The following is a 57,671-nucleotide window of genomic DNA, read 5'->3' as shown; positions in this document are numbered from 1 at the left end:
GCCGAGGAAGTTTATCTCATAGGTAAATCAGAAAGAGAAACCCCATTTGAATCTCTTAAAAACATCCATTTAAAGGCTCATTACTTTATTTATAACTCGAACAAATCTTCCTATTTACCAAAATCAGTTAACTCATACATACTCGGAAATGCTCGGAAAAATGGAGGAATTAAGCTTTACCGAAATGGATTCAGAGTACCACCTTATGGGCAAAAAGATGATGATTGGATTGGGCTAGACGCATCGGTAAGACGAAATTCATTGATAACTCCACACGGTAATATCAACTTCTTTGGATTTGTTGAGGTTGTTGACCCAAAAGGTGAAATGTTTCAGGAGCAATCGAGTAGGGAAGGATTATTAATAAATCAATCCTTAGGAGAATTACAAGATTTTGTCTACAAGGCACTTACAGATATGACCATTAAAATTTCTCATATCAGGGAGAGAAAAGGAACTGCGGGTCAAAAAGAATGGGAAAAGAAGTCTTCCAAAGAATTATTACAAGATGTTAAAAAGGATGTCAGCGAATTGATAGAGACAGCCGACAGCCAAATTTTCGATAGCGTTTCAAAAGATAGTGAAGGAAATATCTCGGTTAAGTTGAAATCCGTGGATCAAAAGCTAAATGAATATCAAGAAACACAGCAGGAGGAACAGTCGCAAGCTGAAAGAGATAAACAGGAATTACTGAGAGAAATTCAATTGTTAAGAATATTGGCTGGGCTTGGGTTGACAATTGGGGAGTTCGTACATGAAATCGGTCATTATGAACCGGCATTTAAATATGATACCGAATTTTTATTATCGCTAATTGAATCTGAAGATGGGAAAAAAGCTGGATTAAGACTAAGTAAGAACCTTGAGTCTCTAACAGTGTACACTTCTTACTTCAAAGAGGCAATATCAAATAACATCAATAGAGAATTAGAGCCAATTGAAATAAGAGATGTTGTATTTGATTTTGAAAATGCTATTACTCCTGATTTGCTTAGAAATGGTATAGAACTAAAGTATGAGTTCAAAGGCTACAACCTGTTTACTTGTCCTATGCATAAATCTGAATGGTCATCAATACTATTTAATCTGTATACTAACTCTAAGAAAGCCATTTCAAAAACAGGACGTAAGGGAATTATTTATATTGAAGGAGGCATTGAAAACGGTAAAATATTTTTCACTTTTTCAGATAATGGAATAGGAATACCAGAGAAAGATCGTGAACATGTTTTCGAAGCTTTCTTCACAACAAGTCCTCCAACAGGAAAGTCCTCCAACGAAATTGAAGAATTAACAGGAACAGGTTTAGGACTCAAAATAATTAAAGATATAGTTGAAGGATACGGGGGGGATGTCTTGGTAGATAATCCTTCTAACGGGTGTAATACGACAATAAGAATAGAGCTTCCAAAACTTGATGAAAAATGAAAAAGATACTCTACCTAGATGATGAAAAAGATGATCTTGTTCTGCCAATAAAGAGAAAGTTAGAATCCACTGGCAAACTTGAAATCAAATGGGACAAACCTGATTTCTATGAATCAGAGGTTGGTAATTTGTTAGATAGCCTGAGTCATTATGATGGGTTACTTTTAGACCTTCAATTGAATGGCCCTCAAGAAGACGGGAAGCAAGTAAAATATCAAGCACCGACTATAGCCCAGACAATTAGGACCTACGCAACTGAGGGAAAGATTAAAGATATACCAATTATTCTCTGTTCCACGGAAGCTAGAATCAAAGAGACTTATGACAAAGATTTCACGAGCCATAATCTGTTTGATTGGACTTTCCTTAAAAAGGACATAAACGACGAGACAATTGAAAAGATAATTTGCATGTGCAACGGGTATTCTCTTATTGTCGATAAAAAAGGTGATTTTGAAGAAATTTTAAAAAGGAAGGTCTCTGAAATTGATGAACGAGTATTTTCAAGATTCATGAGTAAGAAATCAACTCCTCCTTCGCATGAAATAGCTAGAGTAATCTTTAAAGACCTAGTTCAACCAATTGGATTATTAGTAGATGAAAACATTTTGGCAGCTAGGCTTGGTATCGACATAGCCAAATCAGCTGATACCAAAAAAGTATTCGAAACATTCAATGATCAAAAATATAGGGGAGTGTTTTCGGAATGTTGGCCTAGATGGTGGTCAGATTTAATCGTGGAAACTTTTGAAAAGATTACGGGTAAGTCATTGGCAGTGTTAAATGCGAAAGAAAGGGTAGATGCTATTAAACAATCACTAAGACTAAATAATATAGTCAGCGCTAGCCCTGAAGAATTGAATTCGAGTACAGATTTTTGGACAATATGTCAAGTTTCAAAAAATCCTTTAGACCCTTTTGAAGGCTATCGGATAAATATGAGAGAGGAGCCTAAACCTTGGCAGGAATATTCCTATGCTTCACTGATTTCCTTTGTAGGAAGAAAAGCTCAAAAGGAAGGAATCGAAGTGCATCCTCTAGATGAAGAGCGACTTAAGCAAGATTCAGAAAGTTTGAGCAAATGACTATTGATCAATCAAATAAAAAATTCAGAATCAATTTGGCTAATCAGTACAAAGTGCTCTCTGAAATATTGGCTAAGCTAACTATTGATTCCAGCCCTATAACAACTGCAGTAACAAGTTTAAAAAACGAGAATGACCTGCCACTAGCAACCCCTACGAGTTGGGGTTATAGAGTCAAAAATCTTGTATTTAGACAAGAACCAATTAGTGGGATACAATACCCTAAAGAAGGAAAACTAAAAAGCATTAAGGTTACATTGGATATAGACGTCAAGGCAGAATTTAGAGAAAACAAATTAGACTTTAATCCTTTTCAACTGCTTGAGTTCAATCTTACAATTGAAGGACTTACTAAAAGAGATGTTAAACACATTCTTTGCTTTCACCTAGATCGACAGCCTGAAAATAGTCAATCAGATGAAGTCCACCCTGCATATCATATTCATGTAGGCGGTCACAGGTTAAAATCAGTGCCAGGGGAGAATTTCGGCAGCTCATTATTCATGGGAAGTCCAAGGTTAAAGCACTATCCTATGGATTTAATACTTGGGATTGACTTTGTTACATCAAACTTTTGCCCGGGAATTCATAAAAAATTGAGAAGTGAGCAAAGATTTATAAAACTCCTGAGACATTCTCAAGAGCTCATACTCAAACCATATTACTGTAGCCTCTCTAGACATTTTGGATTTGAGACAAATGTGGCAAACAGTTGGAGTGCAAAAGATATATTTCCCCAGTTAATATGAAAAAGGAAGTATTTTCATATCTCAGTACATATTCCTTTGATCCTTTAAAGATCAACCGCTTGATCGTATCATCCTTTTTGTATCAAAAAGATATTAAAATAGTTAAAAATAAGTTTATCAAAAATTTACTTATTCAGCGTAAGGATGCAGATTTTGAAGCACTAAAAGAGTTCAATACTTTACAAATACTCGATAACTTTGAGCAGCTGATTGAACTGTTTGAGTTCGTAATATCTCCTGAAGAGAAGATAGTAAATGGAGCAATTTACACACCAAAATACATTAGGGATTACATTATTAATGAGTCTCTCAGATCGAATAAAAAAGAGCGTGAAAACATAAAAATATGTGATCCTGCATGTGGTTGCTCAGCCTTTTTACTGTCTTGCGCAAAGCTGTTGAATAATGTTACTGGAAGACCTTTCAGTGAAATATTTAGAAACCAGTTATTTGGTTTAGATATTGAAGAATTTTCAATTGAAAGATCTAAAATCTTACTTAGCCTTCTTGCAATTTCGGAAGGAGAAGATGAAGAGTCATTTGATTTTAACCTATTTAAAGGAAATGCTTTAAGCTTCGATTGGAGCGATTATCCATCCGATTTTAGTGGATTTGACATAGTTCTAGGTAATCCGCCATATGTATGTTCTCGCAATATGGATCAGGAATCACTTGATTTAATTGATAATTGGGAGGTTACTAAAAGTGGTCATCCGGACTTATATATTCCATTTTTTCAGTTGGGATTTGAAAGCTTAAAAGCCGATGGAATTCTGGGGTTTATAACTGTAAACACTTTCATAAAAAGTGTCAATGGCAGATCACTGAGAGAATATTTTTCCAGGAACAAGGTTGACTTGAAAATAATCAACTTTGGAGGAGAGCAAATTTTCAAAAACCGTAGCACATATACATGCATTTGTTTTTTAAAGAATAGTGCAGGTAAAATCAAATATAAAAAGGCAACACCTGATAGCATAGAATCGATCAAGGATTCAATGTTCATTTCTTACGAATACGATACACTTCACGATCATGATGGATGGAATTTGGTTGATTCAAAGGATCAGCTTGAATACGTTAATAAAATCGAGGCTGTTGGTCGTCCATTTAAAGACGTCTATACCACAAGAAACGGAATTGCAACATTGAAAAATGACATTTATAAGTTTTTTCCTTTCGGAGAAGATGATAGATATTTTTTATTAAAGACCAAAAATGGATCGGTCTATAAAATAGAAAAGGATATATGTCGTGACATTGTTAACCCCAATAAAGCAAGAAGTGAAGAGGATATATTGGTTAACAATGAGAAAATAATCTTTCCCTATACGCAAAGCGAAAGGGAGATATTGATTCTAGAAGAACAGGTTTTTCAGGAATTATATCCTCATACTTACCAATACTTGTGCGGTAATAGGGAGATTTTAAGCACACGTGATAAAGGACAAAGAGAATACGAAAAATGGTATGCATATGGCCGTAGACAGTCCCTTGATATTAACTCATACAAATTATTCTTTCCTCACCTAAGTGAACGTCCTACTTTCACAATTTCAAAAGATAAAAAATTGCTATTTTATAGTGGAATAGCGGTAGTGTCTGATTCACTTAGAGAGCTAAGAGTTTTAAAGAGAATAATGGAATCAGATATATTCTTTGGTTACATAAAGAGTATAACCAAAGACTACTCGTCCGGGTATATATCAATGAGCAAAAACTATATTAAAAATTTCGGAATCTGTGAGCTTTCAGAAGAGGAAAAAGATTTGTTGCTGGAGTCAAGTGATCCAGAACGATTATTAAGAAGATATTACGGATTAAGCAAACCAGATGAATTAATTGAAGATGACTTAACTAGAGTAGCAGAACCAAACAAACAAAATTATGGATGATAATTTGTTAAATGCCCCGGATCTACATTTCAAACTTGAGTCTTTTCTCTACACCAAAGAGGTTTTGAAGATTACCAGAAATATCTGAGTTACGATTACGATCAGATAAGAATAAAATCAGAAAATGGCTTTATTAATAGTTGAAAATTGTCCTCTTTTTCAAAGTTATCTAAACTATAAAGGAGGTATTTCAAGGTGGTTAATGGTATAGGAAAGTCAGAATATATGATATCCTATGTCGTCACATTAATGTTGAGAAAACCAACTATGCTTTTGTGGCTAAATCTAATCTTGAATAGGATTGAGAGATGATCTTTGGATTGAACTTGAATTGTTTGTGGATGGTCAGAGATCATCAAGATTTCTGCTATCAAGTACAGTCATCTATGAACCGGATCTATTATTTTCAGACTCAACTTTTAGAATCCTTAGTATGGAGTCAATTTTAATGCACAGATTACAAAAGATATTGTTAAGAGATAACCTTTTAAGAAAAAGTTAATAAAAAAAATATGACTGTAGCCTTCGAACGTAAAAAAAACAACCTAATAAGAGAATTTAAAAGTAAATTAAAAAATAAAGTTCGATACGAAGACCTTCTTATTGAGAAAATTGACTGGTTATTGTCACTTGAATTAAGCATAGTCCCAGTAAGCAGCAGAGACGCAATTATTCAGAATAAGATAAGTTTTGGTGGAAAAATAGTTTGGGATAAAGATGCGGAACCGAAGAAGCCGCTGTCATTGTTTGTAAATGTTGTTGATTTTGAAGATACTGAGTTTATGACAATTCTATTACATGAATTTGGACATATAGCAGATAAAGACAATGATAAAATTGAGTTAGAGACTCCAACATCGGAGATATCAGCTTGGAAACATGCAATTGAAGATTTTAACACTTTGGAGCCTGATAAATCTGAAAAATTAATATTTATTGATGTTATGAAAAGAGGTCTGAAATCTTACAAGGTTGATAACGAAGATATTGAAAAGTTGGTATTTGCATTATGTTAAGGTGCCTAGGTGGAAAGAGATTTTTTTGCCTAGAGTTATTGATAATCTTTGGATCAATACTAAAAGTAGTTTGCTGCCCGCCATAAGGGTATATAACTTACTGCTATCCTGTGAGTAATTTTATAACTTCCTTGTTGATTGTAAATTACAGGGGTAAATGTTTTGTAGATGGAATTGGCAGGTGATCTGAAAATAGAAATATAAAATAAATCATTAGCAGCATGAAAAACACTCTTTTAACCGGCTTAACGTTGTTTTTTTTGAGGGGACTTGTTATTATTGCCCAAACCGGAATTATGCCTCCTCCGGCCCTGGAGGGCCGCATTCCCTGGGGACTAGAGACTTTGTCTGTAGCCCCGGACTTTAAGTGGGTAAACCAGACTGACTCGGTCTGGTCGCTGACCTATACCGGTGAAGCATATGAAGGGAAGGTGACGGAAGTATTCGCTTATTATGCCAGCCCGGCCACATTGGGTGAAAAAAATCCGGGAACCGGGGAGTATCCCGGCATCGTACTGGTTCACGGTGGGGGAGGAACGGCTTTTCGAATCTGGGCATTGGAATGGGCCGAAAGGGGATATGCCGCTATCGCCATGGACCTGAGCGGAAATATACCCAGCAATCAGCAGGACAACCCCTGGGGTTCCAAAGGTACCCGACTCGAGGCCGGAGGACCTAAACAGGACGATGGGCACAAGTTTTTCCGATTGGATGAGGATTTTAACGCGCAGTGGCAATTCCATTCCGTATCGAATATTATCCGTGCGCATTCCCTGATCCGTTCCTTTCCAGAAGTAAACCCGCATAAGACAGCCATCACTGGCATCAGCTGGGGCGGATACCTGACCAATCTGGTAGCAGGAGTAGATCACCGATTTAGCGCTGCCGTGCCTGTGTATGGCGCTGGCTATCTTCACGAAGGTAGTGCCTGGGACAATCAGTTTGATTCCTTGGGAGCTGATGCTACCCAGCGCTGGGTCGAACTTTGGGATCCTTCCAGTTATGTGGCCAATGCAACCGTACCCATGCTTTTTGTTAATGGTACCAATGATTTTGCCTATTTCGTTGAAAATTGGCAAAAAACAGCCAATCTGGCCAGAAATGCACAGTATTCCATGATACCGGAACTGAAACATAGCCATTTACACGGAGCAGAACCCGGGGAGATTTACCGTTTTATCAGTACCCAACTGGAAAATAAAACCGAATTTATTAATTCAATTAAATTGAAACAAAAGGGGAGTCAGGCCAGGTATTCGACTACTCCTGCTCCAAAAGAAGTTTACCTCGCTTACACCACAGAGGACAAAAAGAGTCCGGAAAGGGAGTGGAAACTTGTACCACTTGATACAGCCAAAGGTACGGTCACTATTCCTTCAGATGCCAGACTTTGGTATATCTACTGGGTGGATGAGTCGGGCAATCGGCGGAGTAGTGAGGTTAAGGGTTGGGAGTAGGGTTTAGTATACCCAGGCCTTGTTTCTTCATAAATGATTTCAAACCAATAAAAACACGTGCTATTGCAGGTAAACCGGGATTCGAGTTCTTTCCGTAGTGATTTTGTCAGCATTGTTGCAAAAAAAGGCAACAATACCGCCAAAATCATGTCAATATTATTTTTGAATCCATGGGCTAAAGCCCATGGCAACTTGGTCGATTTATTTTTAGTTATCCGTACGAAAAAATAGCAGGATTTAGAAGGAAATATCGAAGGCCAGGGAGCCCCTGTTCAAATTATTCTTCCTAAAGCAGCCCAAACCAAACCTGCTATCAAATATTGGGAAAAGTAAAAACCATGAAATAATTTGTTTTATTCTTTCAAATGAAATATATTAGAATGTCAAATGAAAAAAAGCAAGACATATAAAACCTTTAGGACTGAAGACCATATCAGAGATTATGAAAAGCCTTATGGCATTTCTGATACCTTTGTGGTCAAAAAGGGAGACCAGCAAGTCAGTTATGAGGTCAAGGACGGGTATGGTTATTTCTTAAAGGCTTTTAAATTTGCAAAGAGTTTGACTGAGGTGGGTCAAAAGCTGGAAGATAAACTGACTTATGCTGAGATTGCCCCGATTATTGATTTTTTGGAGCTTAAAATGGTTGATTTGGCCAAAGCGGCAGCTGTTTCCCAAAGCACTGTCTCCAGGTGGTCTGCTGACAGTAAAATCGGGATACCAGGTTCCTACCAGTTTTTCAAAATGGACGAAGTGATCAAAAAGGGGATGGATATTTTTGGTCGGGAATCCAGCTTAAAATCCTGGCTGAATACGCCAAATATGGCTTTAGGTCAAGCCAAACCTGTGGTCCTAATGGTATCCATGACGGGGATAGACCTGGTACATGAGGCCATAGATGCCCTTCACTTTGGAAATGTCATGTAGGCATGTTTACCTATTACCGCATGATGTCGGAAAAATACCACCGGGAGCCTTTCAGCAGTTCTTTGTCAGGGGGAAGGTGGAATCCCAAGGCTTATCCTATGATTTACACCGGTAGTTCGGCGGCGTTGGCGGCTTTGGAATACCTTTGTATCAAAGGTACTTCTACCACTTTTGGATCATGGTATGTGGTTATTTATGAAATCCTTGAAAGTGAACTGATTGGTACGCTTGAAAAGGAAAGCCTTCCACAGAACTGGGACATGCTGCCACATAACAAAGCAACACAAGATTTCGGCAAACTGTGGCTGATAGAAAATAGGTTTCCATTTTTAAAGGTTCCATCAGCCCGGTTGCATATCTCTTTTTACCCGGAAGAACACAACCTGTTGGTCAATCCCAGGTTCCCGGGTATCCAAGATTTGCTCAAGGTGGTGGATGTTAGAAATTTTGTTTATAAACTTGGGAATTAGCGGGTGGAATTTGGATCTATCACTACATAATAGGGTAATATTTAAACGGTACCCTGAGATTTGTTTTAACTTATGAACTGATCGTATGAAAATCATCCGATAGAGCGTCAACGTTCAAATCAGGAATGAATCTATAAAATTGCCGTGATTTGCTTTAACATAAGATCTGCCGTTATAAGACTGCTTCTTATAACTGATCTTATGTTAATCATCCGCTATTGCGTCTGAACGCAAATCCCTCCATTTGTTATATAATTTATATTATGTTAAATATAAAAAACAGCCTACCTCCTGTCATTTAATTCTTGCAGGATTTTTTGGGGTGTTGAATTGGTGCGAAACAATTCTTCCTTTGAATATTTTGACATCAGTAGTGAAATCTACAAGGGGTCCTTCTAATGACGGATATTAATGTATTAATTTTTTGTGTTAGGACTGGATCGTTTTTAACCCAGAATTGATAATCTTCCCAACCATGGGGTGTAAACTCAACATTCACGTTTCAAATGGAATTGCTTTTCCTTCTTTATCTTGTTGGATTGACTCTTCTAATCGTTTCCTATTCTCTCTTGTTGACATAAGATGAATGGTTTCGATAAGGGAATTATACTCATCCTCTGAAATCAATACAACTGAAGGTAAACCTGCTTTTCTAGGGACGACTATTGTACCGGAATCCCTGGAAACAAAATCAAGATGCAATTTCATTGATTTACGCAGTTCGGCCATTTTTATTGTTTTCATAATCGTGTGCTTTATGTAAATGTACATAAAATTGTAACGATTTGCATGGGCAAATCGTTTTTAAATTTCCTATGATGTATTCTATTTAACCTTTACGGTATAGGCACTTTTACCCATTTCCGGTATATTTACCAAAAACCAACAAATTCATGCAATACCGTTTTACTTCCAGCCTTTGGTTACGCTTTTTAATCTATCAATTCCTGTTGGTTTGCCTCGCCGCTGCCGCTGCATTCGCCCAGACAGAACCTGCTGCTATCCTCCTTACCTGGCAACAGGATCCCACTACTACCATCAGCATCGACTGGCATACTCTTCCGGAGAGCGAAGCAATGAAAACCCTTTCCTATCGCGCTAAAGGCACCACCGAGTGGACGACGACACAGGCCCAATCCTTTCCATTCCCCCATTCTGACCGTCAAATCCACCGTATCGAGTTGACCGGCTTGAACCCAAATTCAAACTATGAATTTCGTGTAGGGGAATTTGAGCGTATTTACTCCTTTCGCACCCTGCCCGCAAAAAGCGACAGGCCCCTCCGCTTTGCTGCCGGAGGAGATACCTCTCACGGAGAGCTATTTCGCCAGATGAACCGCGCCGTGATGCAATACGATCTGGATTTTATCGTCTGGGGCGGAGATCTGGCCTATGCCAATGGCAACAAGGACAATGTGGATCTTTGGTACGAGTGGTTTGATGGAATCCGGGAAACGCTGATTACCGAAGACGGACGCGTTGTCCCCATTGTGGTAGGTCTGGGTAACCACGATGTCATCAATCACCATTACCCGGCATCGGAAAGTGTGATCGATGCGGAGATGGGCATGCCGGCCTTTATTGCAAAAGTGAAAGCGGGCGAAATGGAGGAACCCACCGATGCCATGCGCCTGGAAAAAGCCCCATTTTTCTATCCCCTCTTTGCCTTTCCGGGCCAGCCGGGCTACGGTGTGCTGGATATCGGGGATTACCTGAGCCTGATCATCCTGGACAGTTCCCACAGTAACCTGATCAGCGGTACCCAAACGGACTGGCTGGAAAAAACCCTGCAAAGCAGGCAAGACCGGCCTCACCTGCTTCCCGTTTACCATAAACCTGCTTATCCGTCAGGTCGGGTGGCGCCTGGAGGAAAACGAATTCAATTCTGGTCAGAGGAAGTGTTGGATAACTGGATCCCGCTCTTTGAGGAGTACGGGGTCCGGGTGGCACTGGAAAATGACGACCATACCTATAAGCGAAGCTACCCCGTAAAAAACAACGCCATTCACCCCAATGGCATTGTGTATCTGGGTGATGGCTCCTGGGGAGTGGAGAAAAAGAAGCCTAAAACGCCCGAGGAGGTGTGGTACCTGTCAAAATCCGCCGAGGAAAACTCTGCCATAATCATTACCCTACAGGGGCCTCACCAGCATTTCCTGATGATCAACGAAAATGGCAAAATCATCGACGAATATCCGGAGACCTTAAAGATCACTCCCTAATTTGGTCGCTGTTCAACCCCTCCGGGGTTGCAAATTAGGTGGATGTTAGCTAGCCCTGGGTTTACACCCAGGGCTATTTTTGTTCAGACCCTTCAGTCCTGGCAATAGGTACAGTCTTTTACGCCACCGACCTTATTTACTTGTAACTAGCATTAGATCTATACCCAGAGTCAATATTTGTCAGGCTCTAAATTTTTGTAAAATTAAGCTCCGTTCAAACTTGAAAAATCATATTTACCGCTTAAAACCAACTAAAGAATACAAGTAAGTTTTAAATGAGTTAGATCGATTACCTACCATAAATAATTAACCCCTCAATTTCCATCCCTCCTTTCCCCCATTTCGTCACATAAATTTGATTGATGGTCCAAAGCGGTTTATTCTTGTGTGATGATTATTGCTTCCGTATACCGGGCAGAAAAAAATGGCCAAATACCATAACCTTGACAATCGCCATGAGCAAAGCTACAAAGAGAACCTATATTGCGCTGATCCTCGCCGGTTTGTTATACAATATCTATTTGACTTGCGGTGAATGTGAAGCGACGAATCAAAAAATCCCTATTCAAACTGAGTTCCGGATATTCGGAATAAATTTTAATTTTTAAATTTAATACATCATGAAAAACAAACCATTGGCATTTCCGGAAATTGAGTGGTGGATCGTCACATTTGTGTTTTTGATCATCGTATTGGTAAATATACTCAGTATCGGTAGCATGAACCATCAGTTCTCCCATGGCCCCCCTTCCGCCAATTTTGCCAAGGTGGTGATTCCGATTATCCTGTTTCTGGCATTTTACCTGATGCACCGGGTCCTGATACCCCGCTACCAAAAGGATGAACGTAAAGGAGCATTTATCGGCTATAGCTCGCTGGTATTTATCCTCTCATATGTTCTTGTTACCTTATTTTCTGCTGGAACGGGAATTACCAAGCCTCCCTTTACGCCTTTTTATTTTTCTATCATGGCCTTGTACGGGGGCTATCTAATCTGGGTATTGTTGTTAAAGCAAGTATTTTTACCTCCCAAAATGGAGGACTATCTCACCTATAACTTATTGAGATTGTGCAGCATTTTCTTCTTTGTGGTCCTGTTTCTATTCCAATTTGACTTTTTGGTTTCACGAAATATTTCAGTGGTACTGGCTCTTTTTCTTCCAGCCTCCATTTTAGTGGTCTTGTACAATTACTTTTTGATCTATCGAAAGCGGTTGCGGGGATCCCAGCGTGCTGCTCTTTGGTTCAATATCCTGTTAATCCTGGTCTTTCCTGGTTTTCTTTTATTTGCAGGACTTATGGACCAGGAAGCTGGTTTGGTTTTTCTCGGTTTGGGAACAGGCTTGGTTATTCAATTGGTGGCCCTCCCCCTCTCCGACATGGCTTTTGAAAAGTATTTTGGCATGGTCGGCAAAATCCAAAGCCTTAGTCATGAGGTAGAAAAGGGATCTGCCAACTTAAGCTTCCTCAAATCTCAGATCAACCCCCATTTTTTGTTCAATGCCCTAAACACGCTTTATGGTACGGCTTTAATGGAAAACGCAGAAAGAACCTCAGATGGGATCCAAAAGCTGGGAGACATGATGCGCTTTATGCTGCATGAAAACCAAATGGATAAAATCCCTTTGCGAAGGGAAATTGAATACCTGCGCAACTACCTGGACCTTCAAATGTTACGTTTTAAAAATGAAGATAATCTGGAAATTAGCATTAAATTGAATGAAGATCATTGTGAGGGTAATATTGCACCCATGCTGTTGATCCCTTTTGTTGAAAATGCTTTCAAACATGGTATCAGCACGAAAAACAAGTCCTGGATACGGATCAACCTGCGCTGCCTTACCGGTTCTGTGCACCTGGATGTGGTCAATTCCATTCACCCCCCAAAAGCCCAGAAAGATCCTTCCGATGAATCAGGTATTGGGTTGGACAATGTGCACAAACGCTTGCAAGCATTGTATCCTAATACCCATAAATTAAATATCATTGCCAATGATACGGAATATTTTGTTCATTTTTCTGTCCAAATAGACTAACCTGAAATCGAGCATGTCGGAGGCGACAGAAAGAGGAATGATGATCATTGCGAGATTCCATGTGGCCTATTAAAAAGCAAATTATAAACACATGAAATGAAGCATCAACTACAATTTCTATACCTGATCTGCTTATGGATAGGGCTAGCCTCTTGCCAGGGTTCAAAAAATCGATCCGAATTATCAAATGTAGCGGTCTTTTCATTTGATGAAGCAGTACCAATGGACATACAGGATTTCGTCGAGAAACAACATTACATCCTATTGAGTATAGAAGAGGAGGCTTTGTTTAAGAGGGTAGATAAGTTATTGGCAAAAAATAATCACTTTTACCTTTTTGATCATCTGAATAACTCAGGTGTATTGGTTTTTGATGAGGAGGGAATCTTTGTCCTTAAGATTGGAGACTTTGGTGAGGGTCCCAACCAAATAAATGGTATAAAAGATTTCCAGGTGCGGTCTAACGGAGAAGTTTTGGTTTTAGATGCACTTGAAAATAAAATCGTTGTTTATTCTCCGGAAGGAAATTGGATAAAAAATATTTCCATTCCTGTAAATGCGGGAGGTTTTATAGAAACGGAAACCGGTTGGCTAATCGCCATTAACAAAGATAATCAAAATGAGGCCATTGCGAATTATCCCAAGGTGGGAAATTTTGATTATGCCTTTCAGCAAGACAGTCTTTATTTTGGCTATGCAGCTACCGGCGAAAACGCGAATGTATATTACCATGCAGGACTATTGTCTGAAGCTTCTGGATATTTGGTATACAATAGACCTCCTGACGATACAATCCGTCTTTTTTCCAATGCAGGAAAACTGGAGCAACAAATTTTAATTGACTTTGGTGACAAAAAATTACCAGAACATGTCGTAAACGATTTAATGCTTAAAAATGAGTTGAAAGAAAATGGCCTGGACTACCGGTATCTTCAATTGCCTGTTAAAGTTGCCAACAATATGGTATTTGGCTTAATAGTCAGCACCAAGAATGATATTTGGACATTTTCAGTTAACTTAACGACCAAGCAGTTGCATGCCAAAAAAATTGACTTTTCCAGCCTTCATATTGGTTCGTTAATTCTCCCTACAGCAGTTACTCCTTCCGGTGAAGTGGTAACTTTGATAGAACCCATATCATTTGCGTCAGATTCCCGGCCGGAAAAATATCCGGTTGAAGTAATCAGGCACTTTGAAAACGAAGGCTCCGTATTGTTGTTGCACCAATTGAAACCTAACTGATATGCTCACAGCAATCGCAATAGACGACGAACACATGGCCCTGGAGGTCATCAAATCTCATGCTGCCAAAGTACCCTTTTTGGAATTGCAAGCCCTATTTTTCGATGCCATTCAGGGCTTTGAATACCAGAAAAACCAACCTGTTGACCTGGTTTTTCTGGATATCAACATGCCGGACCTTTCGGGGATAGATCTTGCCGCTATGTTGAATAAAGAAACCATGGTTGTTTTTACTACGGCCTATTCCGAATATGCTGTCAAGGGATTTGAACTCAATGCCCTGGATTATTTGCTGAAGCCTTTTTCCCTGAGCCGCTTTTTGCAGGCCTGTCAGAAAGCCAGGGACTGGAAGCAATTGCAGCCGGAAGCATTGGAGGGATCTGTGTTTATTAAAACTGCTGAAGGACAAATCCGGGTCAATTTTTCGGAACTGCTTTATGGCGAAGCCACAGGAAATTACGTTACCCTCCACCTCGAAGAAGAAAAAATAATTTCCCGAATGACATTCAAGGAACTGGAAAAGTTGCTTCCCTCCTTTTTTGTCCGGACTCACCGTTCTTTTTTGGTCAATAAAAACCGAGTTGAAAAGATTGAGAAACACCAGGTGCAGATCAGGGAACACAGGATTCCCATAAGCCTGTCTTATTCCGGTTTGTTGTAATGGGTTTAACTTTTCCAAAGTTCTAAACTTTGGAAAAGTTTGATTTTGCAACCCTCGGTTAACTCAAAAAAAACTGCCAGCTCATTTTAATAGGCTGGCAGTTTATTACTTCTTCTTATTTATTTTTTGTTATTCTCCCGCTTCCATGGGATGCTCTTGCAGCAATTCCGCCGGCGAATAGAATCCTTGTTTTGCTTTGGTAGCTTCCCGTACCTCAGCCACTTTTTCGGGTTTGATAGGGGAAGATTCGTTGCCAAAGCTATTCCTCACATACGTTGCCACAGCGGCCACTTCTTTGTCATTGAGCATACCTGCATAAGGAGTCATTGGAACCTGACCGGGATATTCTTTACCTAGCACTTCGATGGGGCCCATTAAGCCGTTGAGAATGATTTTTACCAGGCGTTCTTCGCTTCCATTTACCCATTTGGTGCCAGCCAGCGGCGGAAAACCGGAAGCACTCAGCCCCTTACCATCAGGCTGATGGCAGGTAATACAGAAACCTTCCCTGCTGTAGATGGCTTTACCCATTTGAAAAAGCGTCAATTCCTCTCCCTTTAAGCGGCTGTTGGATGGTTTCTCTTCTTGTGGGGCTTCCTGAAAGACGATACTGCCATCTGCATTAACCACCATATTGGTCACAGACATGCCGTTGAGGTGTGCCAAAGCGGTTTCAAAGGGCTTTTGCATCCACATATCTTTCGGATGCTCATCGGCTACTTCCAATATGGCCAGGCCATCTTCTTTGTCCAGCCAGGAGGCGGCCACAATGGCTTCCAGCCGAACCCTTCCGTGGGGGTCTGCAGCTGCTTTTTTCAGCATTTCTACCTGATCAGGTACCTGATGACCGGTATAGCGAAGAATTCTGGCTACTGCTGCCCTTACCCTGTGGTCATCAGAAGCAAACAGGGTTTTCATCAAATCCTGATTTACCTGATTCAAACCCCAACTCACCCAAAGTGCTTCAAGCAGGTGGTGTTCGTAGCGGGGATCATTGGCATCCAGGTTAGCGATCCACTGCTGCATTTTGTCCAGCACCTCTCCTTTGTCCCGACCACGCAATTCGGCACGGGTGCGGTACCTGGCCCGGAATTCGGGTAGTTTCAAATTGTCCAATAAGGTTTCAACGCTTGCTCCGTCAATTTTTGGAGGGCTGACCAAAGGCCTCGAGGGGTAAGTAATCCTGTAAATCCTACCATGTACATGATCTCTCAATGGATCACGCGCATTGTGTTGCATGTGGCCTACCAGGATATTGTGCCAATCTACAAAATACAGGGAACCATCCGGAGCGAATTCCATATCTACCGGACGGAAGTTTCTGTCATCGCTGCGTATCAGGTCAACCCGGTGTTCGCTGTCATAGCCAGTACCATCTTCCATCATTTTATGCATCTTCATCCCCAGAAACCCAATGGTATTGTTGATCAGCAGGTCTCCCTGAACTTCTTCCGGAAAATGCCTGCTGGAGACAAATTCAAGGCCTGAAGTTGGTCGAACACGGTGGGCATCTTCTATCAGGTTGGGTCCTTTGTGGGTACCTTCGCCATATCTGGGTTTGATAGATCCTGGCATCATCCAACGAACGTCTGGTCCGGAGGTCTCTGCAAAGAAATTCTGCCCCCAATCGTCAAAAGCAATACCCCAAGGATTGGGAATAGGCAATTGAGCAGTTCTTTCCAGGTGCTTCCTGGTGGGATTGTATCGATAAAAACCACCATTGGTCGCTCGAACCGGTCCGTAGGGGGTTTCTACGTTGGTATGTAAAAACACGCCTTCACCCATGTAGATGGCTCCTGATGGATCGGCCACAAAGGCAGAAATGTTGTGGTGCGTATCGTGGTCGTCAAATCCGCTGAGCAGGATTTCACGCTCCTCGGCATAATCGTCTCCGTCCTTGTCCCGGAGTATGATGAGGTTTGTACCCTGCGACAAATAAACGCCTTCCTCAGCAATTTCCATCCCAATAGGCAAGTGAAGGCTATCCGCAAATACAATTTGCTTATCTGCTTTGCCATCGTTATTGGTATCTTCAAGGATAAGTATCTTATCGTTGGGTTTGGGGTCTCCAGGTTTGTAATGCGGATAGCTGGGCATTACAGCCACCCAAAGTCTGCCTTTGGTATCAAAGGTCATTTGCACAGGGTTGGCCAGGTCGGGAAATTCCGACTCGGAAGCGAACAGTTCCACTTTATAGCCTTCGGCCACTTCAAATTTTTCCAGGGCCTCTTCCCCGTAAAGGTATTCCAAATCACCATTTTTCTCCGGGTTGTAATTCGTTTCCACCTGAGGCAGCTCGATGGTGTTCTCGTCAGCAGCTGCAAGGTCAAACGATTCCCCCTGGCTCACATTCCAGATGGCCTGGTCTCTGTTATCCGTCATTTGACGGATCTTTTTTAATTCGTAAGGATAATTATCCGGTCCAAAGGGGTTGTACCTCCTTCCAAACACGTGCACTCCATTGGGGATTTTATAGTCATTGTGCCACATCCAGTTTTTTTCCAATACGGCGGCATGGATGGCGGCTCTCCTATCTTCCGCAATGGAATCATCTTTACCAAAAACCTTATCCGTCAGGAACTGGGAAAACTTTTTATACCCCTCCTCGGTAAGCTGAAACCCATCTATGGTCAGGTAATCATCCGTTGATGCATACCAGGATTGTGAGGGTTCGAAAGCATCGACAAACAAAACCTGATTGGCCTCAGCCACTTCTTTCATGGCCTGGGTGTACATTTCCAGGTTTTGGTTTTCCTTTTCTCCATTTGGAAGATCATAGTCTGCACTTAAGTTCTCAAAGGCAATGGGCGATACCAGAGCCAGTTGCGGAGCTGCCTCACCATTATAAATGGTATTTTGGGTATGGTTGATAAAAGCCTCCAGCTCATTTTTATAATTCTCCAGCCCTTCTTCTCCCTGAAAAGATTCATTGTAGCCAAAAAAAGCAATGATGATGTCTGCCTCGTGATTTTTTATCCATTCATCAGGGGATTCAAAATGACCCTCGCTACCGGATTTGGTGGCCAATTCATCCTGAAACTCCTCCGCACCGGGAAAAGCCCAGGGAGACACCCTGCCTGAATGAGGCCTGAAACCTGGTGTATCGCCTGCATCACTCATGTTCCGGATATACAATAAGGAATCCGGGTAGCGAACGTGCATTTCTGTTTCAAAATGACCATAATTCATCATTCTGGATCCAAGATTGTTTCCGATTAAGATGATGTGGTCTCCTTTATTCAAATCCAATTTAGGGCCTTCAGGGCCACATTGAAAAGCAAAAAATGAAATGAATAACAGGATAAATAGCGTTAAGTTTCGTTTTATGAAGTTTATATTGGGTTGGACCATTTGTGTTTTATTAGGTGTGATGTGCTGTATCTTAATGCTCAATATTACTATAATTTTCCAATTAATCTTAAATAAAGTATATAAAATGGTTTATTCTATCCTGCACTGTCCTGTAACATCCATAAATGGAAACCCAAAGAGAATAACTAAATTTTTGTTAATGTGTTTCCGCCCAATTATGGGTAAAATATTTTTGATTTCCATGTTTTATGGTTATTCTTAAGGATTAATAGATATTATGCAAACACAAAAAATCGGCTTATTCTTAGGCCCTTTGGTTTTTTTTGGAATTTATTTGACGGCAACGCCCGAGGGTTTATCTGCTTCCGGAGTTGCTTTATTAGCCATCACTTTTTGGATTGGGATATGGTGGGTTACGGAGGCGATACCCATTGCGGCCACGGCATTACTTCCTTTGGTAATGTTTCCCTTTACCGGGGTGATGGATATCAAACCCACAGCAATACCCTACTCAGACCCTATGGTTTTATTGTATATGGGAGGGTTTATGATCGCCGTGTGTATTGAAAAATGGAACCTGCACAAGAGGATTGCCCTGAAAATCATTTCCTACCTGGGAACAAACCTGGAGAGGATAATTTTGGGTTTTATGGTGGCCACAGCCTTCTTGTCTATGTGGATATCCAACACAGCGACCTCACTCATGATGTTACCCATTGCCATTGCAGTAGTGGTACAGGTCAGCCAATCCAATGATTCCATCAGAACTAAGTTGGGTCAATCCCTGATGTTGGGAATAGCCTATAGTGCCTCCATCGGTGGCTTGTCTACCATCATCGGAACCCCTACCAATATCATTTTGGTGGGTGTGTTAAAGAATACCTATGGGATAGAGATCAGTTTTGGTGAGTGGATGCTTGTAGGGTTACCAATTTCTCTGGGATTATTGTTCATTTGCTGGTATTATTTGGTGAATTGGGCATTTGTGTTTCCAAAAACCCTTAAGATAGCAGGTGGAAAAGAGGAGATTAACAGGCAACTTGAGCTACTTGGACCAATAAGCAAGCAGGAAAAGCGTGTTTTGTGGGTGTTTTTGGCTGTCAGTTTCTCCTGGATCAGCCGCAGCTTTATATTACAGGATTTGATCCCATCCCTTGACGATACCATTATTGCCCTGATCGGTGTTTTGCTGTTATTTGTAATTCCTGCTGGAAATGAAAATAAGGAGCAACTACTGGATTGGAAAGTAGCAGAAAAGATACCCTGGGGTATTTTAATATTGTTTGGTGGTGGATTGGCCCTGGCAAAAGGTTTTCAGGAAACAGGATTGGCCAACTGGATTGGCGAACAATTCATTTTGTTACAAAATGTACCTTTTTGGTTGTTTTTGTTTTTCATTATAGCCGCCGTTAATTTTCTTACAGAAATCACTTCAAATGTGGCAACTGCCTCCATGTTATTGCCCATATTGTCAGCTGTAGCATTGGCCATGGGAGTTCACCCTTACGGATTGATGGTGGCAGCCACCATGTCAGCCTCTTGCGCCTTTATGTTACCTGTGGCCACACCTCCCAATGCGGTGGTATTTGGTTCCGGGTACCTGACCATCCCTGTAATGATGAAAACAGGTTTTGCCCTCAACCTCTTATCGATCCTTTTTATATTGATTCTAACTTTATTTTATATACCCTGGGCCTGGGATTTTAACCTGCTTTCTTTTCCTGACGGCTGGAAATAAAAAAAGGGCTTTCCGCATTAGTGGAAAGCCCTTAATAAAAGTATTAATTTTATACTATTATCTGGTCAACCAATCTTCTCCTAGTATTTCAGATAGCATTTGATTGTATTTCTCCGCCTTGGCTTCGTTTTTCAACTGGCTATGAATTCGGAAAAGGATTTCCATTATGTCTGTATTCTCCGGTTGTAATTCAGAGGCTTTTGTAAAGTAAGGCAACGCCTCTTCATACAGTCCGTCTGCTTCGGCCAGCATGCTATCTGATTTTGCTTCCCATTCCTCATCAGAAAGGTTATTTACTTCGTTGATGATATTTCTGGCCTTATCCAGATAGATGGCTCCCGCATAGTAATTGCCCTCAAAGAATTCGGGATCAGCTTCCACTGTTCTTTTATATTCTTTTAGTGCTCCTTCCATATCACCTGATTTTTCTTTCAGGTAGCCATATCTCAATCGGATTGCGGGGTTATCCGGATCCGTTTCCAGCGCTTTCTCTATTGATGTCATAGCTTCATCCATTTTATCCAATTGCAATAACAATTGGATTTCGAATTCTGCCAAACCTTTGTCTTCAGGATAAAGCTCACGGGCTTCTTTCGCCCAACGATAGGCTTCTTCTGGATCTTTATCTTCTGCACTGGCAATCTGAATAAGAAAATAATACGCATTTAATTTGTTGTATTCTTCAATATCCAGCAGTTGGGTAAAATACTTTTTTGCTGCTTCCGTGTTTCCAATAGAGTTGGCAGTATAACCTGCATTGAATACCATGGAAGTATCTTTTGGATCCAGGTCGGCTGCCAAGGAGAAAAATTCAAAGGCATTTTCCATATCATCCGCATCATACCTTTCGGCTCCTTTATTTAATGCAGCATTCTTTAATCGGTAAACACCTTCTCCTTGCATGCTTGCAGGCAATTCAGGAACGACCTCCTTAAAAAGATCTTCACTGACCTTACTGGTAGAGTCCATGTCCTCCATCTCAAAAGTAGTCATAAAACTGCTCTCCGCTTCCCTGCCTATTGCAACAGTTTCTTCGTTATTGGAAGAATCAGCTTCAAACATTTGTGTTTCTATTTTACCTTTGATAAAATAAGTTTCTGATTGGCTACCAGTTTCTTCATCATTCACAGCAGCTTTAATATCAGAATAGGCCTCTTCAATATTGCCCCTTCTTAAGTTCTTTTCCGCTGAGCGGACGACCTTTTTCTGGCCAAAGGCAATTGTAGCAGCAATGCTCACCAAAGCCAACGATAAAATTAACTTTTTCATTTTTCGAGTGTGGTTCTTATTTGGTTATAAACTATTATTCTAAATCTGGGTTGATGTCATTTTCCGGATCTTGGGAATCATTATTTTCGGGTTCTTCTTCCAGGATATTCTCTATTTTTTCTACTGAAGAGATTTTATCCGTATCGTTTAGCCTGATTAGCCTGACTCCCTGAGTTGCTCTTCCCATTACTCTGACACCAGCCGCCGGGGTTCTGATAATGATCCCTGACCTGTTGATAATCATGAGGTCATCGGTATCTAGTACCTCTTTGATGGCTACCAATCCACCTGTTTTTTCGGTGATATTCATGGCTTTAACTCCTTTGCCACCTCTTTTGGTAATTCTGTATTCAGACAAATAGGAACGTTTTCCATAGCCTTTTTCTGTCACCACCAGAAGGGTTGCATCTTCTCTTTGAACACAAACCATGCCAATTACATGATTATCTCCCTCCCCTAAATTGATGGCCTTGACTCCTGTGGCTGTCCTGCCCATTGGTCTAACGTCTGATTCATGAAAATGCACCGCTCTTCCTGAGCTGGAGGCAATGACAACATGCGCATCTCCATTGGTCAATTCCACATTCAATAACTGGTCATCCTCTCTGATATTTAAGGCAATAATTCCATTTGTCCTGGGTCTGGAGTATTGTTCGAGGGTGGTTTTCTTGATGATTCCATTACGGGTTACCATCACGATATTATTGTTATTGATATAATCCACATCCGTCAGATCAGTGACCTGAATGATGGACCTGATTTTATCTCCACTCTGAATATTGATCAGGTTTTGGATGGGTCTTCCCTTGGACGTTTTACTGCCCTCTGGTATGGCATAGGTTTTCAACCAAAAAAGCTTCCCTTGATCGGTGAATATCAAAAGATAATTGTGAGTAAGGGCAGTGAACAAGTATTCGGTATAGTCGTCTTCCTTGGTGCTTACTCCTCTGGATCCTACTCCACCCCTGCTTTGTGATTTGTACTCCGTGAGGACGGTTCTTTTGATATAACCCTGATGAGAAACGGTAATGACCACTTCCTCATTGGGAATCATGTCCTCATAATTGAAGTCTTCGGCATTGTGTTCTATCTCCGTTCTTCTTTCATCCGAATAACGGGTTTTCATTTCCACGAGCTCATCTTTGATGATCTGCATGCGTTTGTCTTCATTCGCCAAAATTTCTTTCAGCTCCTCAATGAGTTTCATCAGCTCATCGTATTCCTGCTGGATTTTCTCCCTTTCCATACCGGTAAGCCGCTGAAGCCTCATGTCCAAAATGGCTCTGGCCTGGATTTCAGAAAGGTCGAACTTCTCCATCAGTCCGTTTCTTGCTGTTTCGGGATCTCTGGAATCTCTGATCAACTGAATGACTTCATCCAGGTTATCCAGGGCTACCAGGTAGCCTTCCAATATATGTGCTCTTTTTTCCGCCTCCCTAAGTTCATACTCTGTCCTTCTGATGACCACCTCATGCCGGTGATTCACATAATGGACGATTAGCTCTTTTAAATTTAGGGTAAATGGTCTGCCCTTTACCAGCGCCACATTATTGACACTGAATGAGGTCTGCAGCTGGGTATGCTTGTAAAGATTGTTCAGGATAACATTCGGAACAGCATCTTTTTTCAATTCATAAACGATCCGCATGCCTTGCCTGTCGGATTCATCCCTGATAGCGGAAATTCCATCCAGTTTCTTCTCATTGATCAACTGAGCGGTTTTCTCCACCATGGATGCTTTGTTGACCTGATAGGGAATTTCGCTGATGATGATCATCTCCCTTCCGTTGGATTTGGTTTCAATGGTCGCTTTTCCGCGCATGATCACCCTTCCCCTACCGGTTTCAAAGGCTGCTTTGACACCATTGTAACCGTATATGATCCCACCTGTAGGGAAATCAGGAGCTATGATGTGCTCCATCAACTCCGGAATAGTGATCTCATTGTTATCAATATAGGCAATAATCCCATTGATGACCTCTCCCAAATTATGAGGAGCCATGTTTGTAGCCATTCCCACTGCAATTCCTGAAGCTCCGTTTAACAACAAGGCAGGAATCTTTGCAGGTAAAACTACAGGTTCTTTAAGCGTATCGTCAAAATTTAATTGAAAATCAACAGTTTCTTTGTTGATGTCAATCAATAGTTCTTCTGCGATCCTCCTGAGCCTCGCTTCCGTATACCTCATGGCCGCCGGATTATCTCCGTCCACCGAGCCGAAATTTCCCTGTGGATCCACAAGCGGATACCGCAATGACCAATGCTGTGCCATCCTGACCAGGGTTTCATACACGGCTGAATCCCCGTGGGGATGGTATTTACCCAGAACCTCTCCTACTATTCTGGCAGATTTTTTATAAGGTTTATTGTGGGTGACACCCAACTCCTGCATGCCATACAAAATTCTGCGGTGAACAGGCTTTAAACCGTCTCTTACGTCGGGTAAAGCCCTGGAAACAATTACCGACATCGAATAATCGATGTAGGCACCACGCATTTCTTCCTCAATATTGATTGGGATGATGTTTTCGTTCTCTCCTTGAGCCATATTTAAAATTTCTCGCTAATAACCTGCAAGATAGCAAAAAGAACAGGTTTTGAAAAATATAATTTTTCTAATATTTTAATTTAAAGGTATTCAATTTATTCTCATGGAGTTATTTTATTGTTTTTCAAAAAAATTTGGAATGTAACAGCTTGCATTAGTGGAATTATTCGCATTTTACCATTGACCGACTTTCCTGTTTTGTCTGTGCCAGATGGAACTTCCCCGGTATTCCACCCCATTGTGCAGGTGTTTCATGACTACCCGGCATCCGGGTACCTTGCATTTTTTAGTTCCCGGCAAACTTACGGAAACCCCTACCTGCAAGGAATAAACATTCTGATTGAGGGTTTGAATTTCCGGCACTTCGGGCAAACCATAGGCATAGGAACGTAACTCAACAGCGGGTCTGACAAATGCTCTGCTGTATTCCGAAAAATCATACTCCAACCTTAATCCTATTCCATAGTAAGGATCTGGAGCAGTGAGATTTTGATCAGGTGATTTTCGAAGCATCATTGATCCAAATTCTCCCTCTGCCACCAACCTCCAGGGGTAAATCTGTCTTGCCCGCTGCTTCAGTTCAGACTGCATATAAATATTGTTTCCGGAGAATTTTCTGTAGCGCCATCTGAGAAATGAATTTCTTTTGCCTGCATCCCAAAGCACAATTCCCAGGGTGCCATAAAATTTATCATAAACAAAACTTTCTTCCTGAAATGCAAAAACACGTCCTTCTCCAGTCAAGGAAGGTAATTTTCCCCATTCTCTACCGTAACCCGCTCCTAATGTGATGAAATTAAAGACATTGATCCTGACACCCAGGTTCAAAGGATAAGCCATGTTTCCATTTCCAAATGACAATGTATCGCCTGCCTGGATTTCCCCTGCACCATCGATTCCCATACTTTGAATCGGATAATCCGCCGGCGTATCACTGAAAAAAAGCAAACTATTGTCCTGGTAAGCAGCCCCGGTAGAAATTTCAAAGGAAAAATTACTGACCATATTTCTGAAAACGTTACCCAACTCATTGTCACTTTTTCTACCTTTTATTTTCCGCTCAATACCAAAAATATCTTCCTGGGCCATGGCAGCTGGGGTAATAAAGCCTAAAATAAGGCCAATAATGGCAATAACGAATACCTTTCCTTTTGATAAATTCATGGTTTAAAGCATTTATACTTTTTCTTTAACGTATATAACAAAAAAACCCTCTTATCCAGAGGGTTTTTTTTATTATTTGTTGAAAAAATACTGGTCATCCTGCATCAGTTCCTGCTTCGTCCTCAGTTTCAACTTGTCTTTTTTCTTTTAATTCGGCGATCATGCTATCGACTTTTTCCTGGATTTCAGGATTTTCTTTCATGGCCTTGTTTACCTTGTTATAAGTGGCGACACCAAGAATATCATCATTTTTGATAAGTCCGATTTTTAAATCCCTTACTTCATTGCTGAGGGAGCCCATAAATTCAAGAATTTCTTCATATGCTGCCTTCTCCTCATCAGTTATTTCGATTTCGGTTAATTTCGCTTCATCCTCCCATGCGCCTTTGATTTCATTGTAACGAGCTGCTCCTTCAATCACCTCATTATTTTTGATCATGTCTATTAATTCTTCATTCTTTTGCTCGTAAAATGCCATTACAGAATCTTCTACTGCCGCAAATTTTGCCAATTCTTCATCAGTGATTTCTTCCACAGCTTCTTCCTGGGCATGTGCCTGAAAACCAATTAAACCCAACATTAAGAAAGACAATACAAATAATTTTTTCATAATTTCCATTTCTATTAATTAAACGCTTTATACCTACGAATTAAATCAGAATCAATCTATTTCACAAATTTAAAAGCAAAAAATACGCCATTTATTATACCAAACCCCTAAAATTTGAATTTAAACGATGTTTTTTAGCTTTTTAATGGTTTCTGCTGGACTTTTCGAAGAAAACACAAAATTACCTGCTACCAGGATATTTGCTCCAGCCGAAAATAACTTGCCTGCATTATCCATACTGACTCCGCCATCTATCTCAATTCTTGCATGTGATCCTGTTTCAACGATCAATTTAGACAAGGCATTTACCTTTTTATAGGTATTATCTATGAATTTTTGTCCCCCAAAGCCTGGATTTACAGACATCAGCAAAACCAAATCCACCTCTCTGATAATATCTTCCAATAATCTTACGGGGGTATGGGGATTCAAAGCCACTCCTGCCTTGCAACCCAAATCCTTTATGCCTTGCACTGTACGGTGCAGGTGAGGGCAAGCTTCCAGATGTACAGTTAAATGTGATGCCCCTGCTTTCTGGAAGGTAGACAGGTATTTGTCTGGTTCCACAATCATCAAATGTACATCAAGGGGTTTTTTGGCATGACGGTGAATGGCTTCCACCACAGGTATCCCCAGGGATATATTGGGAACAAAAACCCCGTCCATTATATCCACGTGAATGTAATCAGCTTCAGAACTATTGATCATTTCTATGGCAGACTGTAGGTTGGCAAAATCAGCAGCCAATATGGAAGGGGCAATTAATGGATTCATGACAAATGGTTTAGGAACAGTTATTATTAATAAAGGACATTTCCTCAAATCCGAAGTGAATTTCTTATGGTAAGTTAATAATTTTAGGGAAAAACCCTCCAGGTTTCACTCATTTGATTGTAACAAACAGTTTATTCATCAACAAAACCAAAAAAGGTTGCGGATTTTGAGAATAATGCAAAAAAAAGAAATTAAACCTGCATTTCCTTATTTCTTCCACATCTTTATGCTACCGGCTACGGCATCATCTTCTAGTTCAAGCCAATAAATACCGGGATGCAGGTTTCCCATGTCTATTTTATAAGGTTCTTCGTTTTCAACCCTGTGAAGAGATAAAAGACTCAACATTTTGCCTTGCGTATCATACAGCTTCATGCGGCAGCTAAACTCTCTCCCAAACTCAAGCATTAATTCATTTTCCTCCAGGGGATTTGGATATATTTTTATGGCCTTTTCTACAAGGGTTCCTGTATCCATGTCCATGGTGATTCTCAAATAATTCGGTACACCATAGCCCAGCTCGAAATCGGGTTGATCTGATTGGGAGCCGCTTTCCAATAACTTATCCATAAGCAGGGAACGGGACCATTTCGGATTGGCCTGCCAAATGCCAGCGGCAAGTGCAGCCACCTGTGGTGAAGAAAATGAAGTACCACTGGAAATACTTGTGCCTTCAATTCGCCGCCAAAGCGTCACTCCCGACCCAAATGCCACCAATTCCGGTTTGATCCGTCCATCACTACTGGGACCTGTGGAACTGAAACTAGCCTTGTTTAGGCTATTGTTGATCGCTCCTATGGCCAGAATATCTTTTGCATCCGCAGGAACAGTAATCGTTTTCCAACTGACATTTCCTTCATTTCCAGAGCTACAAACCACCAAAATTCCTTTTTGAGCAGCCATATTGGCCCCTATTGAAATAATTGCTGTACTACCATCGAGATCATCCCTGGAATAATTCATGCTGGGATCATCGAAAAAGTTGTAGCCCAAAGAACTGTTGATCACATCTACTCCCAGGCTATCCGCAAATTCGGCTGCCCGGACCCAATTGTACTCTTCTATCCTGTATTCCGAATAAACATCCTCTGTGATGCAAAGGATATAATCTGCAGCATAAGCCCCTCCCACAAGTTGGCTGGGATCATAAGAAGCCATCAAAGAAAGTGACCCTGTACCATGGGTATCCGTATGGAAAACATCCGTCGACCCCGGATTAACAAAATCCCTGGTGGCGAGGATCCTGTTTTCATTGAACAAATGCTGCAAACCACTGATTTCATCCACATTTAAAAAACCGGCATCAAAAACAGCCACTTTTATTCCCTCACCGTTAAAGCCGGCCCGGTGCATCTCAGGAATACCTAAAATATTGTTTTGAAATTCAAAGGCACTGTTTTCATTGGTTAGCATTTCGGTTTTGGAGGAATGTTTTGCCTGAATTGCTTTGGACCCCTCATTTTCATTTGGAAATCCTCCCCTTCCTATCAAGCTCACTTTATCCACGAATGCAAGTTCGATGATCCTTTCAATGGCCTTCTCATTGGCCCGAATCACAGAGGCATTCAACCATTTTGAGTGGTACAAAACCTCCTCAGCCTCCTTTGAAATTATTTGGGTATACTGCTTAGCAACTGGTAAATCCGTACTGTCCGCTTCCAGCATTTCTCTGTTTCTCCGAAGAAGGGCAGCCTCTGTCAATAATTCTTCTGGTCTGTCCAGGCTGTAATCCCTTGTTGGTTTATACTTGTAATGCACCGCATACCTGTCCTGAGCAAACAAGGTAAAACAAGCACCAAAAAGTAGAAATATGAGGAGTAGTACTTTACCCTTGGCCATAGTCAATCAGTTTTAGATGAGTAAAACGGCCTTCCTGAATGATTTGTTCTCCCAGGCAATCATTTCGGGAACAATACCTGAACACTTCATGGTAACTTTCGACCAAACCGATATCTTTCGCAAAGACTTCATACCTGTTATCCCTTATGGTAATCAGGTCGTCTTCTTCACTTTGACGGACAGTCACCGTCTCTGGGAAACTCAAATTTTCCAAAATATAATCTCCCAGCCTTTCCACCGAAAAAGTCTGTTTTGGAACGTTATTCAATGCATTTCCATCCCATTCCATACCTATTCCCAAAGGATATACCAAAACGATTTCCTGAAGGTTGTTGTAATGACGAATGATGCGGTTTTTACTAAAAGACAGGGTATAGACCCTTTCATTTGCCCAATTGTTTCTATCCGTTGAAGATTGCCTTTGGATTTTATACACCAGCTCATTCTCTGCGTTGAGATATTGACCTACCATTTCATCTCTAAAATAAAAAGTTTGGGATTCAGAATCATTTTCTCCAAAATAAACTGTCTCTGCAACCCTGTATTCCCAAAAATTACCCACTGATAGTGGATAAAATGGAGAAGAAATTCCTTGCGGTTCCTCCCGTTGTATTTCACAACTGGCTATAAAAATCAAGCACAGAAGGAAGGGCTGCCTTTTAAACAAAATATACATTCTCTATCTTTGAATTCCCGTGAAAATTACGCAAATATTACCCTAAAATAAAATGGCTTTAAAAACTTTTGTGAAGATAAGTAATGTGAATAACCTCAGCGATGCCAGGTATTGTGCAGGCATGTATGTAAACCTGATGGGGTTTTCCCTGGAGGAAAATAGCGAATACTATGTTTCTCCCACAGCATTCAAAGAGATCACAGATTGGTTGTCAGGACTGAAGTATGTGGCAGAGTTTCATATCAGCCACCCGGATCAAATTTTAGAAACGCTCCAGCAATATGAGGGGTTTGACTACATCCAGGTAAAAGAAAAATTTCACTTACAACTCCTACAAAATTCTGGTTATGGGCTTATTTACAATTACACCATTCAAGAGGTTGGGGATTGGGAAGATATCCTTTCTTTTTCAAAAAGCCTGGATACTCATAAAGTAATGCTGAACCTGGAGGCAGAAGGCTCAATACAATTGCAGAAAGAAGAATGGAATCACATTAAGGAACTTTCTGAAAGCTGTGAAGTTCTGCTGGGTTTTGGATTTGATGAGAATAATGTTGAGGAAATCCTGAATTACACCGGAGTCAGGGGAATCAGTATGAAAGGGGGGCATGAGATCAGCCCCGGGATCAAAGATTTTGACGAATTGGCGGATATTCTGGAAGCCCTTGAAGTAGAGGATTAGCTTTCTGTGAAACAAAACTCCAGGTACTTGATGGTTTCCCCTTTTTCCATAAACATGCTTTCATAACGGGTCATGATACCATGGTGTTCATCTTTCCATTCAGAAAAGTAAAAATCCGCTGTTTTTCGGATGATCCGGATATCAGGCCTGGAAGAAAGTACCTCTGCGGTATAGGTAAACAGCCCTGTATTGTCGGTTTTTAAGTGAATATTCCCAGCCCTTGCCATCAATTTTTTGTAAATATCCAGAAACCTTGGTGAAGTCAGCCTTTTTCTTTCATCACCATCCCTGGGTCTGGGATCGGGAAAGGTGATCCACAATTCATTGATTTCCCCGGGGGCAAAAAACTGTTCCAATAATTCAATTTGGGTACGTAGAAATGCAGCATTCTGCAGCCCCTCTGCATAGGCCTGGCTGCTTCCTTTCCAAATTCTGGATCCTTTGATATCCACGCCTATAAAATTTTTCTCCTGGTATTGACGGGCTAGCCCTACCGTAAACTCCCCCCTTCCACATGCCAGCTCCACTACCAAAGGATGGTCATTTTGAAATTGCAGGGTTTTCCAATTTCCTTTTATTGTTTCAAAGATCTCCTTTCCGGCTTGTACCACATGGGGATTGGCTTCATTTTGCCGGAATCGTTCTAATTTTTTTCTTCCCATACTATTTATAACTCATTTAATTCTGCTACCACGAATGTACTCCCACCAATAAAAATCAAATCGCTGCTACCTGCCTTTTCCCTGGCGAATGCCAGCGCCTGGTTGACATCGGGTATACTTGTTCCCCTTAATCCATGACTTCTTGCCTTCTCCATCAATTTTTCCGCAGGAAGGGACCTGGGTTGGTCCGCCTGACAAAAGATATAGACGGCATCCTTTGGTAAAAGAGCAAGAATCTGGTCATGATCTTTGTCCTCAACCATACCAAGCACCAGAAAAAGCTTTTCCGGATTAAATTCATTAAGTTGTGCAAATATTGAGTTAAATCCATCTGTATTGTGACCTGTATCACAGATGGTTAAAGGATTTTTTCCTAATATTTGCCAACGCCCCTTTAATCCGGTGTTAACCTTTATTTTTGACAAGCCTTCTGCTATATCTTCATCCCTGATGTCCATACCCATTTCCTTCAGTCGCTCCAGAGATTTAAGGATAGCAGGAAGGTTTTTCATCTGGTATTTCCCCAGCAAATCAAGGGTGATCGTCCTGAGTTTTCCAAAAGCTGGCTGTATTTGATAGGTTGCTTTAAAATCCTGGTCGGCTATTTGGTCCACTCCATCAAATGTCACTATTACAGATTGGTCTGCAAAACAGATCGGAGAATGGTTTTCTTCGGCCTTTTTCTTAAAAACAGGTGCCGTCTGGGGATGAGTTTCCCCTATAATGACAGGTACCCCGGCTTTGATGATACCCGCTTTTTCAAAAGCGATTTTATCCAGGGTATTGCCCAGGAATTGCATGTGGTCCATGCCTATATTGGTAATCAGGCTGAGGATGGGTAGGATCACATTGGTACTGTCAAATCGTCCCCCCATCCCTGTTTCTATGACGGCAATGTCAACTTTTTCCTTTGAAAAATAATCAAATGCCAGTGCAACGGTCATCTCAAAAAAGCTGGGCTTCAATGCTGACAGGTAAGATTGATGGTCCTCCACAAAAGCAATTACTTCGCTTTCAGGGATTTCTATTCCATTGATTTTAATTCTTTCACGGAATGATTTCAAATGTGGCGAGGTATACAAACCAGTTTTGTACCCAGCCTCCTGCAGAACAGCTGCAAGGGCATGTGCCGAGCTACCCTTTCCATTGGTGCCTGCGATATGAATGCTTTTAAATTTATTTTGAGGATTCCCCAGCCTTTCACAAAGCTTCAGGGTATTGCTGAGATCTTTTTTGAAAGCAGGTGCACCAACCCGCTGAAACATGGGAAGGGCATGGTATAAAAAGTCAAGGGATTCCTGATAATTCATGGATTCAACTTAGTCAACCCGTATAATAAAAGTAATTCTTCCGGTAGAATATTCAGCGGTGGGGTTTCCACTCTGCCGTTTAAAGGACAATCCATTGACCACTGTGCGGTAATAATTCAAGACTTCATTGCTGACATTATATTCAAGTGGAATCGCTTGAACAATTCTGCCGTCGTCGTTTACCGTAATCCGAAAAACAATCTTTCCATTTCTATTGGACAAGTTGTCCTGAATATTGGGTCTGGAAGCAAAATCCCAACCTGCCAGATCCAGGTTATACCCTGAACCATCCCCTGTATTACCCCTACCGGATTGCAGGATTGACCGGCCGTCTACTGTACCCTGGGGATTACCTTCATCGCCCCTTTGACTGGACTCGCCTTGCTGACTTCCGGTGGCGGGTTGATTGGAAGAACCTTTGGTACCGCCAGCTCCGAAAATGGCCCTGGGATCAACAGTAGGTTTTTTTTCTTCTACCTTTTCCGGAGTAGGCTCATTCTTTACCTGATTTTCAGGAGACGCTGTTGGTTGCTCAGTAGTTTCTTTTGGAAGCTCCTTTGCCTCCTTGGGTTGTTCTTCGGCTTTAACCGGACTGGGAACATTGGATTGAGCCTGTACCTGAGGCTGACTTGGTTTTGGTGTATCCTGAGCTGGGTTGGACTGCGGAGGACTTGCCGGTACTATGTTTTCTGAAGGTTGGGGAGCCGGTTCGCCCGGGGCAGCTGCCTCAGTGGCAGGTTCTTCGCTACTGGAAGGTGCCGTTGTGGTTTGGTTTTCACCACTTCCCAGGTCAGAGAAGCCCAGATTCAATTCCAGCCCAAATTGAGACATGGGAGGAACCGGCTGCTTCCAAACCACAATAAAATAAATACCGGCCAATAACAACACATTCATGATGAATGTAATGATGATGGCCTTTCTTTTAGTGGTTGCTTCTTCCCTTTGGTCTTCCCAAACTTCCATGATTTATTTAAATGGTTGCGTTGCTATGGTGACATTGGCTTCCAATGCGGCGGCAATACCTCCTATCTCTACCAGGTATTCCACTGGCACTTCCTTATCGATATGCAAAACCACATATCCTTTATTTTTATTTAGTAACGCAGTAAGTTCACTTTTAATTTCATTTCTATTCACTTGCCGGTCATTGACCGCATACCTCAGGTCTTTTGTAATACTGACGGTAATTTCCTGCATCACTATATCCGAACTTTCGCTTGAGGGAAGGTTTACCGGCAATCCGGAAGGAGTGATAAAGGAAGAGGTGAGCATAAAAAATATCAGCAAAAGGAAAATGATATCCGTCATGGAGGACATGCTGAAGGCCGCTTCTATTTTATTTTTAGATTGTAAAGCCATTTTATTTCTTATCCTGAAGTAAATCGATAAATTCTATGGTGGTATATTCCATGTTGTGGATCAATTTGGATACCTGGGTAACCAAATAATTGTAACCTAAATAAGCAACTATACCAACTACCAGGCCGGTTGCAGTGGTAATCATGGCTTCATAGATCCCCGTAGACAAAAGTTTGGGAGAAACCATCCCTTCCTCCTGAGCTACTCCGATAAAGGCCCTGATCATCCCAGCCACTGTGCCCAGAAAGCCTATCATAGGTGCTGCTCCTGAAACTGTCGCGAGAAGTCCCAGGTTTTTCTCCAATTTGTATATTTCTATTTTTCCTACATTCTCTATGGCTACTTCAATGTTTTTCAAAGGACTCCCGATTCTTTCCAATCCTTTAGCGATCATATGGGCTACCGGAGTTTCTTCCCCCTGGCAAATCATTTTTGCCTGTTCAATATTGCCACTTTGCACCATCATTTTGACCTGATCGATCATCCCTTTAGGTGTTTTAGAAGCCTTTTTAAGTGTAAGTACGCGCTCAACAAAAATAAAGATGGCTAAAATGAATAAAAGATAAAGGGGTATCATCATGTACCCTCCTTTTATCAATAATTCCAATAACCCAATATCCGTTGATCCATTCCCTTCCATTAAGGCAAGGGAATCCACTGCTTGCTGTCCGTCAGCTGTTGACAAAGTTTGTAATAAGATCATATTAGTATTTCAAAACCCATAAGTTTTCTTCATAATCATTTTGAGAGGATTCCATGGCCTCCAATGCCAGATCTAAATTTTCATATTGCCCAACAGCCAGCCGGTAAAAATGAATATTGCCGTAGGGATGAACCAAAAACGTATTTAATCCGGAATTATTGAGTCGGTTGGAATAATCTCTGGCAAGGTCATCATCAATGAAGCTCCCCACTACCAAAAAATACCTGGGTTGGCCTTCTCTACCTTCAATTTCTGTAAGCTGTGGTGTTGGCGGTTCTTCTTGTTCCTCTGTTTCGGCAATGGATTCCTCCGGTTCAGGGCTTGGTTCAGGATCGGGCCTTTCCATGGCCGGAGCTGTAGTTTCTTCTGAAGCGGTATCTGGGGTATTCCTGTTGAAATCATCCAAAAGACCGAAATGGTATACACCATATCCAATGATAAAAATGAAAAGCAAAATGAACAAAATCACCCAATTGGTACGGTCCTTTTTTTCTTTCTTTCCAGGGCTGGATGTTGTACCAGACCCGGGTGTACTTGCTTCATGGGTTAAGGGTGCGGCCTGCTCGGGTACAACAGCCTTTGGTGCATCTCTTTTTAATGGGCTTACATTTACCGGTGGAAGCCCAAAGTCCTCATCATTATCGGATTGGCTGTTATGATCCTTGGATTTATTTTCAGACATCTCAAAAATGGTTGATTTAATCCGCTAAGCTAAAGTAAAACCTTCAAATCGCCAATATTGCATCAAATTATTAAAGAATAATTACCTTCAATACTAACTGCAAATTTGCTGTAGCTTTTATAATATCGAATTTATCAGAATTTAAATCCGATTCCACCCAGAACTTGTATGGCCCTCACCGGATAGTAATTGAATCGTTCGTAGGATTGGTTCAATAAGTTGTTTCCTTGAATAAAGGCTGAAAATCTGCTTGTAAATGCATAATCCACACTCACGTGTAAATCCAAAATCGGATCCAATTTTCGCTGTCTGTCAGTAGCCAGATTAATGGCCTGAATCCCCCCCATCGCATTCAGGTTGGCGTGAAGCGTCCATTGCTCATTCGGTGTAAAGGTATTGTTGATCTGAATTTTCCATTCTGGCCTATGCCATGCAGTGGATATTTCATCAAGGGTGTATTGGTAATAATGGGCTGTTGCCTGCAGCTGGTAATATAGATCAAATTTATAATCCAATGCGGCATGGTATTCCAAAACCCTGGTATTGTTGTCATAAATAAGCTGAAACCTGGTACTGTCTGCGACATTGTTACCATAAAAATGCATATTGGTGAAATCCCCATACCTGAACCCTGCCTTGTAATTGGCTTCATCATTGGCTTTTCCTGAAATCCCCGCATCAACCTGAAAATTTTGCACTGTATTTCTGAGTTGTTCGGAAGGACCCAAAAAAGGATTTTCCCGTACAAAATCAAAATAGGTGTTTCGTTTTACATCGCCTTCATATCCGGCATAAATCCCAAAGGCAGGCACCAGATGATACGAAAGAGAAACCGACGGAAAAACGTAAAATTCTTTCAGTTTATTCGGGACAATATCATTTTCATGGATTACATTGGCACCGATTTTTACATGGATTCCATCTTTGATATACGTGGCATAAGGATGCAATTTGAAATAGTTTCTGTTGATCGCTTCATAATTAACATCCGTTGGAGAGGTAAAAGCAAGTTGGGACGTTATTCCGCCCTTAAGGTTTTCATTGGCCCTGAAAAGAGCCCGTACTTTTACCAGTGTTTCGGTTTCCCTGGCCTCATACCGGTCATTGAATAACCTCAATGAAAGACTGGCACCATAATCAAATGGCTCAGATTGATCAATTCTTTTGATCCCTACAGTAGTTTTGAGCGTATTAAAAACTTGTTTGATACTATCTGAAGGTATGGTTATTTCGGGATCAGGGGTGTAGCCATAAAAATGATACATGTCTCTCTGAAAATCCAGGTTGCCATAAATTTCTACAAAATCCTTGTACAAACTGCCGCTCAATCCTACTTCTGTATGATCTTCTGCAGAATTTTCCCCATCCACGGGCCCTGTATAAAAACCCTGGTGCTTCAAATGCAGGCCATAGGATTTTTCAGGATCTGGTAAATTATGTATATCAAGCTGCAGTAATGGGGAGGAATAATTTCCAAATCCAAGTTTGGCGCGACCCAGTGTTTGGTCATATACAGGCAATGGAAGCGGTTTTTGAAAGGCCTGGGTTTCCAAAACAACCGGTTCCAGGGGAAAAAAGAAATCCTTTACCTGGTAATTGTAATTAGTGGTTGCCGCTACCGGAGGAAGAACCGGGCTTTTTTCAAAAACCCTTGATTTCCTGGGTAGGCTCAATACCCTGTCTTTCCGGATAATGAATTCGGTATCCCTGATTTCTCCCCGGTCTGGCTCCTGCTGGTCCTGCCCCTTTGCCAGGCTTGAAACTAACATCCCCAACAGGGTGCATCCTACAAAAAACGATTTTATCTGATTCATTCTCCGCTTTCGTTGATTGTTGCTAATAACTTTTCTGCCTCCCCTTTGACTTCGGCGTCAGTCGAATTTTCTATGATGGACTCCAAAGTTGCTTTGGCCTGGAATTTTTCATCCATTGCCAGGTAATTTTTAGCCAGTTGTACAAATTGCTTCCCGTACCAGTAATCATACTGGCTGAAAGGCTGTGAGCGCTCAAAAATCAATTCATTGGAAGCAGTATATTGACCTGCCTCGGTTTTCATGCGGGCCAGCTCATACAGGCCTTCTGCCCCTTGAATGGTTTTATAATTTTCCACCAATGCCTGAAAGGCCTCTGTTGCTCCTGAGCTGTCATTGATCTCCTGAAGGGATTTCCCTTTGATCAGCCAGGCATTGGGCTCCGCATCGGGAGTGATATTGCCCAATTCAAGGATCTTATCGGCATTATCAATAGCTCTTTGGTATTTTTCTGTTTCATAATGAGAAATCATCAGACCAAAATAAGCTTCATATTCTTCTGCTATACTTCTTGCATTATCCGCAGTAAACTGGAAATAGGGAATGGATTTGGAAAAATTACCCCTTTCAAATTCAATGGTAGCAATTTTTTGAAACACCCTGTTTTTCAAATTTACATCTGTGGTATTTTCCAGTTCATAAAACAATGCCAATGCCTTGTCCTCATGCTGCATTTTCAAATTGGCATCGCCCAAATAAAATTTGGCTTCAGGGACCTGGGAAGCCTGGGGATAATTTCTCATGAACCCTTCAAGTGCTTTGATGGCTTGTGCAAATGACTGATTGAAAACCAGGCTTTTTGCGGCTTCAAATTCCACATTCTGAAGGTTACTGCTACTGGGGTTGGTTGAGCGGTATTCGGAAAGGTAGGTGGAAAATTCTTCAGACCTTCCCTGTAAGGAAAGGCTTTCCTGTAAACCCACCAATGCTGTTTCCCCATTACTTGCATTGGGAAAGCGATTCAATATCTGTTTATAATCTTCAATGGCTTTATCATATTCTTTAAGCGAATAATTGGCAACCGCCCTTCCCTCCAGAGCGAAGGGAATAAAGGGGCTATTGGGTTTGGAGGAAATTAACCTGGAAAAGACCTCTCTACCCTGACTGTAATTGAGTTCCTCCATGTGTATCTGGGCTTTTTGAAAAACCGCATCTTCCCAATAAAGGCTGTTGGGGTAATTGTTGATCACCTGATCGAGTTGCCGGATGGCAGCGGTATTGTCATTCTGAAAATTGGCTACCACTCCTCCCCTGAAATAGGCATAGTCGCTAAACTGGTTGTTTTCATTTACGGCCCTTCTGAAGGTAGCAGAAGCAGCATCAAATTTCTTTTGCACATAATAGACGTCACCCAACCTTAGCAAGGCGTCATCATATTGCTGCTTTTCATTATTATTTCTAAGTTTATCGGTATAAATTTTAAACTGGGTTTCTGCTTCTTCGTATTGCCCTTCATTGAAATAAGCATAACCCAATCCATAATGTGCTTTTATTAGACTTGGATCGTTTCCAGGGGGGCTCATGGCCAACAAACGTTCATAAGCCTGTATGGCAGCATCCGGTTTATTATGGATGGCGTTGACCTCCCCTTTCCAATATTGGGCTTGGTAAAGCAGACCTTTATCCATAGGGTAACGCATGGATTTATTCAGGAGATCCAGTGTTCCGTTATAATTGTTATCCCGCAAATAGGTCATCGCCTGATAAAATGCCACCTTTTGATAGGCAGATTTGATCCGATCTGATTTTTGCTGCATGCCTTCTATATGGGAAATGGCCCGCAGGTAGTTACTGGTATTGATCAAAGCGTCACTTAATAAACTTTCCGCCTCATTTACCTTTTCCCCGCGGGGATACTGTTCCAGGTAATTGTCTAATCCGGAAACGGCTTCCTGAAATTTGCCCATTTCCAAATTAACTTTGGCATAGTTAAACAATGCCTCCTCCTTAATACCAGGCTTGAAATCCATCTTATAAGCAGAACTAAAGCTATTGGCCGCAAAGGGTAAATTTTTCTGTTGAATGTAGGCATGACCTAAAAAATAACTTGATACCTGGCCCAGGTCATCATTTACCAGGGCCACATCTTTGAAAAAATTGCTGGAAGCCTCATATTGAGCTGTTTCATAATTGGCCACACCCGCCTTGTATTTCTGATCTCTGGACAACTGCCCCTTTTTCTCACCCAGAAATGACTGGTAATGAAGTGCTGCCTGGGAAAAATTCCTGTCACTGTAATAAGCTTCTGCCAGTAACAAGTGAATCTGGGCTTTATTTTCCAATCCGGATTTGTCCACCAGCGGGGCGGCATAACGGATCAGGCTGTCGAGTTTATCCTGCTGGTAATAAATGGCTGATAATATATAGGGTACCTTTAAACTGTATTCGCTGGATTTTCCGGCTTCTTTAAGGTCTGCCACGGCCAGGTCAAATTCATTTTCCTTAAAAGAGCTAAAGCCGGAATAATAATACGCACTGGCCAGGAAAGGCCCCCTGTACCTTTTAGCCCGCTCAAAATAATATTTAGATTGTGAATAATTTTTAAGTTGAAAATAGCTGTATCCGGTTTTAAAAAGATATTCGGGATGCCTGTCCTCCATGAGAGGTACATTTTGCAACAAATTAAAATTTGAAATGGCTTTGCGGTAGTCTTTTTTGGCCAAAAAATAATTACCCAGTTCCCAGGCAGCATCATGACTCAAAGGATGTCCGGGAAAATCTAAAATAAATGCTTCCAACACGGTAGGCCCTTCGGGAAAATCTCCCCTGAGTGAATTGAGACCGATATAATAAGCCACATCAACAGACCTTCCGTCACCCTCAGTGTCAATATCTAATTTTTCAAAGGCTTCTTTGGAAGAGGCGAATTGGTCTTTCTGGAATAATTCCAGTGCATCCTGAAAGGTGGATGTAACATCCCTTTGGTGCTGTGTGCTTTGGGCCATGGACGTATGAAGTGCCAACATGAAGGGCACCGAAAGCAAAATAAATCTGTTCATTCTAATCATTCTGATCAATGAAGAATTTTAAAAATGAGTTCTTTAAGTATCTGACTTTCTTCCAGATTGTTTCCAGTTACTCCCTTGGAACGTAAATCTGCTTCTCTCAGGTATCCGATGATATCAATAATCTTGCCTAAAGGATAATTTTTTCCCGCAGTGATGTATTCTTTTACAAAATAGGGATTCACTTTGAGCAGTCCTGCCAATTCGTTATCGCTCCTGGACTGGTTTGTTTTGAGCAACAGCAAACGGGTAAAGTGCGTGTAGAGCAAGTACAAAATAGGAATGATCGGATGGGATCTTGGATTTTGGGAAAAATAGCGGATGATGGTATTGGCTTTATTAACATCCTTATAGCTAAGTGATTTTGTAAGTTCAAAATTATTGTAATCCTTGCTGATACCAATATATTTTTGAATGTGTGCCGAATCGATTTGAACGGGCTCATCAAAATTAATGAGCATTTTATCGATTTCATTGGTTAACACTTCCATATTATTGCCGATAGATTCTGCAATAACCTGGCATGCCCTGGGCTCAATGGTAAATCCCTTTGATTTGATATACTTTTCAATATAAGGACCCAGCTTGTACTCCTGGATTTTATCCGATTTTACCAATACGGCTTTTTTACCCAGTTCTTTGGCCAGGGCCTTTCTGCCATCCAATATTTTGTATTTATAGGCAAACACCAGAATGGTACTGGGCAGGGGATTTTGGAGATAGGACAATAACTGCTGTACACCCTTTTCCCTGGTCAGGTCCTGAAGGTATTGCGCTTCCTTAACGATGACCAGCTGCCTTTCTGCCATCATGGGAAATCTTTTGGCATGGGTAAGGATAGATTCCATGCTGGAATCTTTACCGTATACTATGGTTTGGTTAAATCCCCGATCTTGGGGAGGAAGAGCGTGATTTTCAATAAAATCGGTAATTTTATCTATGAAATAGGGCTCCTCTCCCTGAAGAAAATATATCGGAGCAAATTTATTTCCTTCCAGGTCTTTAAGAATACTTTCCGGATTACTGGGCATACCTGAATTAAAAATATCTCTACAAGAGTGTAAATATAGAAAGAATAAAGGATTATCCAGGGTGTGAAGAAACAATCCCTGTATTATTTTTGTATGTATAATGGATCAACATCGAGGATAGTGGAAAGCATAGAAAAAGGAATTGCGTATTACAAAGAAGGGAAATTCAATGAGGCCCTTTTTATATTTGATAAATTGGTAAAAGCAGATGGCCAGAATCCCACATTACTGCACTATAGGGGAAGGGTTCAATCCCGCTTAGGGGCCTTGGATATGGCGATCAGCGATTTTGATAAATTGCTTGCTCTGGAGCCTTTTAATACCACTTTTATCAGCGACCGCGCAGTCGTCCTTCATTTGCTGAAAAGAAACCAAGAGGCCATGGAGGCCTTTGACCAGGCCCTGAATTTAGATCCTGACAATCCCTACCGCTATTCCAGCAGGGCCTACTTTAAAGACAGGATCGGAGATTTGGCCGGAGCCATAGCTGATTATGAAAAAGCCATTGAACTGGATCCTGAGGATGCCATTGCTTACAACAATAAGGGTTTGGTGGAAGAAAAACTGGGTTATCAGCAAAAATCGAGGAAAAGCTTTTCCGAAGCGGATAGGTTGTCCGGCTATGAAAATAGCCAAAATACGGAGAATTCTCTTTCTCCGGAAAAAGCATCAAGCCAGGAACCGCATTTTATCAAAGAAGATGAACCAAAGCCCATGAGTATGGGCCATTATTTTTCGATTTTAACTGATTTATTCACCAAAAAGACAACAAGAGAAGAATTCAAGCAGTTTTTAAGCTCAAAATTCAAAGGTTCTTGATTACAAATAGGGGTTTGTTGATAAAATAAGACATTTTTTTGGAGAGATTTTTGGTAAATAGTTGTTCAAACCAGGATTTCTTCATGCTGAGCGTAAATAATATATCCCCTTTAGCGGTAATCAGATAATTCTCCAGACCAAGACCGGGTTCATCACGGTAGCTTTTCAATACAAAATTTACCTTGTCGTATTGGATAAAAGGATTCAACTCTTCTACCATAAGCAGGTGCTGGGCTTTATCTATAGATTTAACCCGATTACTGACATGGACCACATCCACTTCAGCAGCATAAAATTTGGCCAATTCAACTACTTTTTGAATGGCCAGTTTGTCTTCCTCCAGGTAATCCGTTGCATAGACTAGTTTTCTAGGTGATTTAAAGAAAACTTTTTTAGGGACAATAAATACATCACAGGCAGCCTTCAAAACAACCTTACTGGACTTGGTGCCTATATAGTTCTTTTTGACTTCATTGATGCCCTCCGTTCCCATAATGATGAGATCCACTTGTTCATTTTCAGCATAATTCAAAATGCAGGGAATGGTCTTTCCTTCACGCAGTATGCCTTTACAAGCGGATAAACCATTACCGATACTTTCGTCCAAAACGGTTGCCACAAGCCGGTCTAATTTTCTCCTTGCTGATTGAAGGCTATCATCCACCATGTTTCCGGGGAAAAGTTTTTGGTAGTCCTCCCTATCAGGGACATGGTACAATATTAATATTGCACCCAATTTCTCACCAATTTTGGCAGCATATTCAATGGCATTTAGGGAGCACTCTGAAAAATCTGTAGGACAAAGAATTGTAAAGTTTTTCATAAAGAATTAATAGGTTTAATAGCCCTGGGTTTTACTAATTTGATTGATCAGGGGTTTGCCAGCCATCAGGTTGTTATAATTCTCTATAATTTGTGGGGCCGCAGCTTTATGGTTGGTGATGCTGGCAATATGTGGTGTTACGGTAATTTTATCATGTTCCCAGAAGGGGTGTGCGGCTGGCAAAGGTTCATTTTGGAATACATCCAGCAAGGCACCAGAAATAAAGCCTTCATTGATGGCGGGAATGAGGTCTTCTTCCAATAGATGTTTTCCCCGTGCCACATTGATAAGGTAGGTTCCTTTTTGACATTTTTTGAAGAAATCCTTGTTCAGAAACCCTATTGTCTTTGGTGTCAAAGGAAGCAAGCAAACAACAAGATTCACCTCATTTAAAAAATCCTGCAGCTGATTGCCATAGTAGTAAGGATGTCTGAAAGATGATTTGGGCGAATTGCCATAACCAACTACCGGAAATCCAAGACCTGCAACTTTATCCAGGACATCGCCGCCCAATTCGCCAACCCCCATCACTCCTACTGAAACCGGAATCTCAGGCTGGCTCATGTCCCAGGTTTTGGATTGATTGTCTTTGATATAACGCAGTATTTGACGGTGAAAATTGAGCACACCCATCACCACATAATTGGTCATGGAAAAGGTCAGCCTCGGATCCACTATTCGTGTAACCGGTACGTTTTCCGGGTAGTAATCTGTCATGATATGATCGACTCCCGAACCCATGGAACAGACCAAACGCAGGTTGGGAAAATCATGTAATATGCCTTTGGGGTGCTGCCAAAGTACAACCACTTCCACTGCCTCCTTATCTTTGATATCAGGAAAAACCTGCAAGTCTAATGTAGGATTGATTTCTTTAAAAACACCTGTCCAGGCGTTGATTTCCTCTGCTGATTTATTTGGAGCAATAATTGCTAATCCCATTGAAAGAATTTCGATTAAAAGATTAAAATATTCTCAAAAACGATCTCCAAAAAAGCATTTATGTATACCAACCCCCCAAACAATATCTCCCACGTCAATGCTAATATGACACAGCATTTATTTACAATTGCATATATTTACCTGACAATTAAATACCGATAAACATGTAATTTTACCTGTGCTGTAAACTCAAATTGTTTCGGATGATCACAACTACAATCTAATTATAAATTTCTATGAAAACAAAAAATGTGCTTTTTCTAATTACAATTTTGTCGTTAATCCACATAAATGGATTTTCTCAGATAAAAATGCCTCAGGCCAGCCCTAGCAGTAAAGTGGTGCAACAAGTAGGGTTAACTGAAATTCATCTCGATTATTCCAGACCTGGAAAAAAGGGTAGAAAAATTTTTGGTGAATTGGTCCCCTATGGAAAAGTCTGGAGAACCGGAGCAAACAATCCCACAACGCTTGAATTTGATACAGACATCAAGGTAAACGGACAAAATTTAGCTGCAGGTAAATACGCATTCTACACTGTACCAAATAAAAACCAGTGGACGCTGATTTTCTCCAATAAAACCGAACTATGGGGAGCTATGGGCTATGATGCCAAGGACGATGCCTTACGGGTAACTGTTCCCGTAAACAAACTAAAAAAGCCTGTGGAATCCATGACCATTCAATTTGCCGAGCTGACAGACTCCGGTGCTACCTTACAGCTGGCCTGGGATAAGAGTCAGATAGGCTTCAGGATAGAAACTGAAGTAGATCCGGTTGTCATGAAACAAATCAAAACAATGCTTATCGATCAGGACAGTGATAACCCCGGGCTTTATTTTCAGGCAGCAAACTATTATTTCACCAATGACAAAGACCTTGATACAGCTCTTGAATGGATCAATAAATCTGTAGATGCCGACCCCAAATATTATATCGTGCACCTGAAAGCAAAAATTCAAGCTGCCCTGGGTATGAAAATGGAAGCTATTGCAACGGCAGAACAATCCATGGAATTGGCCAGAGAAGCCAATAACCCGGATTATGTAAGCCTGAATGAACGATTGATTTCTTCTTTAAAATAGTCTTGTCCTGGAGTTCGGTTTTAGCCAATAATTATTATTTGATAAAAAAGGATTTTCCTTAAAATAGACACAGAAATCCCCCCAGACAAGTAAATCTTTGAAAATGAGTTTTGACCTAATTCTCAAATGGGTTGCCATTTAAGGCATTTACCTGGTAAAGGATTAGCAGCCAGCATCCGAATTTTTCTACTATAGAAAAACGGTTATTGAGGAGCTACTTTTGAAAGAAGCTCCTCATCTATTTTTTAAACTTTTTTTGCTTGAGACATGAATAATTGCAAAAATGCGGCTATCACCATGACCAGAATACAGCCGATGGCATTGTACCAGAGATATCCTACATCTACGGCAACACCGCCCACTGTTTTTCCATTGAAATAATGCAGGGTAAGGATCAATATCTCGGTAACGATGGCAGCCATAAAAACGGCTCTTCCACCTACCCACTTCAGGAAAAAACCAACCAAAAATATTCCCAATATGGTCCCATAAAAAAGAGACCCCAATAAATTGACGGCCTGTATCAGGTTTTCAAATAAAGTGGCATAAGTAGCAAAGAGTACGGCAAACAATCCCCAAAGCGCTGTAAACCATTTGGATGATAGCATATAATGCCTGGAATCTTCAGATTTTTTAATGGATCTTTTGTAAATATCCATGGTGGTAGTAGAAGAAAGGGCGTTCAGTTCCGAGGCTGTAGATGACATGGCTGCACTAAATATCACAGCAAATAACAACCCGACAATACCTTTTGGCAGATAATCCATCACAAAACGCATGAACACATAGTCTGTATCATTGGTTTCTGCCAAAGGATCATTCTTGACAATCAATGCCTTGGCCTTTTCTCTAAGCTCCTCCTGTCTGGCTGAATGATCAAATACTTCTTCCTGGTATTGATTGGTCTGTGATTCATCGTTTGATGAAATGGCTCCCAGTAGCTGCTGAATACTTTCCGTTTTGTCTTGGAAAACATCCGAATACTCCTCCTCCAATTCGGACAGATCGTCTACATATTCGCTTTGCTTGAGTTTATCCAACTGAATGGTATTGAAAATTACAGGTGGCTGGAAAAATTGGTAAAAGACAAAAACCATCACGCCAATGAAAAGAATGACAAATTGCATGGGGACTTTCAGGAAGCCGTTCATCATCAATCCCATCCTGCTCTGTGTAAGAGATCTCCCACTAAGGTACCGTTGTACCTGCGACTGGTCGGTGCCAAAATAAGACAAAAACAAAAACAATGCTCCTGTCACACCAGACCAGAAATTATACCTGTCGGAAAGATCAAACTCAAAATTGACAATATTCAATTTTTCCATTTTTCCGGCCAGGTGAAGTGCCTCCGTAAATTTGACGGGAATCATTTGAATGACAATGATACCCGCTAAAATCATCCCGCCCATCATCACGGTCATTTGTTGTTTTTGTGTGATGGATACGGCTTTGGTTCCTCCCGATACGGTATAAATGATTACCATAAACCCTATGAAGAAGTTGGTGAGCGTGAGGTTCCATTCCAGAAGAGTGGATAAAATAATGGCAGGCGCATAAATGGTAATCCCGGCGGCCAACCCGCGCTGTACCAAAAACAGAAAGGCCGTCAGAGTGCGTGTTTTCAGGTCAAAACGGGTTTCCAAAAATTCATAGGCCGTGTATACTTTTAACCTATAGTAAATGGGTAAAAATACAACGGAGATAATGATCATGGCCACCGGCAGCCCAAAATAAAACTGTATGAACCGCATCCCATCTGCATAAGCCTGTCCAGGAGTGCTCAAAAATGTAATGGCTGAAGCCTGCGTAGCCATTATGGACAATCCTATGGTCCACCAGTTGAGGTCATTTCCGCCCCTGAGATACTTTTCCATGTCTTTGGGACCATAGGTTTTGTATATACCATAGGCAGCTATGGCCAATAAGGTGCCAAACATGATGGCCCAATCCAGATAACTCATGAAAAAGTTTCGGTTAGTATATAAAATAAAACGACCAAAATTCCCAAAACGATCAACTGAAGCAAGTACAGTTTATTCCAATGCTGATATTCCTTCTCTTTCTTCACCTGCTTGTTCGATTAGGTTGACAAATAATTTAACGGCTCCAGGTACTCCTGCGGGCAATAGTCGAAACCAGGAGATTCCGGAATAGGTAAAACTTCCCTGACCATAATTGGTAAACAAAAGGGAGCCTTTAGTAGGGGTTTCATCGGGATCTTGCATCAGCAATGGTGTTTGGTAGGTGTCATCCCAATTTCCGGGAAAATACAATCCCCTCTCCTGCACCCATCCGGAAAAATCATCTTGTTCAATTTTATTGGGATGGTTCATTAGGGGATGATCTTTGAGCAGGATCTCCACAGGTGAATCTTCCACAGCTACCCTGTTCCGGGAAAGCTCCAGGGGAAAGGGCCCGAAATTTCTGGAAAGTAAAGGAGAACTGGTGTTGTATTGAACGATCAGGTTACCGCCTTCTTTTACATATTCCATCAATGCGGTAATACTGTTGGCAAAATTCTGGTTGACATTGAATGCCCTGATACCGACAATTATGGTATTATACTTACTGAAAACCGAAGGCCCGAAGCTATCGTTCTCCAACATTTCAACGGTATACCCTAAATTTCTTAAAACCCCTGGAATATCATCACCAGCACCAGGTATATAGCCAATGGTCTGATTGCTTATGTCCATTTTCATCCGGATCAGGTTAAAAGCAGCCTCCGGAAAAAAGGTTTGATTGGGAATATGCTCGTAAAGAATGCGGTTCATACCCCGTTTGAATACCATCCCATCCTCCGTCTGGAAATATACCGTATGACTTGATTTTTCTTCCCCATTGGAATTGGATAAAGCCACTTTGTAAAAATACCTGTTATTGACCTCATCTACCAGTCTTTCCTCTATCCGGTAGGCGGCACTATCCAAACCTTCAATGCCCAACTTTCCTTCCTTCATTTCACCCTCGAATGTCACCGTTACCCCTATGATGGATTCCTTTCCGTTAAGCAAAAATACATTGTCCATATCTACCGCTACTGAGGCCTGTGGTACAATGGTAAATGGCTGAATTATTTCACCATTTACCTGATCAGTGTACCGGTACTGGAGGGGAATATTGACTTCAAAAGAATGTCCGTTTATGTCGAAATACAAAGTTCCCGATATAGCAGGGTCATTAAAAGCTTTGCCAATCATGGGCTGTTCTTCTACTGCATACAGGTTGTTTTCAGGATCATTTTCAAGCCAATAGGGTTGGGAAATGGGATGATTTTTCGGGATCTGCAAGTCCATCTCCAATTCAAAAAGTTTGTTGTTGTTCACGCTGGCATCCAATTCAAAGGTGGCATCCAATGTCCTGAAAGCATGTAATTTGACTTCAGTGTTGTAGGGCTGATTTACCAAAAGCCTTCCCTTGATTTGTTCAGAGGGGTAAGACAACTCTTTATTGGCCAGGAATAATGATTTCCAACCCAATGCCGCCAAAATGATTTCATCTATCAACTGTCTTTTCTCTTTGACCCAGGTTAAATTTTCCTGAACTTCGTTCAAGGCTGATTTGATGGCGAGTAATTCTGATAAGTTTTTTTCCGGGTGTATAAAATTAAAATCTTCCTGCAAATCCTGGATTTGATGCTGAATAGTTGAGCCCTTATCCAGATTTTCCCACCTATTGGGAATCCCTTCAAAGGGTCCGCTTTCGAAAGATGCTCCTGCAACCAATTCGATAAAATCACTTCCTTCCCCAATGGCTGCAGTAGCGCCAAAACCCTGAGACTTATGCATGGTCCTGCTGTCAGCAGCAATTTGAGAATATGTGGTACCCAACAATGGATTGAATTCACCTACCGGAAAACTATGGTACTTTTTATCTGCTTTTGGTTCGTATTGCCCTCCCCAATTGTAGGCATTCCAAAATATTCTTTTGGGAGACCAGGGTTTTACCCATTTCATTTGTTCTGGAAATACATTGGGATCTCCTGCTTTTTCGAAGCCTTCTCTTGCCAGAATAGCAGAGGTGGTGTGGTGCCCGTGGGTGGTTCCGGGAGTAGTGTTAAATCTGGTAATGATGATATCGGGTTGAAAATTTCTAATTACCCATATCACATCTGATAGCAATTTTTCACGGTTCCAGTTATTAAGCGTTTCATTGGGAGTTTTGCTATAGCCAAAATCAATGGCCCGGGAAAAAAATTGTCTGCCACCATCGGTTTCCCTGGCTTTCAATAATTCCTGGGTCCGTATCATTCCCAACTGTATTCCCAATTCTTTACCTATCAGGTTTTGACCCCCATCACCTCTGGTAAGGGACAGGTAACCCACTTCTGCGTTAACGGCATTGGAAAGGTAAGCTATCAACCTGGTGTTTTCATCGTCGGGGTGAGCCGCAATGTACAAAACCCGTTTGGTCTCTTTTAATTTTAGGAGCTGGTGGTAAATTTCCGAACCACTTTGTGCCCGGGCGAATGGAGCAGCTAAGTATATTCCGGCCAGGTAAAAAACAAGCAACAGGCCTGAGCGTTTAAATAAGTTCATTGGTTGAGGTTTCATGTTTCAAGCTAATCAATGTAAAAACGATCCTGAAACTAATTTACATTAATGGAAATATAAGCAGATCAAATTGATTAAACAGCAAAATCTTAAGAATTTAGGATTTTGTAATATTAAATTTTTAATGCTATATTTTGCTTGTAAGATAAAAATTTTACCATGGCTATTAACAAAAACCACAAAGATATTCCTGGCAACCCCTCAACTGCCACATCGAGCAAGGTGTTTTTAAATGACCGGAGTAATGGTCGACCGTTAAAAGTATTGACCGAAAATGATTGGGATTTTTGGGTGGACAATGGGTATGTAATTATAAAAAATGCAGTACCTAAAGCTTTAACCACCCGTTTAAGCAAACTCTTATGGGAATTTGAAGAGAAAAACCCAAAGGATCCTGAAACCTGGTATGGGGAAGACAAGCCTGAAATGAAAATGAAGGAACTGACCAACAGTGGTATGGTGGAAATTTACAATCACCAGTACCTGTGGGATATACGTCAATATCCAAAAGTGTATGAAACTTTTACGGATATATGGGGCATAGATGAGCTTTGGGTGACCATTGACAGGGCCAATCTTAATCTGCCAGCCAGGCCTGATTTTGAATTCAAAGGCTTTATTCACTGGGATTATGATCCTGAAACAAATCCCCAGAACGTACAGGGATTGGTAGCGTTGAATGAACAGACCGACCCGAATGTCGGGGGATTTCAGTGCATCCCGGAATTATACCGGAATTATGAAACCTGGAAAAAGAGCCAGCCGGCAGACAGGGACAGGTTCAAACCTGATATCAGCGGATTTGAATTGACCAAGGTAAAGCTGGACGAGGGAGATCTTTTGATTTTTAACAGTAAATTACCTCACGGTATCCGGCCTAATATCAGCCGCGACAAGGTCAGAATGGCCCAATACATTTCGATGATGCCGGCAGAAAATGAAAACCAGGAGCTGAGAGATTGGCGCATATCTTCCTGGAAAAACAGGGTAGCCCCCGATGGTTACGCCTTTCCCGGTGATCCCAGAAACTGGGAACAAACAAAATACAAAACGGCCATCCTCAGTCCTTTAGGTCGAAAACTGCTTGGATTGGATCCCTGGTAGGCATCTTTTATCACAAGGTCCACCAGTAAGTAAATTTCAAGGCCAATGTTCTGTTTTTCACATAAAACGGGGCTGGAAGGTAATTATCCGTGAATACAAGGTAGAGGTCAGAAGCAGGCTTAAACCGCCATTGAAACCTTGTATTTAAGTTGATATTATCTATCTGCTCATTATACTGCGCAAAGGCTGTGAAAAACAAGGTATTGGTAAAGGTTACATCTACCCTGGGACCAACCAGCCAAAATCTGGTATTCCCCCAGGGCTCCGGCAAATCAATCTGGTTATAATTCCCTGTCATGGAAAGCCCTACGTATGGCTGAAACCTGTAACCAAGCTCACCGGAAACATTAAACCTTTCGCCCTGAGCAAAATATCCCCCGTATTGGGAAGAGACAGTATAGGTAAAGAGACTTTGGGGTTTGGACACGTATTCCATACCTATGGCATTCCAGGTGTGGTCAGTAAAAGCCGCCAATGTATCCCCGCTAAAGTTGGTGGGATCAAATGCCTGTTGCAACAATATCCTGTTGTAGGTATATTTCGCAGTCAGATTACTTTGGCTTCTGAACCTAATCGTGTAACCCAGTTCTGTAATATTATCCGTTTGCTCCCTATCCATATTATAAAACAAGGAAGTATTGAAAGTGGGGCCATGTCGGAGAATCTTCTTACTATTTGGGAAAAAGAGATAGGCCATGTTGGGGTTGATCCTGTAATAACCGTTTCGGGGCACATAACCCACTTCTGCAGTATAATTCGGGGATACATATTCGTGTTTCCACTCCCAGGTCAGGTTACCACTGGAATACCTCAGATTGGCGGCATGAACCATGCTCTCTCCTGATTCCACCGGACTAAAAGATTTTAGGAATAGTGCTTTTCCCGTCCAAAGGTTATTCGATGAGGCCAGGTTGTATTCCAATCCAATATTTCTATTGTAAGCAGGAACAGGTTCCGTGTCTGTTCCGTTGGTGCCGGGAATCTGGCTTGAATTGGCTTTGTTGACAAAAATTGCAGCAATATTGGAGCGTTGTCCTACTCTTCTTTGAGCTGACATAACCGTGAAATTTTGTGCGGGGGTTGCCGTTTCTTCTACTTGTCCCGTCTGCATGTTCATGGCACCAATACGCCAATCGCGGTTGATTTTGCCGCTTAGCCTGGCACCAAACTGTATTGGAGCATTTAAACCAATCCGCCTCGAAAAGAAAGGTCTGATGGTTTCATAGCCAAAATTGGCGAAAAGGTCGCCGTTTTCCAGAAAAAACTGTCTGCGTTCGGGGAAAAACAATTCAAAGCGATCCAGATTGGTGATTTGCCGGTCCACTTCTACCTGTGAAAAATCAGGGTTAACTGTGAGGTCCAGATTTAAAGAAGAACTCACGGCAATTTTAGCATCTACTCCTACCCTGTTCTGGTATTCGGTCGGTATTCCACCTTCATTGTTTTTTACACTACCCCCCATCACATAAGGGATAATGGACACATTCATACCAGCTTCCGGAGGTGCCTCATCCCAAACAAGGATACCCGTGTAGGCAAGGGATGCCGAAGGAAACTGCCTTGGAACAGGAGCCCAGGAAGACTTCTCGGTGGTTTTCAGATCTAGTCTGCTGAAGTTGATCCCCCATTCTTTGATACCTTTTTTGTACCTGATGGATTTGAAGGGTATGGCGGCCTCAAAAACCCACCTGTCATCATAATTCTGAACCTTGGATACCCATTTATTGTCCCAGCTTAAATCCACCTTTCCCCCTTCATACATGATACCATCCCATTGGGCGCCGGCAGCGTTTGCCCCAAACGAAAAGCCGTTGGTCTGGTCATCAAAGGTGTCCATGAACAAGAGGAAATTATCATTTTTTCCGAAAGAAAAATCACGACGCAATGACTCTACGTAATAGGGTCCGGGGACGGCATGGTGGTTGATCACCAGCAAATACAGCCGTTCATCATCGTAGGTCATCATGACGTCCGTATCCACCTGGGAAAAACTGGTATCCATGGGCAGGATCATGTAAAAATCACTGGCCACTTCAGCATCTTTCCAGGCCTTTTCATCCACCTTCCCATCAATGACTACCGGAGAACTGGCCCGTTTTATGTGTAACCTGTATGCATCATTGATTTTCTGACCCAAAACAGGGGCTGACAAAATCACCGCAAAAAGCAACAAACAGAACTGTCTGACTCTAAAATCTCCTGCTGTAAAACTCCAAACCATACCGCAAACCCAATATTTTCCTTTAAAACAATTAATTTTGAAGGGCAATATTAAGGTAAATAATCCTATTGTAGCCTTTTATTTCTACAATTTTCCGGAAAAACAGGGTAAATTATATTGATTGTCACATTTAGGTATCAATGGTTAATTTCTTTTCGTTTCCTGCTTAACTTCACCCGTTATTTTGTCTTTTAGTATTAATTTCTCGTCACCATTTGGCAAAAGCTCCTTTTTTATCAGGAAGTACTTTTCATCGTAGGAAACATAGGATTTTTCATGCAGGGAATCCGATTTTCCTCTCCAGTCTTCCAAAATAACTTTTTCCCAATTTTTGGTTTTTGCCGACAAAAGCGCAGCATCCAGTATGGCATTCACCACATATCCGTCATAAAAAGTTTCCAGGGGTGCTCTGCCCTGCTCCATGGCATCAAACATATCCGTAAACATGTGGGGGTAGCCCAGTTCATGGGCTTCATCTCCCACAGGAAATAACCATCCGGAATCAGACTCAGCTTTTTCTGCTACATATTTCCCCCCTTTTCCCGTAGTAAACATGTCAAAACCTGTTCTCAAAAAGCTGTTCAGCCAAATAGTACCCTCTGTTCCCATGACTTCATCCCTCAAATCCATGCCCCCGCGAAAAGTCCAACTGACTTCAAATTGACCAATGGCACCATTTTCATACCTCACTAGTCCGATAGCATGGTCTTCTGCTTCAATAGGGTGTACCTGGGTATCAGCCCAACACATGACTTCCACAGGTCGAACGGATTTGCCGATAAAGTTTCTTCCGATTTCCACACAATGACAGCCCAGGTCAATGATGGCTCCCCCGCCTGAAAGGTCTTTGTCCCAAAACCAATCACTGTGAGGGCCGGGATGGGCTTCCCTTGATTTGGTCCACAATATCCTTCCCAAACTGCCTGCCTGTACGCTATCAACAGATTTCAGAAACTTGGGGGTATAGCAAAGATCCTCCAGGTATCCTGCAAAAACCCCCGCTTGTTCAACAGCATCCAACATGCGCTTGGCTTCGCTGGCATTTCTACCAAGCGGTTTGGTACACAAAACTGCTTTACCATATTTGGCGCAGGCCATCACAGCTTCTTCGTGCAGGTGGTTGGGCAGGGCAATGATCACAGCATCAATACTTTCATCTTTGATGACTTGTCCCATATCGGTGCTGTATGCCTTCAATCCATAATTTGAGGCAAATCTTTTCGCATTAGTTTCATTTCTGGAATATACAGCGGTGATTTGATCCCTCCTTCTTTGAGCATGTAGGGTATCCGCATAAAATCGGGCAATAAACCCGGATCCAAGCATAGCAATATTCATGGGTTTTTATAAATTGGTTGCTTAAATGTACCAAATTTGTTGAAAAATGAAAATTTAGGATCATCAGCATCAAACGATCCTATTAACTTTAATTTTGATTAGTTTTCCCGGATGCCCCGGATTTGATACTCTCAATAAGCAAAACAATTTCATGACAATTTCAACTTTAATACAAGCATGTACTCACTGAGCAAAGCCGAAGACATAGCGCACTTTTTGGAATGGGCCGGGGAAAAGGGTATGTTTCTGGAATATGATGAGGCAAAACATAAAATCCGCATCATTTTAAAAGAAGCAAGAATTGCCGAGTTGAGGCTTCCTGTCTCAGCAGAATATACACCTGAGACAGGCCAATTAAAATTTGAAGAAAAAAATCACATCTTGTGCATGGTGAGAGCCGGGATGGCCGCAGTGGGATATTTTGAAAATGGCATCAATATTTCCCACAAAGTTTTCAGAGCCTATATGGTCAGAAAAAAACAGGGTAAAAGTCAAATAAAATACCTGAAAACCAAGGGTAAATCCAGGGCAGGATCCAGGGTAAGGCTGGGAGAATCCGAAAGCTTTTTCAACCAGATCAATGATAGGATATCATCCTATCTGAACAACTATCATGTCGATTTTATTGGTTATTCCTGTTCAAAAACCTTATGGCCCTTTCTCTTTAAACCAGATTCCGACTTGCAAAAAAACAAGAACCTGCTGTACAAAATCCCTTTCCATATCCAACAACCAACCTATGATAAACTATTAGAAATCAATAGGTTAATTCATTTATCAGCAATTAAAGTTGAAGAAAGTGAGAAAGCTCATTTTGCCGCCTACTTCAAGGAAGATTCGGATTCATCTCAGGAAGACGAGCTTTGGTAAGTGCCTGGATGAAGGTGACTTAAAGCCTATACAAATATTTAGTGGATAAAACTATAAAGAAGTTACCTTCCTACCCTTTATATTTGCCATTATAGATTCAAAAAATATGCAATACGATATTACCATTATAGGTGGAGGCATTGTTGGACTCGCAACAGGATTAAAAATAAAAATCCAGAAACCTGATTTAAAAGTAGCTATTCTTGAAAAAGAGGATGCCCTGGCCAGGCATCAAACCGGAAACAATAGTGGAGTGATCCATTCGGGCTTGTATTACAAGCCCGGAAGTCATAAAGCCAGAAATTGCATTGACGGTTACCGACAGCTGGTACAATATTGCAAAACACATGATATTCCATTTGAAATAACCGGCAAGGTGGTGGTTGCAACTGAAAAGGAGCAGTTGCCTCAGTTAAAATTTTTAATGGACAGGGGCTTGCAAAATGGTCTGGCTGGCATAAAATCCATAACCATGGATGAGTTAAGGGATTTGGAACCTTATTGTAATGGACTCGGTGCATTGCATGTGCCTCAAACAGGAATTGTAGATTACAAAGCGGTTGCCCTTAGCTATGGGAAAGAGTTCCAGGCACTGGATGGAAAGATACTTCTTGGTCATAAAGTACTGAATATAAGTAATTTAAAAAATAAAATCGTTATTAAAACTTCAAGTAATGAGTTGACTACCAAAGTGCTGATCAATTGTGCCGGTTTATATGCTGATAAAATTGCCGAACTCCACGAAAAAACGACCTTGCCCATAAGGATCATTCCTTTCAGGGGGGAGTATTACAAAATCAAAAAAGAAAGGCAGTACCTCGTAAAGAACTTGATTTATCCTGTTCCAGACCCAAATTTCCCCTTTTTAGGGGTGCATTTCACCCGAATGATGAAAGGCGGAGTAGAAGCCGGCCCCAATGCTGTACTTGCTTTTAAAAAAGAAGGTTACCGCAAAAGCGATTTTAACCTGAAGGAATTTTTGGAAGCCATTACCTGGCCCGGGCTACAAAAAGTGGCGGGAAAGTATTGGAAAACGGGTTTGGGAGAATACAAAAGATCGTTTTCAAAAAAGGCCTTTACTGCGGCACTTCAGCAATTGATACCCGATATCCAGGAAAGTGATCTGGAAAGTGGTGGTGCTGGTGTGAGGGCGCAAGCATGCGATAAGAACGGAGGGCTTTTGGATGATTTTGCGATACATGAGACGATCCAAGCCGTTCATGTGATCAATGCACCTTCTCCAGCAGCCACCAGTGCTCTTTCTATCGCAGATAAAGTGACTGAACTTGCTTTGGCCAAATTGTAAAATAAAATGCATCAGGAATGATGATGATTCTTCCAAAACTCAATAGTGGTACAGATCAGTCGCTGATAGGCATCAATCTGAAGGGGTTTTGTCAGATAAGCATTGGCACCCAATGACACAGATTTGAAGGCATCACTATTACTGGAACTTGAGGAAAACATGATAATTGGAACCAAGGCCAGTTGTGCGTTTGCCCTGATTCGCTCCAGCATTTCAAACCCGTTGATTTTGGGCATGTTGATATCAGAAATAATAATGAATTTTTCCATTTGAAAAATTTCCGGATTGATTCCTTCAATATAATTCAAAAATTTCTCGGGATGAGAAAAGCTCTTAAATTTAATAGGGTATGAAATATCGGAGATAGCGTCTTCGATAATTAAAATATCAACATCACTATCATCCACTACTACCAGATTTATGCACATGTGTGGACCAGAACGTTTTCGTTTATTGGATTAATTAAGGTATGTTTTTCTTTTAAAGATTAACTTTACCCCAATCCCGCAAAGATATTACATCCCTTTCACTTCAACTACATATTAATAAAATCATTGGCTGTTATCCGCTCAATATAACAAAAATTCAAACCGTATTTGGACAAAAAGGTTTTAAGCAACTACTACCTGTATGCCTTCACTTCCTCCAGGACATCATTTGTTGCTTCAAGGAATTCATTCTTATGCGCCTCAATGCCATCAGCAAAACCTTTTTCCAACATTAACCGCTTTCCATTCCCTATGATAATGGCTAATTTTTCCAAATCAAACAGACCCAGGGTAGGTTTGATTTTGTGTCTTGCCTGTTTGATCGTTGGTAGGCTCTCCTCTTCTATTCCTCTGATATAGGTAGTCTGGAGTTCTTCAACTGCAACATGAATGGCATCTAACAATTGATTTCTAAAAACCACATCATCTTCTACCATTTCTTCAATTTTTTTGAAATCAATATTTTTATACTTTTTCTCCATAATTATAATTTAGTTGAAGATTTCCCAGCCAGAAATCCGGTACTCCAGGCTGCCTGAAAATTATATCCTCCGGTTATCCCATCCACGTCAATTACCTCTCCTGCAAAAAACAATCCTGGTATCAACTTGCTTTCCATGGTGTTGGAATCGATTTGCTGGAGATCCACTCCCCCCGCGGTGACAAATTCTTCCTTAAAGGTAGTTTTTCCTGAGATTATTAATGAAAAGTTGAATAGGTTTTCTATCAATTTATTGATTTTTTTTTTGCTTATTTCTCCCCAAATCAAATTGTCCTCAATAGCGGCATGAGCGACTAAATATTGCCATAACCTTGCTGGCAAGTCAAAAAGTGCATTTTTTAGGATATTTTTTTTTGGGTGGGCCTGCTTAAAGGCATTTAATGCTGTTTTTAATCCGAACTCGGTAAAGCTTTCATCCCAATTGATTAATACCTTAGCTTTATATTGATGGTCATACAGCCAATCGGCTCCAAAAGCGGAAAGTTTCAGGACGGCCGGACCGGAAATCCCCCAATGGGTAATGAGGATTGGTCCTGAATATTGGAGTTTTGTCCCCTCAAACCTGATTTTACCATGAGGTACACTTATTCCCTTTAACAACTTTAACCCCGAATCAGGGGTATTGAATGTAAATAATGAAGGAATGGGGTCTATTATCGAATGTCCCAACTTTTCTAAAAAGGAATAACTATCCTTTTTGTTGCTTCCTCCTGAGCAAATGATTAAGCGATCTACTTTTTCTTCAAATCCATTTCCCTGAAGCAAAAAACTACCATCAAGCGGTAGTACCTTTTGAATGGCCTGGCGGGTCATCACATCTACCTGATGTTTCCTTGCCTCCTCTAAAAGTACATTTACAATGGTCTGGGAATCATCACTTTGTGGAAAAACCCTTAAATCCGCTTCCGTCTTGAGCAGAACGCCTTTGCTTTCAAACCAGGCCATGGTGTCGGATGTACTGAAATAGCGGAAAACATTTTTCAAAAAACGGCTGCCTCTAGGGTATCCCTTTAACAATTCGTTTGAAAAAAATGTCCCCTGAGTCAGGTTGCATCTCCCTCCTCCGGACACCAATACTTTCGAAAGTACTTTCGGACTTTTTTCAAAAAGTTTAACTTTATTGCCGGTATATGCTGCGTGAATGGCTGCAAAAAATCCGGCCGCACCGCCACCAATTACTCCTATTTTCATATTATATGTAAGGTATTCATAAATTGCACCGTTAAATTATTCATTTTTAGAATAACAAATGACAAA

General features: G+C 41.2%; 47 protein-coding genes (1 of these 47 running past the window's edge). 19 read left to right on the top strand and 28 right to left on the bottom strand.

Annotated features, from left to right (window positions below; translation table 11 throughout):
* From HUJ21_RS09230 to HUJ21_RS09195, 8 genes are all read left to right on the top strand, one after another.
* Window positions 1-1,428 carry the 3' portion of an ATP-binding protein gene (locus tag HUJ21_RS09230; protein WP_291369031.1) on the top strand. 861 nt of this gene lie to the left of the window's left edge, so the window shows 1,428 of its 2,289 coding nt (coding positions 862-2,289); its start codon lies beyond the left edge, outside the window; the stop codon is at window positions 1,426-1,428.
* Window positions 1,425-2,513: a hypothetical protein gene (locus tag HUJ21_RS09225; RefSeq protein WP_291369029.1), complete on the top strand. Its 1,089-nt coding sequence runs from the start codon at window positions 1,425-1,427 to the stop codon at window positions 2,511-2,513. The genes HUJ21_RS09230 and HUJ21_RS09225 overlap by 4 nt, the downstream gene beginning before the upstream one ends.
* Entirely contained in the window at window positions 2,510-3,262 is a 753-nt protein-coding gene (locus HUJ21_RS09220; protein WP_291369027.1) for a hypothetical protein, read from the top strand. The genes HUJ21_RS09225 and HUJ21_RS09220 overlap by 4 nt, the downstream gene beginning before the upstream one ends.
* Window positions 3,259-5,157 carry an N-6 DNA methylase gene (locus HUJ21_RS09215; protein ID WP_291369025.1) on the top strand — a complete coding sequence of 633 codons (1,899 nt, stop codon included), beginning with the start codon at window positions 3,259-3,261 and terminating at the stop codon, window positions 5,155-5,157. The genes HUJ21_RS09220 and HUJ21_RS09215 overlap by 4 nt, the downstream gene beginning before the upstream one ends.
* Before the next feature lie 512 nt (window positions 5,158-5,669).
* Entirely contained in the window at window positions 5,670-6,173 is a 504-nt protein-coding gene (locus tag HUJ21_RS09210) for a hypothetical protein (RefSeq protein WP_291369023.1), read from the top strand.
* Window positions 6,174-6,394: 221 nt separating this feature from the next.
* Window positions 6,395-7,630, top strand: a complete 1,236-nt coding sequence (locus tag HUJ21_RS09205; RefSeq protein WP_291369021.1) for an alpha/beta fold hydrolase — start codon at window positions 6,395-6,397, stop codon at window positions 7,628-7,630.
* A gap of 387 nt (window positions 7,631-8,017) precedes the next feature.
* A complete protein-coding gene (locus HUJ21_RS09200) occupies window positions 8,018-8,557 on the top strand; it encodes an antitoxin Xre/MbcA/ParS toxin-binding domain-containing protein (RefSeq protein ID WP_291369019.1) in 540 nt (179 codons plus the stop codon).
* A gap of 2 nt (window positions 8,558-8,559) precedes the next feature.
* Complete coding sequence (locus tag HUJ21_RS09195) at window positions 8,560-9,027, top strand: RES family NAD+ phosphorylase (protein WP_291369017.1); 468 nt, start codon at window positions 8,560-8,562, stop codon at window positions 9,025-9,027.
* Window positions 9,028-9,394: 367 nt separating this feature from the next.
* Here HUJ21_RS09195 and HUJ21_RS25085 read toward each other — a convergent pair whose 3' ends face one another.
* Together HUJ21_RS25085 and HUJ21_RS09190 are read right to left on the bottom strand one after the other, a co-directional pair.
* Window positions 9,395-9,526: a type II toxin-antitoxin system YoeB family toxin gene (locus HUJ21_RS25085; protein WP_366483682.1), complete on the bottom strand. Its 132-nt coding sequence runs from the start codon at window positions 9,524-9,526 to the stop codon at window positions 9,395-9,397.
* Entirely contained in the window at window positions 9,523-9,771 is a 249-nt protein-coding gene (locus tag HUJ21_RS09190; RefSeq protein WP_291369015.1) for a type II toxin-antitoxin system Phd/YefM family antitoxin, read from the bottom strand. Before HUJ21_RS09190 ends, HUJ21_RS25085 begins: the two co-directional genes overlap by 4 nt.
* A 149-nt stretch (window positions 9,772-9,920) precedes the next feature.
* Here HUJ21_RS09190 and HUJ21_RS09185 point away from each other — a divergent pair, with 149 nt between their 5' ends.
* The 4 genes from HUJ21_RS09185 to HUJ21_RS09170 all read left to right on the top strand — a co-directional run bounded on the left by HUJ21_RS09185 (window position 9,921) and on the right by HUJ21_RS09170 (window position 15,188).
* Window positions 9,921-11,249 carry a fibronectin type III domain-containing protein gene (locus HUJ21_RS09185; RefSeq protein WP_291369013.1) on the top strand — a complete coding sequence of 443 codons (1,329 nt, stop codon included), beginning with the start codon at window positions 9,921-9,923 and terminating at the stop codon, window positions 11,247-11,249.
* 620 nt (window positions 11,250-11,869) lie between these two features.
* Entirely contained in the window at window positions 11,870-13,285 is a 1,416-nt protein-coding gene (locus HUJ21_RS09180) for a histidine kinase (RefSeq protein ID WP_291369011.1), read from the top strand.
* Between the two features lie 96 nt (window positions 13,286-13,381).
* The gene (locus tag HUJ21_RS09175; RefSeq protein ID WP_291369009.1) at window positions 13,382-14,527 is read left to right on the top strand and encodes a 6-bladed beta-propeller; all 1,146 of its coding nucleotides are present in this window, start codon (window positions 13,382-13,384) and stop codon (window positions 14,525-14,527) included.
* A 1-nt stretch (window position 14,528) separates the two neighbouring features.
* Window positions 14,529-15,188 carry a LytTR family DNA-binding domain-containing protein gene (locus tag HUJ21_RS09170; protein ID WP_291369007.1) on the top strand — a complete coding sequence of 220 codons (660 nt, stop codon included), beginning with the start codon at window positions 14,529-14,531 and terminating at the stop codon, window positions 15,186-15,188.
* Window positions 15,189-15,317: 129 nt separating this feature from the next.
* On the opposite strand, the gene HUJ21_RS09165 is transcribed toward HUJ21_RS09170, so the two are convergent.
* Window positions 15,318-18,539 (bottom strand): PVC-type heme-binding CxxCH protein, encoded by a 3,222-nt coding sequence (locus HUJ21_RS09165; protein ID WP_291369043.1) that lies wholly within the window; start codon window positions 18,537-18,539, stop codon window positions 15,318-15,320.
* A 238-nt stretch (window positions 18,540-18,777) separates the two neighbouring features.
* On the opposite strand from HUJ21_RS09165, the gene HUJ21_RS09160 reads away from it, so the two are divergent.
* A complete protein-coding gene (locus HUJ21_RS09160; protein ID WP_291369005.1) occupies window positions 18,778-20,238 on the top strand; it encodes a DASS family sodium-coupled anion symporter in 1,461 nt (486 codons plus the stop codon).
* 57 nt (window positions 20,239-20,295) lie between these two features.
* Here the strand turns inward: HUJ21_RS09160 and HUJ21_RS09155 are convergent, their stop codons facing one another.
* The 7 genes from HUJ21_RS09155 to HUJ21_RS09125 form a co-directional block, all read right to left on the bottom strand.
* Window positions 20,296-21,507: a tetratricopeptide repeat protein gene (locus HUJ21_RS09155; RefSeq protein WP_291369003.1), complete on the bottom strand. Its 1,212-nt coding sequence runs from the start codon at window positions 21,505-21,507 to the stop codon at window positions 20,296-20,298.
* A gap of 34 nt (window positions 21,508-21,541) precedes the next feature.
* Window positions 21,542-24,055 (bottom strand): DNA gyrase subunit A, encoded by a 2,514-nt coding sequence (gyrA, locus tag HUJ21_RS09150; protein WP_291369001.1) that lies wholly within the window; start codon window positions 24,053-24,055, stop codon window positions 21,542-21,544.
* 174 nt (window positions 24,056-24,229) lie between these two features.
* The gene (locus HUJ21_RS09145; protein WP_291368999.1) at window positions 24,230-25,219 is read right to left on the bottom strand and encodes a hypothetical protein; all 990 of its coding nucleotides are present in this window, start codon (window positions 25,217-25,219) and stop codon (window positions 24,230-24,232) included.
* A gap of 94 nt (window positions 25,220-25,313) precedes the next feature.
* Window positions 25,314-25,829 (bottom strand): hypothetical protein, encoded by a 516-nt coding sequence (locus tag HUJ21_RS09140; protein ID WP_291368997.1) that lies wholly within the window; start codon window positions 25,827-25,829, stop codon window positions 25,314-25,316.
* Between the two features lie 120 nt (window positions 25,830-25,949).
* Window positions 25,950-26,603 (bottom strand): ribulose-phosphate 3-epimerase, encoded by a 654-nt coding sequence (gene rpe, locus HUJ21_RS09135; protein ID WP_291368995.1) that lies wholly within the window; start codon window positions 26,601-26,603, stop codon window positions 25,950-25,952.
* 207 nt (window positions 26,604-26,810) lie between these two features.
* Window positions 26,811-28,442 carry a S8 family peptidase gene (locus tag HUJ21_RS09130; protein ID WP_291368993.1) on the bottom strand — a complete coding sequence of 544 codons (1,632 nt, stop codon included), beginning with the start codon at window positions 28,440-28,442 and terminating at the stop codon, window positions 26,811-26,813.
* Window positions 28,429-29,004, bottom strand: coding sequence for a hypothetical protein (locus HUJ21_RS09125; RefSeq protein WP_291368991.1), 576 nt, complete (start codon window positions 29,002-29,004; stop codon window positions 28,429-28,431). Before HUJ21_RS09125 ends, HUJ21_RS09130 begins: the two co-directional genes overlap by 14 nt.
* 166 nt (window positions 29,005-29,170) lie before the next feature.
* On the opposite strand from HUJ21_RS09125, the gene HUJ21_RS09120 reads away from it, so the two are divergent.
* On the top strand, window positions 29,171-29,800 hold the full coding sequence (locus HUJ21_RS09120) for a phosphoribosylanthranilate isomerase (RefSeq protein WP_291368989.1): 630 nt from the start codon (window positions 29,171-29,173) through the stop codon (window positions 29,798-29,800).
* Here HUJ21_RS09120 and trmB read toward each other — a convergent pair.
* The 9 genes from trmB to holA form a co-directional block, all read right to left on the bottom strand.
* Window positions 29,797-30,462 carry a tRNA (guanosine(46)-N7)-methyltransferase TrmB gene (gene trmB / locus HUJ21_RS09115; RefSeq protein WP_291368987.1) on the bottom strand — a complete coding sequence of 222 codons (666 nt, stop codon included), beginning with the start codon at window positions 30,460-30,462 and terminating at the stop codon, window positions 29,797-29,799. The two genes, HUJ21_RS09120 and trmB, sit on opposite strands and share 4 nt — an antisense overlap.
* Window positions 30,463-30,467: 5 nt before the next feature.
* On the bottom strand, window positions 30,468-31,772 hold the full coding sequence (locus HUJ21_RS09110) for a folylpolyglutamate synthase/dihydrofolate synthase family protein (protein ID WP_291368985.1): 1,305 nt from the start codon (window positions 31,770-31,772) through the stop codon (window positions 30,468-30,470).
* Window positions 31,773-31,781: 9 nt separating this feature from the next.
* Window positions 31,782-32,735, bottom strand: coding sequence for an energy transducer TonB (locus tag HUJ21_RS09105; protein WP_291368983.1), 954 nt, complete (start codon window positions 32,733-32,735; stop codon window positions 31,782-31,784).
* Window positions 32,736-32,738: 3 nt separating this feature from the next.
* The gene (locus HUJ21_RS09100) at window positions 32,739-33,131 is read right to left on the bottom strand and encodes a biopolymer transporter ExbD (RefSeq protein WP_166149473.1); all 393 of its coding nucleotides are present in this window, start codon (window positions 33,129-33,131) and stop codon (window positions 32,739-32,741) included.
* A 1-nt stretch (window position 33,132) separates the two neighbouring features.
* Window positions 33,133-33,834, bottom strand: coding sequence for a MotA/TolQ/ExbB proton channel family protein (locus HUJ21_RS09095; protein WP_166149471.1), 702 nt, complete (start codon window positions 33,832-33,834; stop codon window positions 33,133-33,135).
* Window position 33,835: 1 nt separating this feature from the next.
* Window positions 33,836-34,516, bottom strand: a complete 681-nt coding sequence (locus HUJ21_RS09090) for an SPOR domain-containing protein (protein ID WP_291368980.1) — start codon at window positions 34,514-34,516, stop codon at window positions 33,836-33,838.
* A 134-nt stretch (window positions 34,517-34,650) separates the two neighbouring features.
* Window positions 34,651-36,330, bottom strand: a complete 1,680-nt coding sequence (locus HUJ21_RS09085; RefSeq protein ID WP_291368978.1) for a TonB-dependent receptor — start codon at window positions 36,328-36,330, stop codon at window positions 34,651-34,653.
* Window positions 36,327-39,326 carry a tetratricopeptide repeat protein gene (locus tag HUJ21_RS09080; RefSeq protein WP_291368976.1) on the bottom strand — a complete coding sequence of 1,000 codons (3,000 nt, stop codon included), beginning with the start codon at window positions 39,324-39,326 and terminating at the stop codon, window positions 36,327-36,329. The genes HUJ21_RS09085 and HUJ21_RS09080 overlap by 4 nt, the downstream gene beginning before the upstream one ends.
* Window positions 39,327-39,340: 14 nt before the next feature.
* Complete coding sequence (gene holA / locus HUJ21_RS09075) at window positions 39,341-40,363, bottom strand: DNA polymerase III subunit delta (RefSeq protein ID WP_291368975.1); 1,023 nt, start codon at window positions 40,361-40,363, stop codon at window positions 39,341-39,343.
* A 120-nt stretch (window positions 40,364-40,483) separates the two neighbouring features.
* On the opposite strand from holA, the gene HUJ21_RS09070 reads away from it, so the two are divergent.
* A complete protein-coding gene (locus HUJ21_RS09070; RefSeq protein WP_291368973.1) occupies window positions 40,484-41,182 on the top strand; it encodes a tetratricopeptide repeat protein in 699 nt (232 codons plus the stop codon).
* Here HUJ21_RS09070 and HUJ21_RS09065 read toward each other — a convergent pair.
* Window positions 41,169-42,005, bottom strand: coding sequence for a universal stress protein (locus HUJ21_RS09065; protein WP_291368971.1), 837 nt, complete (start codon window positions 42,003-42,005; stop codon window positions 41,169-41,171). The genes HUJ21_RS09070 and HUJ21_RS09065 overlap by 14 nt on opposite strands.
* 15 nt (window positions 42,006-42,020) lie before the next feature.
* Window positions 42,021-42,947, bottom strand: coding sequence for a glyoxylate/hydroxypyruvate reductase A (locus HUJ21_RS09060; protein WP_291368969.1), 927 nt, complete (start codon window positions 42,945-42,947; stop codon window positions 42,021-42,023).
* A gap of 311 nt (window positions 42,948-43,258) precedes the next feature.
* Between HUJ21_RS09060 and HUJ21_RS09055 the strand changes: the two genes are divergently transcribed.
* Window positions 43,259-44,032, top strand: coding sequence for a DUF2911 domain-containing protein (locus tag HUJ21_RS09055; protein ID WP_291368967.1), 774 nt, complete (start codon window positions 43,259-43,261; stop codon window positions 44,030-44,032).
* A 245-nt stretch (window positions 44,033-44,277) separates the two neighbouring features.
* Here HUJ21_RS09055 and HUJ21_RS09050 read toward each other — a convergent pair whose 3' ends face one another.
* On the bottom strand, window positions 44,278-45,993 hold the full coding sequence (locus HUJ21_RS09050) for a sodium:solute symporter (RefSeq protein ID WP_291368965.1): 1,716 nt from the start codon (window positions 45,991-45,993) through the stop codon (window positions 44,278-44,280).
* Between the two features lie 72 nt (window positions 45,994-46,065).
* A complete protein-coding gene (locus HUJ21_RS09045) occupies window positions 46,066-48,570 on the bottom strand; it encodes a PIG-L family deacetylase (RefSeq protein ID WP_291368963.1) in 2,505 nt (834 codons plus the stop codon).
* Between the two features lie 174 nt (window positions 48,571-48,744).
* On the opposite strand from HUJ21_RS09045, the gene HUJ21_RS09040 reads away from it, so the two are divergent.
* Window positions 48,745-49,689, top strand: a complete 945-nt coding sequence (locus HUJ21_RS09040) for a phytanoyl-CoA dioxygenase family protein (RefSeq protein WP_291368961.1) — start codon at window positions 48,745-48,747, stop codon at window positions 49,687-49,689.
* Between the two features lie 10 nt (window positions 49,690-49,699).
* Here the strand turns inward: HUJ21_RS09040 and HUJ21_RS09035 are convergent, their stop codons facing one another.
* The gene (locus HUJ21_RS09035; RefSeq protein ID WP_291368958.1) at window positions 49,700-51,910 is read right to left on the bottom strand and encodes a DUF5916 domain-containing protein; all 2,211 of its coding nucleotides are present in this window, start codon (window positions 51,908-51,910) and stop codon (window positions 49,700-49,702) included.
* A 144-nt stretch (window positions 51,911-52,054) separates the two neighbouring features.
* Entirely contained in the window at window positions 52,055-53,248 is a 1,194-nt protein-coding gene (locus tag HUJ21_RS09030; protein WP_291368957.1) for a Gfo/Idh/MocA family oxidoreductase, read from the bottom strand.
* 177 nt (window positions 53,249-53,425) lie between these two features.
* On the opposite strand from HUJ21_RS09030, the gene HUJ21_RS09025 reads away from it, so the two are divergent.
* A complete protein-coding gene (locus HUJ21_RS09025) occupies window positions 53,426-54,118 on the top strand; it encodes a hypothetical protein (RefSeq protein WP_291368955.1) in 693 nt (230 codons plus the stop codon).
* A gap of 106 nt (window positions 54,119-54,224) precedes the next feature.
* A complete protein-coding gene (lhgO, locus tag HUJ21_RS09020; protein ID WP_291368953.1) occupies window positions 54,225-55,424 on the top strand; it encodes an L-2-hydroxyglutarate oxidase in 1,200 nt (399 codons plus the stop codon).
* An 11-nt stretch (window positions 55,425-55,435) separates the two neighbouring features.
* On the opposite strand, the gene HUJ21_RS09015 is transcribed toward lhgO, so the two are convergent.
* The 3 genes from HUJ21_RS09015 to HUJ21_RS09005 all read right to left on the bottom strand — a co-directional run bounded on the left by HUJ21_RS09015 (window position 55,436) and on the right by HUJ21_RS09005 (window position 57,605).
* Window positions 55,436-55,852, bottom strand: a complete 417-nt coding sequence (locus HUJ21_RS09015; RefSeq protein WP_291368951.1) for a response regulator — start codon at window positions 55,850-55,852, stop codon at window positions 55,436-55,438.
* 194 nt (window positions 55,853-56,046) lie between these two features.
* Window positions 56,047-56,394 (bottom strand): hypothetical protein, encoded by a 348-nt coding sequence (locus tag HUJ21_RS09010; protein ID WP_291368949.1) that lies wholly within the window; start codon window positions 56,392-56,394, stop codon window positions 56,047-56,049.
* A gap of 2 nt (window positions 56,395-56,396) precedes the next feature.
* Complete coding sequence (locus HUJ21_RS09005) at window positions 56,397-57,605, bottom strand: NAD(P)/FAD-dependent oxidoreductase (protein ID WP_291368947.1); 1,209 nt, start codon at window positions 57,603-57,605, stop codon at window positions 56,397-56,399.
* Window positions 57,606-57,671 lie beyond the last annotated feature (66 nt).

It is taken from the genome of Cyclobacterium sp., assembly GCF_014762705.1.
Taxonomy (GTDB): Bacteria; Bacteroidota; Bacteroidia; order Cytophagales; family Cyclobacteriaceae; genus Cyclobacterium.
Note: the sequence above shows the minus strand (reverse complement) of the source record. Positions and strands in the feature narration are given on the sequence as shown.

Coding starts and splice junctions, on each gene's coding strand:
- HUJ21_RS09225 (WP_291369029.1), top strand. CDS start 1,425: ATGAAAAAGATACTCTACCTAGATGATGAAAAAGATGATCTTGTTCTG.
- HUJ21_RS09220 (WP_291369027.1), top strand. CDS start 2,510: ATGACTATTGATCAATCAAATAAAAAATTCAGAATCAATTTGGCTAAT.
- HUJ21_RS09215 (WP_291369025.1), top strand. CDS start 3,259: ATGAAAAAGGAAGTATTTTCATATCTCAGTACATATTCCTTTGATCCT.
- HUJ21_RS09210 (WP_291369023.1), top strand. CDS start 5,670: ATGACTGTAGCCTTCGAACGTAAAAAAAACAACCTAATAAGAGAATTT.
- HUJ21_RS09205 (WP_291369021.1), top strand. CDS start 6,395: ATGAAAAACACTCTTTTAACCGGCTTAACGTTGTTTTTTTTGAGGGGA.
- HUJ21_RS09200 (WP_291369019.1), top strand. CDS start 8,018: ATGAAAAAAAGCAAGACATATAAAACCTTTAGGACTGAAGACCATATC.
- HUJ21_RS09195 (WP_291369017.1), top strand. CDS start 8,560: ATGTTTACCTATTACCGCATGATGTCGGAAAAATACCACCGGGAGCCT.
- HUJ21_RS09190 (WP_291369015.1), bottom strand. CDS start 9,771: ATGAAAACAATAAAAATGGCCGAACTGCGTAAATCAATGAAATTGCAT.
- HUJ21_RS09185 (WP_291369013.1), top strand. CDS start 9,921: ATGCAATACCGTTTTACTTCCAGCCTTTGGTTACGCTTTTTAATCTAT.
- HUJ21_RS09180 (WP_291369011.1), top strand. CDS start 11,870: ATGAAAAACAAACCATTGGCATTTCCGGAAATTGAGTGGTGGATCGTC.
- HUJ21_RS09175 (WP_291369009.1), top strand. CDS start 13,382: ATGAAGCATCAACTACAATTTCTATACCTGATCTGCTTATGGATAGGG.
- HUJ21_RS09170 (WP_291369007.1), top strand. CDS start 14,529: ATGCTCACAGCAATCGCAATAGACGACGAACACATGGCCCTGGAGGTC.
- HUJ21_RS09165 (WP_291369043.1), bottom strand. CDS start 18,539: ATGGTCCAACCCAATATAAACTTCATAAAACGAAACTTAACGCTATTT.
- HUJ21_RS09160 (WP_291369005.1), top strand. CDS start 18,778: ATGCAAACACAAAAAATCGGCTTATTCTTAGGCCCTTTGGTTTTTTTT.
- HUJ21_RS09155 (WP_291369003.1), bottom strand. CDS start 21,507: ATGAAAAAGTTAATTTTATCGTTGGCTTTGGTGAGCATTGCTGCTACA.
- gyrA (WP_291369001.1), bottom strand. CDS start 24,055: ATGGCTCAAGGAGAGAACGAAAACATCATCCCAATCAATATTGAGGAA.
- HUJ21_RS09145 (WP_291368999.1), bottom strand. CDS start 25,219: ATGAATTTATCAAAAGGAAAGGTATTCGTTATTGCCATTATTGGCCTT.
- HUJ21_RS09140 (WP_291368997.1), bottom strand. CDS start 25,829: ATGAAAAAATTATTTGTATTGTCTTTCTTAATGTTGGGTTTAATTGGT.
- rpe (WP_291368995.1), bottom strand. CDS start 26,603: ATGAATCCATTAATTGCCCCTTCCATATTGGCTGCTGATTTTGCCAAC.
- HUJ21_RS09130 (WP_291368993.1), bottom strand. CDS start 28,442: ATGGCCAAGGGTAAAGTACTACTCCTCATATTTCTACTTTTTGGTGCT.
- HUJ21_RS09120 (WP_291368989.1), top strand. CDS start 29,171: ATGGCTTTAAAAACTTTTGTGAAGATAAGTAATGTGAATAACCTCAGC.
- trmB (WP_291368987.1), bottom strand. CDS start 30,462: ATGGGAAGAAAAAAATTAGAACGATTCCGGCAAAATGAAGCCAATCCC.
- HUJ21_RS09110 (WP_291368985.1), bottom strand. CDS start 31,772: ATGAATTATCAGGAATCCCTTGACTTTTTATACCATGCCCTTCCCATG.
- HUJ21_RS09105 (WP_291368983.1), bottom strand. CDS start 32,735: ATGGAAGTTTGGGAAGACCAAAGGGAAGAAGCAACCACTAAAAGAAAG.
- HUJ21_RS09100 (WP_166149473.1), bottom strand. CDS start 33,131: ATGGCTTTACAATCTAAAAATAAAATAGAAGCGGCCTTCAGCATGTCC.
- HUJ21_RS09095 (WP_166149471.1), bottom strand. CDS start 33,834: ATGATCTTATTACAAACTTTGTCAACAGCTGACGGACAGCAAGCAGTG.
- HUJ21_RS09090 (WP_291368980.1), bottom strand. CDS start 34,516: ATGTCTGAAAATAAATCCAAGGATCATAACAGCCAATCCGATAATGAT.
- HUJ21_RS09085 (WP_291368978.1), bottom strand. CDS start 36,330: ATGAATCAGATAAAATCGTTTTTTGTAGGATGCACCCTGTTGGGGATG.
- HUJ21_RS09080 (WP_291368976.1), bottom strand. CDS start 39,326: ATGAACAGATTTATTTTGCTTTCGGTGCCCTTCATGTTGGCACTTCAT.
- holA (WP_291368975.1), bottom strand. CDS start 40,363: ATGCCCAGTAATCCGGAAAGTATTCTTAAAGACCTGGAAGGAAATAAA.
- HUJ21_RS09065 (WP_291368971.1), bottom strand. CDS start 42,005: ATGAAAAACTTTACAATTCTTTGTCCTACAGATTTTTCAGAGTGCTCC.
- HUJ21_RS09060 (WP_291368969.1), bottom strand. CDS start 42,947: ATGGGATTAGCAATTATTGCTCCAAATAAATCAGCAGAGGAAATCAAC.
- HUJ21_RS09055 (WP_291368967.1), top strand. CDS start 43,259: ATGCCTCAGGCCAGCCCTAGCAGTAAAGTGGTGCAACAAGTAGGGTTA.
- HUJ21_RS09050 (WP_291368965.1), bottom strand. CDS start 45,993: ATGAGTTATCTGGATTGGGCCATCATGTTTGGCACCTTATTGGCCATA.
- HUJ21_RS09045 (WP_291368963.1), bottom strand. CDS start 48,570: ATGAACTTATTTAAACGCTCAGGCCTGTTGCTTGTTTTTTACCTGGCC.
- HUJ21_RS09040 (WP_291368961.1), top strand. CDS start 48,745: ATGGCTATTAACAAAAACCACAAAGATATTCCTGGCAACCCCTCAACT.
- HUJ21_RS09035 (WP_291368958.1), bottom strand. CDS start 51,910: ATGGTTTGGAGTTTTACAGCAGGAGATTTTAGAGTCAGACAGTTCTGT.
- HUJ21_RS09030 (WP_291368957.1), bottom strand. CDS start 53,248: ATGAATATTGCTATGCTTGGATCCGGGTTTATTGCCCGATTTTATGCG.
- HUJ21_RS09025 (WP_291368955.1), top strand. CDS start 53,426: ATGTACTCACTGAGCAAAGCCGAAGACATAGCGCACTTTTTGGAATGG.
- lhgO (WP_291368953.1), top strand. CDS start 54,225: ATGCAATACGATATTACCATTATAGGTGGAGGCATTGTTGGACTCGCA.
- HUJ21_RS09015 (WP_291368951.1), bottom strand. CDS start 55,852: ATGTGCATAAATCTGGTAGTAGTGGATGATAGTGATGTTGATATTTTA.
- HUJ21_RS09010 (WP_291368949.1), bottom strand. CDS start 56,394: ATGGAGAAAAAGTATAAAAATATTGATTTCAAAAAAATTGAAGAAATG.
- HUJ21_RS09005 (WP_291368947.1), bottom strand. CDS start 57,605: ATGAAAATAGGAGTAATTGGTGGCGGTGCGGCCGGATTTTTTGCAGCC.